This window comes from Shewanella putrefaciens, assembly GCF_016406305.1.
GTDB classification, from domain to species: domain Bacteria; phylum Pseudomonadota; class Gammaproteobacteria; order Enterobacterales; family Shewanellaceae; genus Shewanella; species Shewanella putrefaciens_C.
In genome coordinates this window covers 625,515-683,185 of the sequence record NZ_CP066369.1, presented here as the reverse complement: position 1 = coordinate 683,185, position 57,671 = coordinate 625,515, and the positions used below count along the sequence as shown (strand labels likewise).

Genomic DNA, 57,671 nt, shown 5'->3' with positions numbered 1-57,671 from the left:
GAATTCACTCTTGTAAAGGTTAGCTAACTCGGCGTCTTGCTTAGCCTCAAGCAAGGCCACTTCGTTACTCTTTTGTCGGGTAATATCTTTATGTGTCCCCAACATCCGCTTAGGTTGACCATCGGCGGTAAACTCGACCACCCGGCCGCGGGAAAGCACCCAATGATAACTGCCATTTTTACCCAGTATACGAAACTCAATTTCATAGGCATCGACGGGATTTTGCAGGTATTGATTACGGTATTCCTCCACCCGAATACGGTCATCCGGATGGGTTAATTGATCAATTGCCGACAATAGGGCTGGGAATTCATTGGTTTTATACCCCAGCATTGAATAATAGGCTGGGTTACAGATGATCTGTTCCGAATCGAGATACCAGTCCCACAGGCCATCCTCCACCGCGTCCATGGCTAAGTGGTAACGCTCCTCCGAGAGCCGTAATTGCTCGGCGGATTCGTATTCCCGCGTCACATCACGCCATACGGCAATCAAGCCCTGTAGCTCGCCGCGGCGGTTATAGAATGGCAGTTTTAAGGTATCGAGCAGTAGGGGCTTGCCCGCCAGTTCGACCTTTTCCTGGTAGCGCAGTGGTGTACGATCCTTGAGCACCTGCTCATCCTCGGCGCGGATCCGTATCCCCATTTCAGGCGACGTTAAATCCTCCGAAGACAGGCCTATCATCTCACTCTCGGTGTAACCCAGCATGCGCTCCGCCGCCTTGTTACAACCTAAGTAGTTGCCTTCTTTATCTTTAAAGACAATCGCTTCAGGGATTGAATCGAGTAGGGATCGCAGTAATGCATACTCACGTTCACGCCGCTCTGTGGTTTCTTTTAAACGCTCGGTGCGCCGCGCCACGAGCTTATCGAGCCGTTTATTTTGCTCCGCCAGATGGTGGGTATATTGTTTGTTTTCTTCAAAAATCCGACTGACCAATAGGAACCAAGGTTCCCAGCCATGGGTAATTTTCTCGGGAGGCTTGCGGGGCTCTTGGGAGCAGCCCTCGAGGTGTGATAACAGGCGCGATGCAGGGCTCACAAAGGAGCGGCGCGTCTGCCAATGCACTATGGTCACCAGCACTGAGAGGGCGATAACCACCAAAATAAAGGTCAGCTGTAATTTTTCCCACGAGTCTTGGAATAGATCGTCCTCATCCTGCAAATACAATAAACGCCACGGCGCGTTATGCAGGGCAACCGAGTGGATATAGTAACCGTTGCGGATTATGCCTTCATGGGCATCGAATAATTCAGACTCGGGCAAAGAATGCAGTTCGGAGGGAATACGTTGACTGATGTGATAGACCCGATTGATGTCGGAATTGTCAAAATCACTATGGGATAAAATATTGTTCTGCTGATCGAGCAAGATCACTGTGCCCGGCATCTTAAAATAGACTCGAATTTGCCGCGCCAGCGAGGCCAAGGTCATATCTAAATTGATTGACCCCATAAATTCATCTTCAAGGTAGACGGGCACACCTAAGGTTGTCAGCAGCCCCTTGCCCGTCGAGTCCACATAGGCCTCACTCCAAAATACACTGCGCTGCGGGTTCATCGCCGGGGTAGCGTATTGGAATTGTTTCTTGTTGAGCAGCTCATCCCGAAAGCGTTGTTCGTCATTGGTCCAGGGGAAATAGGACATTATCCTTTGCCTGGAAAGATAGTAAATCGCCGAGGCCTTGGGGGCCGCTTCCTTAGCGACAGGGAAAGACAAAGATAGCTCGAACAACATCTCCAGTTCTTGATAAAACTTATCGCTACGACCATCGAGGGACCCAGCGCCGGTGATCCGCCCCATATTGGTGAAAGGCTTGCCGCCCTTAGCGTAGTTAGGTTCTAAGGTAAAATACTGGCCGCTTTCGTTAAATTTTCCATATTGAGGTAAGCGATCTTTACGGACTAACTCACCTAAACGTAAATGATCGACGGCAACGTCCCGTAAACTCTTTACCGCGCGAATACTCGACTCGAGTAACAAGTCGATTTGCAGCACATGGCGCTCAACCTGTTCCTCACGCTGTTCCATTTGTTGGGTTTTCTGACGATCGAAAAACATCCATGCGGTTAATAACGACATGACAATAACGCCAATATACGTATAAAAAACGGCACGGTTGTAATTCTTCTGGATCGGCGATTTTAGTTGGAGATCCGGCTCACTCGATTTCATCCACTACCCTTGCTTGCAGCGCTTGATTTTAGCCATCGGCGGCAAAAACTATTGGGCTAATATACTAGCAGGAAGAAACCCTCAATCACATCAAATAATTATTGGCCGAATGCCATCCATGCCCATGATAAGTCGATTAAAAAAGAAAAGCAGGACGAAAAACAAAGGCCTCAAAGATGAGACCTTTTGTAACAAGCTTACCGATAGGCTTATAAGTGCTCTTCGGCGTATTCGGCGAGGCGTGAACGCACGACACCGTTGAGGTACAGATTTGCGCTGCCTTCAAAGTCTTTAAAACGTTCGACTATATAGGTCAGCCCCGAAGTAACGGCGGTTAGATAGTTAGAGTCAATCTGTGCTAAGTTACCGCAACAAATCAGTTTTGTACCCTCGCCCATACGGGTGATCATGGTTTTGATCTGCGAGGCGGTGAGGTTTTGGCACTCATCCAATAAGACAACGGAGTTTTGGATCGAGCGCCCGCGCATAAAGTTAATCGACTTAAACTGAATGTTGGCCTTCTCCATGATGTAATTGAGGCTACCCGTCGGATTCACATCATTCTTGTGCAGCACTTCTAAGGTGTCGGTAATGGCCGCCAGCCAAGGCATCATTTTCTCTTCTTCGGTGCCGGGCAGGAAGCCGATTGATTCGGCGATTTCAGGGGTATTACGGGTGACAATCACTTTGTCGTAGCGATTACGCTCAACCACCAGTTCTAGGGCGGCCGCCATGGCGAGCAAGGTTTTACCGCAACCAGCAGGCCCAGTTAAGATCACCAGATCGATATCGGGATCGAGCAAGGCTTGCAGCGCCATGCCTTGGTAAACATTCTTAGGCTTAACCCCCCATGCCTCAAGGTTTTTCATCCGCTCGCGGCCTAAATCTAAAATATGCAGATGGGTGTCACTGCGTTCGGTAACGCGACCACAAAAATCCGACTCCGTGTCGATAAGATATTGGTTAATATAAAATTGATCGGTATCTAAGTCTTTAATTGGCACTTCATGGATAGTATGTCTGCCGTGGCGCTCGGTGGACACTTTGTTTAAATGCTCCCAAAAATTCCCCTCAAACTGATAAAAACCTTTACTGAGGAAGCGAATATCATCAATCAATTGGTCGGTGCGATAATCTTCAACCAATTGAATGCCCGCGCCCTTCGCCTTGAGGCGCATATTGATATCTTTAGTGACTAATACCACGGTCCGTGGATGATGCAGGTTTTGTAGATGCAGTGCAGTGTTGATAATGCGGTTGTCATTGCCATCCCCCGGCAAGGCGCCTAGGGTAAAATCGACGAGGTGATCGGGGAAGATAGAGAGCGAACCTATCGCATCGGCATGCCCCTCTCGGCTGGGCAAAGGAACGCCGTTGATAATCTGCTCCGGTGTAGTATCACCGCCTAAGGTATCTTCAAGTGCCCTGATGGCGACCCTAGCATCCCGACTCACATCACTCTTTCGATCTTTTATCTGGTCTAACTCTTCGAGCACTGTCATTGGAATGACTACGTCGTGCTCCTTAAACGAATAGATCGCCAAAGGTTCATGTAATAACACATTGGTATCCAGTACAAACAACTTTCTGTCGTCTTGTTCCATGGCGCCTCCAGAGTACTTCAGTAAAGTTTAAACACACTTTTGAGTCTCAATAAAAGTAACACGGCTCCTATTACTGGCTGAGCATATGGCAAAAAATGATCATAAGGTTCAAGTCGATAGCACTTTACTCACACTTTAACCTTAAGTTGATATTGGCACTAAACTCAGTAGATAACAATACCGCAACCTGTGTTTACCTCACAGACCCAAGGCAGTGTATCGCCCCTAATATGACACTAGCATGACAAGCGACTTATCACGGGTTCAACAATTTTCTTAGTCGCTCAATTTGTAATCTACCACTCGGGGAATTAGGCTCTAACGAGTGAGAGGGCGATTTAAATATCCCTAGTATTGGTATAACATACGCGCCCTTTGTTAGAGTCCGCCTAGAAATGAGAATTTAAGATGCCGTTCGCCTTAGGTCAACGTTGGATAAGTGATACCGAGTCAGAGCTTGGTTTAGGAACTGTGGTTCAAGTAGAAGGCCGTATGGTCACTGTGTTATTCCCTGCAACGGGTGAGAACCGCATGTTCTCCCGAGCAGAAGCCCCTCTGACACGCGTTATATACAATCCCGGCGATACGGTTGAAAGCCACGAAGGCTGGAGCCTTGCGGTCAGTGAATTGACCGAGAAAGATGGCATAGTGATTTACCACGGCATCCATAGCGAAACGGGTGAACCAGCGACCCTGCGTGAAACCCTGCTAAACCACAATATTCGTTTCAATAAACCCCAAGACCGTTTATTCGCCGGCCAAATTGACCGCCTCGACCGTTTTGGTATGCGTTATCAATGCCAAATGCTGCGCCACAAACTCGCGACCTCAGATCTGCTCGGTCTGCAGGGCCCGCGCGTCGGGCTCATTCCACATCAGATGTGGATTGCCCATGAAGTCGGCCGCCGTTATGCGCCGCGGGTTCTCCTTGCCGATGAAGTCGGCTTAGGCAAAACCATTGAAGCCGGCCTGATTATTCACCAGCAACTACTAACCGGCCGCGCCGAGCGAGTGCTGATCATAGTCCCAGACACCCTACGCCATCAGTGGCTAGTGGAAATGCTGCGCCGCTTTAACCTGCGCTTCTCGGTATTCGATGAGGACCGCTGCGTCGAGGCCTACGCCGACAATGACAACCCGTTCTACACAGAGCAATTAGTGATTTGTTCACTCGAATTACTGCGTAAGAAAAAACGTCTCGATCAAGCCATAGACGCCGACTGGGATCTGTTAGTCGTCGATGAAGCCCACCATTTAGAATGGACTGAAGAGGCGCCGAGCCGCGCCTACCAAGTAGTTGAAGCCTTAAGTGAAGTTGTCCCCGGCGTGTTGCTGTTAACCGCAACGCCGGATCAACTCGGCCATGAGAGCCACTTCGCCCGTTTACGCCTGCTCGATCCGGATCGTTTCTACGATTACGATGCCTTCTTAACCGAAGAACACAGCTACAAAGAAGTGGCCCTTGCCGCCGAAGCCTTAGCGAGCGAGGCAAAATTGCCCGATGCGGCAATCAACAGCTTAACCGAATTACTCAGCGAGAAAGATATAGCGCCGAGCATCCGTTTAATCCAAGCCGACGGTATAGACAGCGAGACCCAGCAGGCCGCCCGTAGTGAATTGTTGCAGGAATTACTCGACCGCCACGGCACTGGCCGCGTGCTTTACCGTAACAGCCGCGCCTCGGTAAAAGGCTTTCCACAGCGCTTTTTTAATCCGCATTCCCAGACCATGCCAGAACAATACCTCACCGCCATGCGCGTGAGCGGTATGATGGGTGGCCATAAAACCTTAGAAGCCAAAGCCGCCCAGGCCCTGAGCCCTGAAAAACTCTATCAAGAATTTGAGGATAACAGTGCCAGTTGGTGGCGCTTCGATCCCCGCGTGGATTGGTTAATCGAGTTCTTAAAATCCCACCGCAGCAAAAAAGTGCTGATCATTGCCAGCGGTGCAGAAACCGCACTAAGCCTAGAGGAAGCCCTACGCACCCGTGAAGGTATTCAAGCGACGGTATTCCACGAGGGCATGTCGATCATCGAGCGCGATAAAGCCGGCGCTTACTTCGCCCAAGAGGAAGGCGGCGCCCAGGCGTTGATCTGCTCTGAAATTGGCTCTGAAGGACGTAACTTCCAATTTGCCAGCCACTTAGTACTGTTCGATCTGCCGCTCAACCCCGATCTATTGGAACAGCGCATCGGTCGTTTAGACCGTATCGGCCAGAAAAATGATATCCAAATTCACTTGCCTTATCTGGTAGATACGGCGCAAGAGCGTCTAATGCAGTGGTATCACCAAGGGCTAAATGCCTTTGAACTGACCTGCCCAAGCGGCCATGTGCTTTACAGTGAATTTGCCGAAGATCTGTTAAACGTGCTTGTGGGTGACGACTGTGACGAGCTGACCAACCTGCTCAACCACACCCAAACCCGCTATAAAGAACTCAAGCATGCCATGGAGCAAGGCCGCGATAAGCTGCTGGAAATCAACTCCCACGGCGGCGAGAAGGCCAAAGCCATTGTCGAGCGTTTAGCCCAGAGTGATCAGGATACCCAACTGATAGGTTCGGTGATTCGTTTATGGGATATTATCGGTGTCGATCAAGAAGATAGAGGCGAAAACTCGATTATTCTGCGTCCGAGTGAGCACATGATGTTCCCAACGTATCCTGGCTTGCCAGAGGATGGCGTGACTGTGACCTTCGACCGCGACACTGCGTTATCTCGCGATGATATTGCGCTGATCACCCAAGAACATCCGTTAGTACAAACGGGTCTAGATTTGATCACAGGCTCAGAAACCGGCACCACTAGCGTGGCGATTCTGAAGAATAAAGCCCTGCCAGCGGGCACCTTATTCTTAGAACTCATCTACATGGCCGATGCATCGGCGCCAAAATCGAGCCAGTTATACCGTTACTTGCCGCCGACACCCGTGCGCATCTTGCTGGATAAAAATGGCAATGACTTATCCGCTAAGGTGGATTACGCCAGTTTCGATAAACAGCTGAGCGCAGTGAATCGCCATATTGGCAGTAAGTTGGTCACGGCGTCACAGCCAATCCTGCACCCCTTATTTGCGAAGGGCGAGGAATATGCCCAGCTCGCGGTGGACGATCTCATTACCCAGGCCCGCGAGAAAATGACCACACAATTAACGGGCGAGTTAGATCGTTTAGAGTCCCTTAAGGCGGTTAACCCCAATATCCGTGAGGAAGAGTTAACCTACCTTCGCAACCAAATGCAGGAACTCACTAACTACCTCGACGATACTCAGCTACAACTCGATGCGATTCGAATGGTATTAGTGAGCCACGTATAACGCGGACGCGCCTTCGATACTCAAGCAAACGCCCAGCCAATAGACTGGGCGTTTGTTTAACTAAAAGATTATACTCAGCCTAAGTGAATTTATAAGACTACACAGGTGGTTATCTATTCTATGGCGCGCATCTTCCCTATTGTATTTGGTCTTTCCCTTAGCCTTATCACTTTACCCTGCCTCAGTGCAGAACCTGAGCCTGAACCAAAGACAGGATCAGCGACAAAGACAGAGCCAGAAACAAAACCAGCGACGCCCACAGTAACGCCTGCCGTAAAGCCCAATAGAAGCTATTTCCCCAGCCAAGAAGTCAAACAAATCACCATAGACAACCAGCCCGTTGAGCTCTTAGTTCGCCCATGGGAGGGCAAACAAAAGCGGGGTGCCAGCATTATTTTACCCGCCACCAATGGCACGGCGGATGCGCCAGGGCTGATAGCCTTTGTGCGGCGCAATATTAATCCCGCGGGTTGGGCGAGTTTGAGCCTCACGCCCCCCACTGAGCCACCGACCCCAAACTTTGCCACCGCAGCAGAGGAAGTCGCCTCCCCAGGCGCGGCACAACTCAGCACGCCATCCAATAAACCCAGCCCCAAAACCCTCCCTGAAAACAGCCGTAAACATTTGCTCGAACAGGAGGACTTTCTCGTTAAAAGCCTGTCTCAACTCGAGACAGTTGGGGCCGATTATCCCGGCAAAAGAGTGTTAATTACCGCCGACCAAAGTGCCGAGCTTTTAATCAGCCTTTTAAGCCAAAAGAAAATTGCCAACCCCGATGTACTGATAGTGATCAATCCCTACAGTGAGGATGAAGAACGCAATCAAGCCTTGGCCGAAAAACTGGCCAAACTCACTATGCCCATTCTGGATATTCAATCACCAGATGGTCACCCCGCATCCCTCAGCACCGCAGAGCAACGTAGAACCTTGGCCGTCACTTTAGAGACACCAAACTACCGCCAATCCCAACTGCTGCTTAATTTAGATAATGAGAGTGCATGGCAGAATTGTTTAAATACTATCAAGGGCTTCGCCGCCCGTATGAGCACAGGTTATTAGACGGCTTATGGCTTGTGGTGGTAACTAAAAAATTATTTATCAAGAAGTGCCCCTACAGGCTCGACGACACTTGATGTAAAAGGATGTACGAATGTCGCGATCACATGGTCAATAATGTTCCAGGCATCATAGTGACATTCCCCATCTCCCTATGGGTCAGATACGAATGAGCGACCATGTCGCCAACGCTCACAGTTGCAACAATGCCAATCTTAACTATCCCTCTAACTACTCGTTCAGCTAAAAAGCTATTGCTCCAAAACGTGCTTCGTAAAGTTTTTAAGTCTACAGGCTACGTCAATGCTAAATAGGTGAGCCAGGGCGATTTGCGAGGCGACCGTCCGCCCCATGACCGCTTTTTGGCATTTATAAATCCTTTCACATCAGACGAGGCCCTGCATCCAAGGGTGGACTAGCACAACATCCTTGTTTAATTGCCAGCTCGCCGTCCATGGTTCTCGTTCATAAACTCAGAACCCTAGGTTTGTAATTCAAAGTGCCGATGAGCGAATGCCATGGCAAGCCTATATGACTGAATATCAGCCCCCAACAACTGAAGTAACAGAACGCTCAGCAGCACTGTTTTTTCAAAAAACATAGACAAGCTTAATGACTATTACTCTCGTTAAGACAACTTTAACCACAACTGCTTGAAGGCGAACTGAAAGCACATTATGTTATTGTTTTGAAATAGATTGCTAAATTGTTTTTAAAACTTGTCAGCTTTCAAATTTTAACACTAAACTCATCAAGCATCGATTGAGTCAAAAACATAAGCCTAGCGGCATGTTCCATTTGGTTAGCTCTCTAGGTTTGGTCTTTACAGGTTGCAATCGGTCTTGGTCTCATAACAAATAAGGATAGGCCGCGCTTTTACAATTGCGTTAGGCCCACACTCTAAGACAGGGAAAGACAGATAATGAAACGAATCCTACTCACGGTCACACTCATTAGTGTGGTCCTTCTGGGCTCTATCTCAAGCTTCGCGTCAGAAATGGTTACAGTAGATAACTTTGTCCGCGCCGAAACCGACATGACCCTCAGCCGCTACGTAAAGCAAGGAGCTTTCGGCAAATTCCTACACATTCGCCAGCCCACTCCCATCGACAAGCAGGACGTGGTTCGAATGAATCTCGATACGCTATATTCGGTCGGAGTATTCGATCTCACCACACCAGTGACTATCATAAAACCAGATCCCAAAGGGCGGTTTCAATCGATGATGGTCATCAACCAAGACCATTCGATGCTGCCTGTCGAGCATAACGCGGGAGAGTTTACATTCACAAAGGAGCAAATTGGATCCCGCTACGCCATAGTCCTTTTTCGCACTTTCGTCGATGCAAATGATCCAGCGGATATTAAGGCTACCAACGCCCTACAGGACAAGATTGTCGTGAAGCAGAAGGCCCCTGGAACATTCGAGATCCCGGATTGGGACGAAGCAACACTCAAGGAGGTCCGTGATGCCATCAAAGTTCTCGCTGCAACCCGCACCAGCGCCAAAGGCATGTTTGGCGACAAAGCGAAACTCAATCCAATCAGTCACCTACTAGGCACTGCCTACGGCTGGGGCGGGAATCCCGAAGAAGCTGCTATGTATGACAACGTTGTGCCGGAAAAAAATGACGGTAAGACGCCCTATGTTGTAACCGTGAAGGATGTGCCTGTCGACGGATTCTGGTCTATTACCGTCTACAACAAGGATGGTTACATGGAGAAAAATGACAAAAACATCAATTCCTACAATAACGTGACCGCACAAAAGAACGCAGATGGAAGCATCACCATTAACTTCGGCGGTGGCCCCAATGCCATTAACAATCTGCCCATCACCCCTAGCTGGAACTACATAGTGCGGATGTATCAGCCGAAGCAGGAGATCATAAATGGGACATGGCGCTTCCCTAAGGCGCAGCTTGCAAAGTGAGGGACTATGTCCCAACCAAGAAAACGACTACATGAACCACCGCCTGAAGGCGGTAAAGGAAAAATAAATGAAAACAATGGCAATAGGTATGATGGCCGCCGTTTTTATGGCGGCAACTCTAACGGGGGCTTACGCTCAGGAACCCTCTACTGTAGAACCCAAGGTGCTTAGCGATGGTGTCGGAGCAAAATCTGGTCGTTTCGACAACATGCATAAGACCCGTTATATCGAAATCTTCCTCGCTCACAAGGATGCAAAGACAGGCAAACTAGCGGCTGAATGCTACAACTCCATGTTAACGACCCAAGGTATCCCATCGTCCAAGGACACAGCGCCACAATTGTCGGTCGAAGGACTCGACTTCGCCAAAATGAAGACAGATTATGGCGTTAACGGCGCATCATTAAATGGACCGAAATTATGGTTACCCGATTGGACCGAGATCGATATGGGAGTAGAGAGGGACTTCAACGGCATAAAGGCCACTTGGGTTGCCCAACTTAATATGGGCGACAACGCTGGTGGTGTTGGAGAAAACACGCCCTACAAGCCCGTAATCATAGCGCGTAAGAGTGGATTGGGTTGGAACAAGGGTACCACTGCGTTGCTCCTTGACGATCCCGAAGGCAACACTTGGATAATGAAAGGATTTCAGGTAGGTCTCAACCCCAAATACACCTACGAGGAATTTGTTGCCGCCGGACAAAGCCAGTTCAAAAAACTTCCAGCAGGCTGGAAATTCAGAGTCAAAACCCTGGAAAAAGATTTAATCGAAACTCCGGAAGGTGGTGTTGCCACAATCATGTCTGACGAGTTCTTTAACGTTTATGACAAGACTGGTCAGGGCATGAGCAACTATAAGCCATAATCGCGTCACAAGGTGGTAAACAGAAGGAAAAGTAATAAAGGCAAACACAGCAGCCATGCTGAATGTCTAGTCAATTAAGGAAATACAGAGAATGACAACCACGATCATAAAAGCAACCACACTGGCACTTGTGCTGTTGGGTGCCATGCCACTGGCCTTTGCCGAACAGGCAAGTGCCCAGCAACCCAAACCAGCAGTTGGTTTGCAGAACCCGTTCCAGGTTCAAGGGGAGAACTGGCGCGGCAAGCCCCATTACGAAGTCCTCATCATGAACCGCGACGCCGAGGGACTTGGCGGGGCAGGCAATTACTACAACTCACTCGGGTTAACCTTTGAGCTTTCCAACGAAAAAATGGATGCGCAATTCAGGGCTCTTGACCCAGATAAGCTGAAGCAGGAATACGGTGGCGATGGGGTTCGTTTCAATGGCCCGAGGCGCTTTTTAGTAAACAGATTCAGCGGAAAAGCCTTTGATGGAGGGAAAAAATTCATGATGGGGCCTATCCCCATGTATGTGTACGGCACCTTTGTCGTTCCTGATTTCGATGCTTTTATCGCTGGCACACAGGCGCCCTACCATGAGTCCGTTTCTAAGCGTTCCAGCACATGGTACTACGACGCCGGAGAGGAAGTGTACGAACTGGTGTCTCCAGAAGGAGCTGTATTCACTATGTTTAGTGCCTCCCAGAAAGTTGACCCCAACAACACCATCGACAAACTGCCGACACTTGGAGAGCGCTTATCGTTACCAGAGGGTTGGAAGTTCAGGGTCCGGACACTTGAGAAGGAGCTAGTCCTTGAGGCCACTTACGACGCTGACCCGCCAAACACTATCGTTCTTGATGAATTAGAGAACAACTACCAGCGTAACCGTAACAACTAAGCTGGACCTATACGCGCTTCTTTCTGATCATTTTTGGTACCGAACAGCAAGAAGCGCAGTTTTAGTTGGGTGTGATGGATTGCCACTTACAGCTCGACAAGTAAACAACGCCTGCAGTTATTAAATATGAGCTTTAATCTTTAAACCATCAAACCCAATCACCAACCCGATTGCCTATCGCGATAGGGTTTATCGGGATCTTTTAACTGCCGCACCGCGGCAATAGTGCGATTTTTACCCAGCAACAGCTTAATTTGGCTTAAGGATTCACGGCTTAATAGGCTACGTAGCGACGCGGTCCAACTCGAGTTAATGCTGAGCTTGATCGCCGCCGCCGCATCGGGGGAAGTTTTACAGAACTGTGCGGCTAATTGTTTGGCAGCCATCATAGGCTGTTCACTTAATTGAGTGACGAGTCCAAGGGATAAGGCCTCTTCGCCGCCCATCACTTTAGCTGTCAAGGTCAACAACATGGCCTGATCCTTGGGCATAATTTGCCTCAGTGTCACCAATCCCGCCATATCGGGTACCAGCCCCCACTTGGCCTCCATAATTGATAACTGACTGTCACGGTTGGCAATACGTATATCTGCACCGAGGGCGATTTGCATTCCTCCCCCAAAACAGCAGCCATCGAGCACTGCAATAACAGGCACAGGTAAACGCTGCCAGCCGAGGGAGACACGCTGTGCAAGATTGGCATTGCCCGGTAACCACTTAAAAAGCAATTTGACCGCTTGCATTGGCGCCGACATCACACTTTTAACATCCAGCCCCGCGCTAAAATTGCCACCAGCACCCGAAAGAATAACCGCACGGATACGGCGATTTTTTTTAATGCTTTTAATGGCCCTATCCAACTGGCTAAACATTAAATAGTTAATTGCATTCATCTTTTCTGGACGATTAAGCAGCACATAGGCAATGCCATCGTCAATAGTCACTTGCACACATTGGTCACTCATGAAATATTCCGTTACTGGTCAGTCCAGATTAAATGTTAACACGTTTGGCATAATTCACTAAAAGATATAACATGAGCGCGAATTTTGACTTTGGTCAAAATATTGTCATTACAGCCAAACATTACAGGGTAACTATGTTAGGCTGTAACGATTAAGCTTAAGAATATTAATAGCTCTTTCAGCAAGATAAGCCGTTCGAGTTCAAAAATTGGTGAGGCAACGTGAGTTCCATAACACCAACATCAAATCGTATCTGCAAGGAATTTAGCAATATAAAATCTGCAGTTTACACGTAGAAAAGATAAATCAGACTTGCCCGAAGCTCACAATTCGTCAGTCAGACTTAAAAAATTAGTGTTATCTTCAATAAATGGGCAAATTAAGGATCACCAGTCAGCATGACAATATCTGTACTCATCTGTGACGATTCCGCCATGGCGCGCAAGCAAATGGCCCGCACCCTGCCCAAAGAGTGGGATGTCGATATTACCTACGCGACCAATGGTGCCGAAGGATTAGATGCCATTCGCGCGGGTAAAGGTGAAGTGGTGTTTCTCGATCTTAATATGCCCGTGATGGACGGTTATGAAGTGCTGCAAACAGTGCAGCAGAACGACCTGCCCGCGCTGATAATTGTGGTTTCGGGCGATATTCAAATCAAAGCCCATGAACGCGTCAAAGCATTAGGCGCCCTAGATTTTATCCAAAAGCCCGTCAGTGCCGATGCCATCAGCAATATTTTGCAGGAATACGGCATCCTCACCCTAGCGCAAAAAGATCTGGCCGATGAAGTGCCGATGATCAAAGTCGATATGCGCGATGCCTGCCAGGAGATAGCCAACGTTGCCATGGGGCGAGCGGCCGATTTATTGGCAAAGTTACTCGATGTGTTTGTCCTGCTTCCCATCCCTAATGTGAATGTGCTTGAGGTCAGTGAATTGACTATGGCGCTCAAAGCAACCGAGGAAAGCTCAACGGTTTCAGCACTTTGCCAAGGTTTTATTGGGGCAGGGATCGCAGGTGAAGCCTTACTGCTATTCCATGATTCTAGCTTTCAAGATATGGCCAAACTCATGGGACTCGCCAATCCAGAAGATAAAAATACCGAGATAGAAGTGCTGATAGATACAGGCAATGTATTGATTGGCGCTTTCCTCAATGGAATATCCGAACAGCTCGATATGAAATTCAGCCAAGCGCACCCCGTGGTGCTTGGCCGCCACTGCACAGTCAACGATCTTATCCACGATAACTCGGAAAAATGGCAACGAACCTTGGCGATGGAGATCAACTATCGAATTGAAAACCATAATATTCAATGTGATCTATTATTGCTTTTCACCGAGGATTCCATCCCCACTCTGAGCTATAAACTCGGCTATTTACTCGATTAACCAGTTGGATTTTACTTTATGTCAAACGACCAAAGCGCAATGAACGAACTACACTGGCTTATCGATATGGTGCAAACCATAGAGGTAGGGTTAGTCGTGCTAGATCGCCATTACAATATCCAACTGTGGAACGGTTTTATGGAGAACCATAGCGGCGTTTCCCCAAATTCGATCAAGGGCCAAAATCTATTTACTCGCTTTCCCGACCTGCCCGCGACTTGGTTAAAGCAGAAAATGGAATCGGTTTTTATGCTTAAAAATCGTGCCTTTATCAGTTGGGAACAAAGGCCCTATGTGTTCCAATTCAAAAACTACCGCCCTATTACTGGTCGCGCCGACTTCATGTATCAAAACGTGACCCTGCTACCGCTGGCCTCCTTAACCGGGCAGATCACCCATATCAGCGTGATTGTGTATGACGTCACCGATATTGCGGTTAACAAATTGCAGCTTAAGGCGGCAAACGAACAACTTGAGCACCTCAGCCAAACCGATGGCTTAACCCAACTGCATAATCGGCGCCACTGGCAACAATGTTTAGAGCATGAATTTGATTTATATGCCCGTTATTCGGGGATGGCGAGTTTAGTCATGATAGACATAGACCACTTTAAAAATATCAATGATACCTATGGCCATCTCGCCGGGGATAAAGTGATCCAACATATCGCCCATCTGCTCAGCCAGTCCCTACGGGAAACCGATTGTGTCGGCCGTTATGGCGGCGAAGAGTTTGCTGTGGTCATGCCTAAAACTAGCGGAGTAGATGCCCTGCATTTTACCGAGCGTTTGCGGGAAAAAATTGCCGATTCAACCGTAGTGTACGATGGGCTCAAAATCAAAGTGACCGTCAGTTTAGGCGTTTGTGAGATAGGTAAACATATCAGCAATAGCTCAGCTTGGATCTCCTGCTCGGATAAGGCGCTATACGAAGCTAAGCAAAAAGGCCGCAATTGTAGTGTTTTGCATACCAGCAACACGAGCCATATCTAAAACCAATCACATTGCTAAAACATACGCCCAATAAAAATGCCCATATAAATGGGCATTTTTATTAAAATCCTGTCGTGACAACAATCAAGAGACTGAACACGAATTAATGCGGGAATCCGTCATCTTCGTCGTCTTCATCCTCATCTTCGTCGCCCATCTCATCACCAACGAAGTAGGTTCCCCAACCGTCGTAATCCACTTTTTGTTTTGCCGCCAGTTGCAGCAATTGCTCGGCAGCTTTATCCAACAGGGCAACATCCAGCTTATGGTGGGCAACCGCATCGAAACAGAAGATCACTGAGCCATCTTCTAGCTCCATTTCCTCTGCATCATTGACTTCGAAACCGAGTTTAAATGCATCCACTGCCGCTTTTTCAAGACGGTCAAAATTAGTGGATGAAAAATGATGCTCAATAATGTATTCCGCATCTGGCTCTGAGCCATCGTCAAGCAGGGCTTGCACTATGTCACGATTCTCGGCAAGTTGGGCTTTTAACTGACTTTCAATAGACATGGATTTGTCTCCGTTAAGGTAAATCTGGCTCAAATTGAGGGTATTATACGTCATCATCCGTAAGAGTTTTACCCATTAATGTTGCCGCTTCTCGATTTATCTCAGCGAATTTTTCCGACATGCTGGCATGGATTTGCGCCGAAAAGGCCTTCACATCCGCCTTATCTAGCCCTGCCGTAGGTACTGGCGCCATCATCTCAATGATAACGACCCCGTTATCCCAACGGTTTAAATTAATATGGCTCTGGCAGGAGGCTAGTACAGGTACCACAGGCACCCCTGCCGCAAAGGCCGTATGAAAGGCGCCCGCTTTAAAGGGTAACAATCCTCGCCCACGTGAGCGCGTGCCTTCGGGGAAAATCCATACCGATAAACTTTTTTGCTTAATTTTTTCGACCGTCTTAGCCATAGTATCGAAGGCGCTATGGCGATTTTTACGATCGATCAAAATATTGCCCGACAGCCAATAAATTTGGCCAAACAAGGGCATCCACGCCAGACTCTTTTTACCTAAGCTCACAGTTCCCTTAGGCACAGCCTTGGTATGGGTGAAAAGATCGAAGTTATTTTGATGATTTGCAAGGAAAATATAAGGGCCGTCCTGTACGTCTTTATGGCGACGTACTATGACTTTGATCCCTAGGATCGGGGCAACGGATGAGAAGATCTTGGCGAACATATGTACATTGTCACGGTGACGCGGCCTCAACAAGCACACTAAGCCACCAAAAATAAAGGCAAGCAACAATGACACCGCCAACAACATAGATCTGACGATTAACAGCACGGCATACTCCGACGATAAAAGTGGCGACAGTATAGCCACCATGGCCTAGGGACTCAATATATTGTTTACATCTGTAAGCTGACTGACTAACACTGCCAACAAAAAGTTCAAACACAACCAATAAAAAGCCCACCGATACGCTAAACCGCCAGCATATCGATAGGCTGTTAATTTCCAACTAGACGTGCTGTTTAGGTAAGACGTCAGTCTCCACTGCTTGGGGTGATACTCGGCTTAACACCAAGCGAAAGACAAAGGCGCTCACGGCCAACGTGGCGACAATCGCCGCGCCGCTAGGCAAATCTAACGTCGCCGATAGAATCAATCCTAAAACATAGCCAAGTAAGCCAACAAGGTAAGCGTAAAATAACCGACCTTTACCGCGGTACTTGTTCAGCGCCAAAGCTGGCAATATCAAGGTACTGAACACCAGATAAACACCGACTAATTCAACCGACAGGGTAATGACCAAGGCAAATAGCAGATAGAACCCAGCCCCATCGAGAATGTTGGGCCGCAGGAATATCGCCAATAGCACCGCCGAATACACCAGTGTTGGCAACACCAATTGCGACCAACTTACCCAGAGGATCTGGCCCGACATCAATTGCTTTAACAGCTCGGCGCCGTGTGGATCATTGGCCAATAGCAGCATAGCTGCCACCGCCGACAACACATAAAAGCAGCCGATCATCGCCTCCAACTCACCCGCCATTCGCTTAGATAACCAAGCGATAAACCCCGCTCCCCCAAGGGCAAACAGGGCTGGCATCCACACATGGGAAAATGGCATATCTTCTAATCTGTGGTCCATATGGGCAACGATGGCGCCTAGGGCTGCAACCTGCGCTATGGCTAAATCGATAAAGATAATGCCACGCTTAAGCACTTGCCTACCGAGTACAATATGTGTCGACAACACTAAGATCCCCGCCGCCAGTGCAGGCAAGAGAATCGACATCAGCTCCAGATCAAACATAGGCGTTATTTCACCCCATTTAAGAGGGAAATAACGCTGTCGTATAGGCTAAAAAGATCTTGGCTACTGTCATTGCCCCCAACGGACATAGGCAACATCACCACGGGTAAGTTTGCCTTTTCACCGAGCCATTTGGCGCCGCGCTCATCCTGATAGGAGGCAACGATAACCGCCAAAATATCGCCCTGTTCGGCGCGGCTCAACAAACTTGCTAAGTGACTACTGGTGGGAGCAAGCCCTGGTTTAGGTTCTAAATCCGCGACTTGCTCAATACCAATCCAATTAAATAGATATTTAAAACTAGAATGGTAGGCGATCACTTTTTTACCCTGTAATCCTTTGGCTTGCTCCTCCCAGCGGGGAATTGCTGCTTGCCAACGGGCGCTAAAATCGGCTAATGACTGTTGATAATCGGCCGCACCCGCAGGGTCAAGCTGCACCATCTTAGCCGTTAACGCTGTCGCGACTTTGAGCAGTCGGGTCGGATCGAAATGCAGATGCGGATTCCCCTTAGCATGCACATCACCCATGCTGCGATCGACACTGGCCAGTTTGTCTAAGGTGTCAATTTGATCGGCGGCAAAAAATAAGCCCTGCTCGGTCGAGCGCACGTTAGCATTCGCCGACTTCATCTGCAGCATAGGCAGCCAACCTATCTCTAGGTCGGCGCCGGCGCAGACCACAAGATCCGCCTGACGCATTTTAGCAATCAAACTGGGTCGCGCCTGCACTTGGTGCGGGTCCTGCAATGCAGTTGTCGCCGAATAGATGTTTGCGCTAGGAGCAAGCTCCTTAGTCAACGCCGCATATTCAGGTTCGCAGGCAAATACATTGAGTTCCGCATGGGCCAAACCAGTGTAAGTGACAGATAGGGCCACTAGGGCCAATTTAACTAAATTAGAATTGATGCGCACCGTGGGCCCCCAGAGACATAATGTATTGGATAGTAAAGATGTTATCGTCTTCAATCCCATCAAAATTGGTACCTTTTTGATGGGTATACTGGAAACGAACCGTCGAGAAATGGCTAGAGTGCCACGCCAGAGTGGCCTCTGACTCCTTCAACTTTTGCCCATGGAAATGATCTCCATGGAGTTCCTGGGTATCGACCTCACCATAACGCACCCCAGCGGACCAACTCGGGGTAAATTGATACACACCGCTCAAATACCAACCCTGGTGATAATCTTTACTCGGCGCATCCTCGGGATGTAATTCAGTGGGAGTAAAATCACTGACACGGAAGTATTCACCGCTCAGGGTTAAATTTTGATACTTGTAATTACCATTGGGCGCCCACTTATAAACAAAATCGGCACCATAGGTATTTTTACCCGTATAAGATGCCGCGTGGCTATGATCATGGCCTTCCTCCGCGGCTTCTTCTTCGTGAACTTCGCCCTCTTCATGGGCTGTCACTTGGCCATTTTCGTTACGTAGGTAACTTAGGCCCGCCTGCCATGAACTGTTATCGCCGATATCGCCACCGATTTTTGAATATAAGGTATAAACCCCAACCGTCTCAAATTCACGCTCACCATGTTCATCGGCCGCACGTAAACTGTCGCCCTTAAAGGCTTCGATACCCATAGTCCAATAGAGATCCGTTGGGGCAACATAATTTAAACGCACCCCATCATCAAAGTAATGGCCGCCTAGAAACGCTCGGTAGGCGATAGGACGATCGGTAAAGGCATCTGTATGTAAATGTTGATTATTGAGGTAACCAATATCCGATAGAAAACGGCCGCCACGGATAGAAAACCCCGCCGGCATCGCCATAGTTTGGATAAAGGCTTCCTCAAGATTCAGCTCGGTCTCACCGTCATGGCTTTCCACCACTGCGGTGACTTTGCCATAGAACATATCGTCAATGTTGGCGCTCAGCGCCAGCTCGGTTTCGCCTAAACCAAAACCATCTGTGGTCTCGGCTAAGGGACGCTCGCCCGTTTGATAATAGCCATTTAAAACGGCACTGATCGCAGGATTAGTCAGGCTCGAATCTTCCGCTAAGAGTGTCGGCGAAACTAAAGCGCACGCCAAAGCCACCAAAGAAATTCGGGTATTTAACACAGTCATGATATCTCCAAAATACAACTAGCACTCGATGACCGATATAAAGCCATCAAGAAATACAATAAGTTAAAATATTTAAGTTGATTTAGAGACTAAAAGGAGGCGCACGACTGCGGTAAACACTAAGGTGTTTTGAAATGAAGGAAGGTAAATTAAATTCGACCACATCGAACTGCTGCACAGCTAAATTAAGCGTCAGCGGTTGGGTCAATAAAATCTTGTTGAGTTGGTGCTGATGGAAGCAGAGCGTACAGTGGGTCTGCGCGCCATCGTCAAGGTGGGTCACACTATGGGCTGAGGCGGCAAAAGACAGCACGACCAATACGGCAGCGAGCCATATTGAGATAGTGCGTCTTATGTGACTTTGAAGTCTCACCTAGTCGTTCCCACAGTTAAAAAGTACGTAAGTTTATGCCAGGCCCCAGGCAAGTTGCAATAAGGTAATCGCCCCACAATAGGTTACAAGATATTTACCTTTGATGCAGTTATAGATAAAACAGATGAAAAACAAGGCTTAGGCTAGCTAAAAAGAGGATTTAAGATTAGCTTAAGTCAGGATAACTATAGTGTGCTGAGTCTTTATGCAGGCGAAGATCCACAAGGTTCGCTTGGCATTATTCCCCTGTCCATCTATCAAAAGGTAACCCAAATGCTAGCATTTTTTCGTGAAAACTTAGGGCTAATCTTAGGTATAGTGATTTTCGGCGCCTTGATTTTGGGCGGTATTTATTATGTTGAACATTCATTAGAGAGCCAAGAGCAAGTCGTGCAATAACCACTCTTTGCCTGCCCACAGAGCCCATGTCCTTGGGCTCTAATGCTTTAAAGTGCCTAACGGTATTTCTGCCGCTGCTCACTATCATCGACCTTTTCCGGCGCTTCTATCGTAATCACTTGATCCATAAAGTGACTTACAAACAACAGCATTAAAGAAAAAATCATCACAGGAATTAAAAAGTGCCTGACCGATGCATCAAAGTAGCTGTAAAGCCCAGTGAAGAGGCTCAAATAAAATCCGAGTAATTTAAGTTTAGCGAGCGTAGGACTACGCCCAAGCCAAGCCGCACAATGGGGACATTGAACTTGTGCATGGAAACCCTTCCCCCGCTGATGGCTGATTTCACTCACTTTAATATACTGGTTGCAATGGGAGCACAACATAACACTAGGATTCCTAAATAAAGGGGCCTAAGTTTACCAGATCCCAGCGCAGCCCAAACGTTCAAATTCATCTCAAAAAGTAAAAAGACATTCACCAGCCCACAGCGCGAACACTTTATGGAAGGAGAAATTTTACAGCTCGCGGGTGAACTCCTATGATATATCTACCGATTTTTATCAAAGATAAAACCTATGCGCCGCTCAATTAGTTTGCTACTCGCACTCAGCGTTTCCCTATTTAGTATCAGTACCCACAGCTTCGCCGAGGACGCAGGTTCTGCTGTCACCGAGGCAAGTACAACATCCAGCACAGTACAGGCCGAATTAAATGCCCTACAAGGGGCGATCAATACCGATGTTAATCGCCTTAAACAAGTCAAAGGCGAGCTTAAAACCATCGCCGAATACCGCATAAAAAACAAAGCGTTACTCATAAGAAATCAGATTAAATCCCTGCTTGAAACATCGCCATTAGACACTGCATTTCTATTACCTCTCATCCAAGAGCAGTTGCAATACATTCAAAGGATAGACACTTATCTCGACAACAACATTGAAAGCCTGTCCCAACAATTAGGCTCAAGCAACGATGACGCCATTCTGCTCGAGATCTCAATACGCGAGCTAGAAAAGGATGAGTACTACAAACAACAACTTGAAACACTCGACTGGTTAGCCCAAGTGGGCCAAGACGTGACGACCACAAAAACAGCATTAACCCAACTCTTGCTACGCCGTGCAGATACCTTTGAGAGTCTGGTGACTTACACCCAGCAGCAACTGCAAACGGCGGTCACTGCCGCGACGAATGCGGGTAAAGATGTCACTTCGGCTCAAACTAGCCGAGTACAGGCCCTAAAAGATCGCCTTGCGAAAAACAGTCAAAGCTTAAATGTTCAAATTGATTTACTCGATACCCTAGGACAGGATACCGCCATCCTCAAAAAGACTTTATTTAGTATTTCAGGGGATATTACTCAAGATGTTTTAAGCTTTGACGTTGCCTCAAGCCTAATAGAACAATGGCTAGATACGGCAAAGGTGCAATCGATTGACCATGGCCCCACCTTGGTCTTTAAGTTATTTGTGTTCTGCTTGATTTTGTTTATTGCCAGCCTTGCTGGAAAGTTAACCAAGAAAATTGTTGAAAATACAGTTAACAATTCCAAGTTAAATTTCAGCAAGTTACTGCAAGACTTTTTTACCTCACTCTCTGGCAAGGCGGTATTCACCATAGGTGTACTTATCGCGCTGTCACAGCTTGGGATCGAACTTGGCCCCTTACTCGCGGGCTTTGGTATCGCCGGTGTGATTATTGGTTTCGCCCTGCAAGATACCCTATCGAATTTCGCCTCGGGCATGATGATTCTGATCTATCGCCCCTACGATGTGGGGGATTTAATTAATGCGGCAGGAGTCACTGGGCGTGTTAGCCATATGAGTCTGGTATCAACAACCATTAAAACATTGGATAACCAACGGCTAATCATTCCCAACAACAAGATTTGGGGCGATACCATCAACAACATTACTGTCGAGCATCAACGCCGCGTGGACATGACCTTTGGGATCAGCTATAGCGATAATATAGAACACGCCGAAGCCATTCTAAAATCCATAGTCGAAGCCCATCCTAAGGTTCAACCTATGCCAGCCCCATTGATTAAATTGCATTTGTTAGGTGAATCCTCGGTCGACTTTATTGTTCGTCCCTGGGCAAAACCTGAGGATTACTGGGACGTGTATTGGGATATCACCCGTGAAGTCAAACTGCGTTTCGATGCCGAGGGCATTAGCATTCCGTTCCCACAACGGGATGTGCATATCCATCAAGCGGTAAAATAGGGCTAGAAAAACTTACCCTTATCAGCTTCATCGCAGGATAAAGTGATCTACGATTCTTTAGATCAAGGGCAGGATAGTTCGCTATCCTGCCCTTAAGTTCAGCTTAACGACAAGGTCAGTCAGAGACGTTAACCTAATCCAATGATCTCACCCTCTTCATCGATATCGATCTTTAAGTAACCCGGCGTGATCCCAAGTCCTGGCATAGTCATTACATTGCCCACCAGTGCCGTAATAAATCCCGCCCCCGCATTCAAACTTAAGGCTCGAATAGGCACGATAAAGCCCTTGGGCACCCCTTTTAGCGTAGGTTCGTGGCTTATCGACAGTGGTGTTTTGGCAACACAGACAGGTAAATGCCCATAACCCAATGCATTCAGTTGCTGCAACTGCTGCTTGGCCTCATTGGAGAGACTGACACCCAATGCGCCATAACCGACCTCGGCTAAGGTGGATAATTTAGCCTCTAATGATACTTGCTCTGAATACAACGGCTTGAATTGACTTTCAGTTTCAGCGGCTTGGACCACAGTTTGCGCGAGGGCAATAGCACCGGCTTCGCCCTTGGCAAAGGCATCGCTTATCTCACAACCGAAGGCCTGAGTATGACTCACGGCCTCAGTCAACCACTGCAGCTCGGCATCCGTATCGGTAGCAAAACGGTTAATGGCTACCACTACCGGAATACCATATCGAGCCACATTGTTGATATGCCAGTTTAAATTAGCAAATCCCGCCTCGAGACGAGTTTGATCGGGCGCATTGATATCCATCTCAGACTCCACACAGCTGTTGGCTTTGAGAGCCTTTAGGGTGGTCACTAACACCGCCGCACTCGGCACCTGCCCCGACTGGCGCACTTTGATATTACAGAATTTCTCAAAGCCCATATCGGAACCGAACCCGCCTTCGGTGACCACAAAATCGGCCAGTTTTAAGGCGATATCATCGGCAATAATCGATGAATTACCATGGGCAATATTGGCAAATGGCCCAGCGTGGATAAGGCATGGCGCCCCATTGAGGGTCTGCATTAGAGTCGGTTTAATGGCATCGGCCATAATCGACGCCATAGCACCTGCAACGCCTAAATCATCGGCGCTGATCACTTCCCCCTGCCGATTGAGCGCCAATACTAAGCGACCGATACGAGCACGCATATCCGCTAAGTTTTGACTAAGGGCCAGAATGGCCATCAACTCGGAGGCGGCGCTAATGTCAAAGCGTGATGCATATTCGGGCCCATTGTTTTCCCCCAACCCCACCTGGATTTGCCGCAGGCAGCGATCATTATGATCGACCACCCTATGCCAGCGGATCTCACTGGGATCTATATCCAAAAATGTCAGCCCAGACTGTGCCTCAAATTCGGTTTTGCCTAAGCGTGACTCGTGAAACAGCCGCGCGGCAATGGCTGCAGCACCTAGATTGTGGGCACTCCCTACGGCATGAATGTCCCCGGTGAGGTGTAAATTCAGCTCCTGCATTGGCACCACTTGTGCGTAACCACCACCGGCTGCGCCGCCTTTCACCCCAAATACCGGCCCCATACTCGGCTGGCGAATACAGGCGCAGGCCCTTTTACCTATGGCCTTAAGCGATTGAGTTAAGCCAATACTGGTCACAGTTTTACCTTCACCATAGGGCGTAGGAGTGAGGGCCGTGACGATAATCAGCTTACCCTTACTCTGCCCGGCTAGTCGCCGCTGCACACATAAATCGACCTTAGCTTTTGTGTTGCCGACTAAGGTCATTTCTTCGGGTAATAAGCCAAACTCGACACCCAATTCTGCGATGTTTTTTAAACTTGCACGGCCTGAAATAGCCATATCGGTCAGCATGGGTGATTTCTCCCTCGAAGGTATTCTGGGTTAGTATGAGTGTTCAATATCAACATAAGCCGATTGAATACCACAGATATTAGGTGATGAGAAAGCGATAGAAAGGGTTAATGAGCGATTCCTTAATCTGCATCAAACAAATCGACTTACAGCATTTACACTGCAAAAAACACCTTCCCAAAAGAGGAACAACATGTACGAGTCCCATTTAACTTTTTCTGAATTTGTTGCTGGATTTTGGCGAATGGCAAGTTGGCAGATGACGCCAGTACAACGGCTTAAGCTAATTGAGCAATACCTAGATTTGGGTGTAACTACGATGGACCATGCCGATATTTATGGTCAATACCAGTGTGAAGCCTTATTTGGCGAAGCCTTAACCCTTAAACCCGCGCTGCGTGGGCAAATGCAAATCGTCAGTAAATGCGGTATCAAACCCGCCTTTGACTGTCGACCGAGCCGTTACGTCAACCACTATGACACTTCTTACGCGCATATTATTGCCAGCGTTGAACAATCCTTAACGCAACTGAATACCGATTATCTCGATCTGCTGCTTATCCACAGACCCGATCCATTGATGGATGCGGATGCGGTCGCAGAGGCCTTTGCACACTTAAAACAGACAGGTAAAGTGCGTCACTTTGGGGTGTCTAACTTTACGGTGTCACAATTTTCATTGCTGCAATCGAGGCTCGACGCCCCTTTAGTGACCAATCAAGTGGAGATATCGCCGCTGGAAATGAGCCACTTAGCCGATGGCACCTTAGATCTCTGCCAAGAACGGCGTATCAGACCTATGGCTTGGTCATGTCTGGGTGGGGGAAACATCTTTAAGAATACCAATCCGCAGGCCGTGCGCTTGCAGCAAACATTAGCCGTCATTGCCGACGAAGTGAATGCCCAAGACATTAGCCAAGTGATCTATGCTTGGGTGCGCATGTTGCCAAGTAAGCCTGTGCCCATCATAGGCAGTGGTAATATTGAACGGATTAAGAGTGCCGTGGCATCGAGCCATATTCAGCTCGATCGTCAGCAGTGGTTTAGCATCTGGCAAGCTGCGACAGGCCACAGCGTACCTTAACAGGGTTTCAATGGGATTAGGTTGAACTATACGGGGGAACAATCACGCCGTTCACAACGCCGTGATTGTTATCTCTAGTGATCCTAAGATGCGGGACCCCGTGGAAATTTAAAACTGCACATCACCACTTAAATGGGGGCGACGGCCTTTGCTATCCCGTAATTCAAAGACCCAGCGTTCGGCATTCTTTTCATAGGCAAATCCCACTTCAGCCGGCATTAAAAGTGGTAATTTAAAAGCCACATCCACCACGAAGGGGCGCTCGCCAATCTCGGGCATTAATTCCGCTAAACAGCGGGCCTTAGACCACATGCCATGGGCTAGCACTCGGTCGAAACCAAAGCGCTTGGAGAGCACAGGGTGTAAATGGATCAGGTTATAGTCACCGGAGGCTTTGGCATAGCGACGGCCAAGATCTTCACTGAGTTCCCAGCACTGCGGTGCATCCCACGCCATTTCAAGCGCCTTAGGTGGACGCACTCGGCGACCCGCGGTTTCGATACGATATAAATAGGTCGAGAGCGATTCCCACACTAACTCTTCCCCGACAAACACCTTTGAAACAAACTCAAATTCCAACCCTGAATCTGTCTCACGGCTCGTTGTGAGTGCGCATTCTAAGGAGAACTTCTCGTCGACCCTAGTAGGGCGATACACTTGGATGCGGTTTTTAAGGTGGATCATGCCCAGTAATGGAAAGGTAATGCCATCGTGGGTAAAAATGACCGCATGTAGGCGAAAGGCCATGATATAAAGGTAAGTCGGCGGAAGGACTTTACCATCAAACTGGAAGCCGCAAACTTGGGCATATTGGCTGACGCTCGCTTCAGACACAGTCACATTAGGCGCAGTGACTTTAATATGAGGTAGAGGCTGTTGGTCCCAACCTGGTTTGCGTCCAAAAAAGATCTTGCGATAAAGAGAAAACAGCGACGGCATCGCGTTCAATTCAACACAATATGCATTATTCAAGTCTGAGTACCTTTTAATTAACTATCCCTCGGCGCCGATAGCCAGAAATCCCCCGTACAGATGACTAACATCCGCTAAATCAAACTGATCACGAGTGTAAAACAGGCAAAACTACGTCTTAAAAAGGGCTGATGCTGACTCTCCGAATGGACAGCTAAAGCGAAAACGGCGAGATTATACCCCAGAGCACTCAGTTCTGTGTATCCCTAAGTTTAGTAGGATTATTTACTACAAATAAAATCAATTAGTTATAATTTAATGATACAAAAATACTGAAATTATTTTGAGCTTCCCCCCTCCAGATGTGCGAAAATTTTACGCCTGTGCCACACTATCGCCCCACACTCTTTAACTTAGTTCACACGTGCAAGATAAGAATTTTGATAAGCTCGCGCAAAAATTCGCGAAAAATATATACGGTACTCCTAAGGGGGAAATCCGTGCCGCCGTATTATGGCGTGACCTCTCCCCCGCTTTGGCCCAATTGGGCGATAAAAAACTGCGCATTTTAGATGCGGGCGGCGGCTTTGGTTACTTTAGCCAAAAGCTGGCACGCCTTGGCCATGAAGTCGTGCTATGCGATATCTCCGCCGAAATGCTTGCGCAGGCACAGGAGCAAATCTCAGCCTCACCCCTTCCCTTAAATATCACCCTAGTCCATGCCCCGATCCAAGATTTGTCCGTGGAACAACATGGGGTATTCGACCTTATCCTCTGCCATGCCGTTGTCGAGTGGCTTGTCGATGCCAAAGCCACAATGGAAGGTCTATTGACAATGCTCAGACCTAATGGTCTGTTCTCGTTGATGTTTTACAATAGGGAAGCCATGCGTTTTCACGCCTTAGTCTCGGGGAATTTTGACTATGTGGCCGCCGATCTCAAAGTGAAGAAAAAGGTGCGCCTGACCCCCACCCATCCACTTTATATCCATGAGGTCAAACAATGGTTTAGCGAGTGGGATATGGCACTAGTGACTCAATCTGGGGTGCGGGTGATCCACGACTATTTGAAAAAGAACCAAGCGGCGGATTTTGACTATCAAAAGCTACTCACCATGGAGCTCCAATACTCACAGCGCGAGCCCTATATTTCACTCGGCCGCTATGTACACTTTTTAGGGCAGAGCTCGGCAACAACAGGCGTTAATAGGCAAACCCCTATCTCAAATACCTTGGAAGATTAGCGCACCAGACAGGCCCAGACTATTGGGCCTACTAGGCACAACTGTTTAGCCAAGTGACCTACTGGCACACCTCACGCCAACAGGCGGTAACTTTCACCCCCGCCTGTTTGAGCCGCTGCACTACACTCTTATCGCCCACCACATGGCCCGCGCCTATTACCACAAATAAGGGAACCGGCGATCCATCGGCCTTCATAAGCTTGATAATACCCTCGGCCATAGTCTGGTTTCGCTGCCAGAGGAGCTTCTCCAACATTTGAGTATCCTCCTCTCCCCCCATCTGTTCCTGCATCAGCGTATCGAGGGCGGCCTCATCCCCCGTGCGCCAAGCCGTAATGAGTGACAATAATTCGGCATCTTCAACACTAATGGCTTCGCGCACCATGGACCATTGAGTCTGGCTATCGAATGAAGCCAATAATTGAAACTGCGACTCTGCCGTTTCTAACTCAAACACAGCTCGCCTTGCACTGCGCCCAAGTAGTTGCATATCCACGCCATAATCCGTGCTATAGCCTAAGCCATTATAACGAAGGAGATTAAGTTGAGATGCCTGCAACCATGGGGCAAATGATTGTATAGATTGGCATAAACTCATTTGAGCCTCACAATAGGGCACCATAGCGGCGACCGTTTGCTGATCACGGCTCTGCCAATCTAGGCCCAGTGCTTTATCTGCCATGCCATATTTTTGTAACAAGGCGCGGCTATCGACTTTATTCATATCGACTTCGACCACTAACGCCTTCGCGCGGTCGAATGCTGCTTCAATTTGGCTCGGTAAAGGATAAAAATCGGCACTGCCAATATGGATAGAACCCAGTAAATAGGCGCTCTTACCCTGCCACTCTAGCTGATAAAATGGCGGCTTATCATCCACAGCCGCCCAACTTGCTGCGCTGCCAAACACAGCGGCACAACAGATTGAGACTATTAGTCGCCATTGGCTTGTTGCCATATCCTTTGCCCCTTATAATTCCAGCAAATTTTGCAATGAGACGCTGTTATGCCACACACTAAGGTTATAGAGCAACTGAAAGAAAACCTTCAAACCGCCTATCGCCAAGCCATAGATGCAGACGCTAAGTTAGATGAATTGAAGAAAGCAGGCCTTGGAAAATTCACTAGCATTTTCACAGCCGAACAGGGCTTTATCGTTTCAAGCAATCGTTTTTTGCCCTATGTGCAAGAACTCGTTGATGATTTAACTAAGCTGCAAGATCAGGCAAGCCTAGATCCCGTTGCACTTGAAACCTATGTGCGCCAACTCGCAACCTTACTAAAAACCCTGCAAGCCTTTAAGAAACAAAGCTGATCTGCCTAAACGCTGAAGTGAATAATATTTCAGCGTTTATTCCCCTAACGACCCAGATTTATTCCCCTTCTGCCAACAATAAATTGTCATCATTTTGTCATTTCTAAGTCATAGACTCCGCAAACATTGATGAAGGGGCTGAAGTAATGACAAGTTTAGATCTGGCAAAAGAGCTTGATAAGATAATTGCAAAAGGGGCGATCAACCCACTTTTTCAGCCTATTTTCAATATATTAGAACATAAAATCCATGGTTTTGAAGCCTTAAGCCGTGGCCCAGAACACAGCCCTCTCTATTCGCCCGTCCCCCTGTTCCAGACTGCAGAACACCAAGGAAAATTAAGCGAACTCGAAACCCTGTGTAGGCGCATCTCATTAGAGCAATTTAAACTGCGGCAATTTCAGGGCAGGCTGTTTATCAATATCTCGCCCAAGGCACTGTTAGATCCCGCCCATCCAAAGGGGATGACACTGCAATTATTGCAACAATTAGGGATCTCCCCCTCCCAGGTGGTGATTGAGCTGTCAGAGCAATACCCAGCGGATGATATAGACCTGCTAAAATCCTGTTTAAATCATTACCGTAGCCAAGGATTTATGACGGCAATAGACGACTTAGGCGCAGGTTATTCTGGCCTAAGGCTTTGGTCAGAACTGGCCCCTGACTATGTCAAAATTGATCGCCATTTTATTCATCAAATTGATTCGACCCCAGTAAAACAAGAGTTTGTGCGCTCGATTGTCGAACTCTGCCAAAGTCTGACCTGCAAAGTGATTGCTGAAGGTATTGAAACTCAGGAAGAACTCGCAGTGCTCAAACAACTCGGTATCGTTTATTGTCAGGGTTACTTACTCGGCCGCCCAGAAGCTCAACCCTGCCGAGCGATGAAAGCGACCTTAGTCCCTAATAATACTCAGGTTCAGCCAAGGTATAGCGAATCGGCAGAGAGCCTTTGCAGCAGCGCTATCACTGTGGTTCCAACCCTAAAACTTAAGCATCTCAGCGATACTTTCAGTTCACAACCAGCGTTGCAAGCTGTGGTGGTGGTTGAAAATCAAATTCCCCTAGGCATCATCAGCCGCGCGACCTTGCTGGAGCTTTTTAGCACTCCCTATGGTCGAGCCCTGCATGAAAATCATGCGGTGTCCGAGGTCATGGACCCACAAGTCTTGCAGATTGAAGCCAATGAGCCGCTGTCAATTGTGAGCCAATTACTGACTTCGGAAAGCGCCAACACGGTCGCGCAGCAATTTATTATCTTACGCCGCGGCAAACTCCTTGGTATTGGCCACACAAAAGACTTATTGCAACGTATTACCGAACACAGAATAAAAATGGCGCGCCATGCCAATCCTCTTACGGATTTACCGGGAAATGTGCCTATACAAGAAGAACTTAAGCGACTTAGGCTGCAACAAAAGCCTTTTTATTTAGCCTACTTCGACCTGTGTCACTTTAAGCCATACAATGATATCTATGGATTTTGCCGTGGTGATGAAGTGATCTGTGAAGTAGCCAATCTATTGGTGAAATATAAGAGTGATAACTGTTTTATCGGCCATGTCGGCGGAGATGACTTTGTGATTATCAGTACCTGCGAGCAGATTATTGGCCGTTGCCAGCGAATTTTGGCCGATTTTGAAGCCCACAAACAATTATTCTATAGCGCTGAACATTGGCAAGCGCAGGAAATGCTAGCAGATGATAGGCAAGGCCAAGCCTGCTACCACAAACTCATCAGCCTATGTGTTGGCTTACTGACACCGGCGCACACCTTTAACTGTAACGAACATAGCCTTTCGACCCTGAGCGCAAAGGCAAAAAAACAGGCAAAGTCCGCACACAACGGACTTTGCCTGCTAGAAGAGCCTCAACTTAATCCACAGGCATTAATCGCTTAATACTGAAACTTCAACTCATTGATGTGGAATATTAAATTACGCTAAAGCTTAGGTGCGATGGCTTTTTTCAACCAATCGGTCAGCATTTGGGTCTCGTGCATAAATGGTTTATCGGTTTGCGATTGGATACCAGATAAAAAACCCATATCAGAGAGTTTCTCATCCCCAGCGATAATCACTTTACCGTTCTCAAGCACTTGATAACTGAAGGTCATACGCGGCGGATAAATATCTTTAACGACACGCAAATCATCGGCGGTTGCCCCAAAGGTTGGGCGCATATCACCAGCGAGATCAACATCGGTGACAGTCATCTCAAGCTTTTGATTTAGTTTTAAAATTTTCGAGGCTTCCTTATTGATATTCTTGGTTAAGGTCTCAAATAATCGAGTCTCGTAACGGGATTGGATTTCCCCCGATGATTCAATATCACGAAAATCCTTTGGACTCTGCCAGAGGATTTTAACTATGCCATCTTCAGTAACAGGATCGGTTTTCACTTCATCTGTGGCCCACACTGCACTGCAACTGAGTACACCTGCGAGTAAAAGGAACTGAACTTTCATGCTTGCCTCCTAGGCCTAATCATCTCTACGCTATACCGTACAAAATCTAACCTGAACTAAAGCTTAATGCAAAACTGAAATAAGTATAGATCTGCCGAGGTAAGTTTCTGTATAAAAAGGTAAATAACAATAACAACCTCAACTCAAACGCATCATTTTGTATCAATAGCCTGTAAAGTAAGCGCTGGGTTATTAATTTGTGATCATTTAGCGCGCATCTCGATTAAAAACGCGTTATCCTTCGGCCAATGTTTTACGACTACGAAAAAAAAATGAAATTCCCCGTTGTACCCGTGTTCGTTTTAATCCTGTTGACTTGTTTTGCGAGTGCAATTTGGTTCATTTCCCCCAAAGATAAACAAAATCAGCCAGAAACTTGGTCTGCTTTTATTTATACCCATGGCTATGATTCTGGTAAATATAAGAAAACCGACAATTTTAACAACTATGGCTCCTGCAAAGACTTTGCCCGAGAACAATCATCTTTCTACGATGATGTACCGTGGGAATGCGGCTCAAACTGTGCGTTTGACACCCGTAAGCAAGGTTTCCAATGCCAAGAAATGCGTAACGAACCTTAAGCAAATGGTTCAGCAAAGGTTCAAGTTGACTCCCGTATGCTAGCGGCCTCATCAGTACCACAGGTCTTGTTTGTCAAGGATGCGCGATTTAGAAACTGACGTATTGAACGTGATTTTTTAATTTGGAGCTTATCTATGAACTTAACAACTTTCGCCCTTTCGTGTCTGTATTCACGCAAGCTTGCTTTAGCCGCCGTCATAGTCACTGTGGGAGCAGCACTCAGTCTCCCTAGCCATGCGGCCCAGCTGTCGGCAAAACAACAGCAAGTGGTAAACTCACATTTCAATAAGCTAGCCCAGTCGCAATATGCCGCGGAAAAGCGCATGACCGAGCAGCTCGATCGCGAGTTTAGCCAGAAACTAACCGAAGAAGAATATCGATTAATGCGTCAAACCTGCCCTAAATATGGTATGACGTTCGATACAAGAACCAATGCCTGTTTGCGCCCTTAAGCGCCCAGAGCGTTAAAAGGGAAAACGTGCACTAAGCTCAGGATATTGTTGCTTTAGTTCCTTGGGCTTAGTGCTAAATTTCTTGCCAACTGGTGTCGCCTTGCCCGATGGCATAAATGGCAACTCTTCACCCGTTCTATCTTCGTACAATTGCCCTGCAATCAAATCATACTCGTCCACAAATGGATAGGCATAACCGTCCTTTTCCGGCCACGCTGGCAATTGCGCTAGGCTGTCTGGATGAGTGATAACCGCTTCGTAAGTGGTTTTACCCAGAGAGATGAGAAAACATCTAAATTCCGCAAATGCATACTCAGAATCACAACCTGTGATGATATAAGCCGCGCCCCAAACCGACCATAGGTAACTGCGGCGCATCTGTTGACCAAAGATTTTATCGAAGGCCTTCAACTCATCATGGCTCAATTCGGTTAGCTTTTGTTTGAGTGATTGGGCGAGAGACTCCTGTGATTGCGTCGCTTCTGTACGTGTCACTAAGTCCCAAAATTCAACTTCTGTCATAACCTAAACCTGTTCATTGTGCCTAAGCAAAGGCAATATTCTACACGATAATCAGGTTATGCTGGACTCAGATCTGGGCTTTTCCTACACTTGCTCATCGCCCACACCACCTAATTAGAATCGTATCTATGCCTAAACGTCTTATCCTATTGGTCGCACTTTATTGTCTCATCAGCATCGCCGCTTTATGGCGCGCCATAGCGACTCAATCCTTTGATTTATTTACCTTAGGAGTATTACCTGTGCTGGCGGGGATCATAATGCGTGCACCTTGGTCTAGCCTAGTGCTAAAAATCTATCTTGGTATGCAAACCTTAGGCTTTTCGGCGCTTGGGATCACCGCCATTATCGCCTATCGCATTACACCTGAGGACGTTAAAGTCGTCTTTGCTGGCCATAATATTCCAATGCAACCCCTTGTTATCAGTGTTATTAGCTTTTTATTAGTCCAATATTGGGTCGCGTTTTCTAAAGTGACTTATCACTATTTGAGTGGAAAAACACAGTCATAGTCGATTTGTTGCTAAGCTGTTACTTATAGCGTAGCTTAACGACCCCATAAAATACCCATAGCCAAGACTGACAGAGATTATGAGCCATTTATCGCCCAGCGAACTTTCCATCCTGCTAGTGGAACCTTCTGAAACCCAACGCAGGATCATTATCCAGCGTTTACAGCAGGAAGGGATTGTCAGCATCCAAACCGCGGCCAACCTTGCGGATTCAAAAGAGGTGATTACACGGCATAAACCGGACTTGATCGTCAGCGCCATGCACTTTGATGACGGCACGGCGAACGACTTGCTCAGTTATTTACGCAACAATAGCGACTGCCGCGACATTCAATTTATGTTGGTATCGAGCGAATGTCGCCGTGAGCAATTAGAAATATTTCGCCAATCGGGTGTGGTCGCCATTTTACCTAAACCCTTTAATGCCGAGCATTTAGGTAAAGCCCTCAATGCAACTATCGATTTATTGAGCCACGATGAACTCGATTTAAGTCATTTTGATGTGCACGATGTGCGCGTCTTAGTGGTCGATGATAGCCGGATGGCGAGAAACGTCATTAAACGTACCATAGGCAATTTAGGGATTAAATTGATCACCGAAGCCGAAGATGGCGCCCAAGCGATTGAGTTAATGCGACATAACATGTTCGATCTTGTGATCACCGATTACAATATGCCCAGTGTCGATGGGCTCGCGTTAACACAATTCATTCGTAATGAGAGCCAACAATCCCACATCCCGATTCTTATGGTTTCCTCCGAAGCCAATGATACCCACTTAAGCAATGTGTCACAGGCCGGCGTAAATGCGCTGTGCGATAAGCCCTTTGAACCTAAATTGGTTAAACAACTCCTTTATCAACTATTGGAAGAATAAAACCTAAGTCACGAACCGCACAAATATTCTCCAATTCTGCCACTTTGATTGGGAAAGCTTGCAGCAAAAGACTTTCCAACGGTTAAACCTTATGGCATGTTAGGCACGCTTACTTAATAAATCTATGGAAAGAAGAGACAACAAAGATGAACAAAACTGAACTTATCGCCAAGATTGCCGAAAATGCCGATCTAACTAAAGTTGAAGCAGCGCGCGCATTAAAATCTTTCGAAGCGGCTATTACCGAATCAATGAAAAACGGTGACAAAATTTCCATCGTCGGATTTGGCTCTTTCGAAACTACGACTCGTGCAGCACGTACGGGACGTAACCCACAAACAGGTAAAGAAATCCAAATTGCCGAGGCAACTGTGCCTAAGTTTAAAGCCGGTAAGACTCTGCGTGATAGCGTAAACTAAGTCACTGCTAAGCTAAATTTCGATAAAACGCCTCCATTGTGGGGCGTTTTTTTTGCTTAAAACTAAACCTGCAAAGGCCATTTTTTGCACAACAACAGTGCGTCACTGCTCTATTTTCTAGCACATTAACACAAATTATTAACACAATGAATTATAACTAACTGTTTTTTAAAAGATTGAAATAATGGCATGTGATTAGCAATTCCCTCTTCAGAAAAAACCAAGATGCACCAATGTCACCACCCCAAATGGGGACATGAGTGAATCGATAAATAAGTCAATCGAGGGGATGAACATGAAAAAATCACTGTACAGCGTTTTGGCATTATCGACGGGGCTGTTGCTGACATCAAATGCCTTTGCGGCCGTGTCGGGCAATATTGGTGGTACTTCAAACTACCTATGGCGTGGCGTTACCCAAACTAACGATGCCGTAGCTATCCAAGGTGGTATCGACTACAGCCATGATTCTGGATTCTATGCGGGCACTTGGGCATCGAATGTGGACTTTGGTGACGATACCAGTTACGAGCTGGATCTCTATGCGGGCTATGGTGGCAGCATTACCGAGGATCTCAGTTATGACATAGGTTACCTCTACTATGCTTATCCCGACGCCGAAGGCAGTATCGACTTTGGTGAACTCCATGGTGCAATCACATGGAAATGGCTTGAGTTGAGCTATTCACAGGTCGTCAATGCTGGGGATGATGTCGCCGCCGAACCTTTAGACAATAAAGATTTAAGCTACCTTGCCGCAACCGTTTCTGTGCCGCTGACAGAGAAACTCAACTTATCGGTGCACTATGGTTACTCAAGCGGTGACGTTGTAGAAGCTTGGTTTGGTGAAGAAAACTATGCCGACTACAATGTAACACTCAGCGCCGATACGAGTATGGGCACAGTCTCTTTTATGGTGTCAGATACAGATTTAACCCAAGATGACGCTAAAATTGCCTTAGGTTACTCCTACAGCTTTGACCTCTAACGGCCACTCTGCAGCACCAGTAAAAACGCCACTTTACGTGGCGTTTTTACTTTAAATTCAAGCCTAATATCTTAAATTCAAGCCTAAGCAATAATCGGGCGATTCGATTTACGCGCCGCCACCATTTTCTCAATATATTCAACGATAGGCTCGGTGACTGAAATCCCCGTAGTTTGTTCGATACCCTCAATGCCAGGCGCAGAATTAACCTCAAGGATCAATGGGCCACGATGGGAGCGCAGTATATCCACCCCAGCGACAACCAGTCCCATCGCCTTAACGGCTGCGACCGCCATTTTACGTTCTTCTGGGGTGATTTTAATTTTTTCACCACAGCCACCTAAATGCAGGTTTGAGCGAAAATCGCCCTCGGGACCTTGGCGCTTCATTGAGGCAACCACTTTATCGCCCACCACAAAACAACGGATATCGCTGCCATTGGATTCTTTAATATATTCTTGGACCAAAATATTGGCCTTAAGCCCTAAAAAGGCCTCGATAACGCTCTCGGCAGCCGTTTTCGTCTCGGCTAACACCACGCCAATACCTTGGGTTCCCTCAAGCAGCTTAATCACTAAAGGAGCACCGCCGACCATATTGATAAGGTCTGGAATATCATTAGGTTTATTGGCAAACCCAGTGATAGGCATACCAATTCCTTTACGCGACAGCAGTTGCAGGGCACGTAATTTATCCCGCGAGCGAGCGATGGAAATCGAATCATTTGCCACAAATACGCCCATCATCTCGAATTGACGCACAACCGCACAGCCGTAAAACGTCACACTCGCATGGATCCGCGGAATGATCGCATCAAACCCCACCAACTCCTCACCCTCATAATGAATGCTGGGTTTAATGGAATTGATATTCATATAACAGTTTAACGTATTGATCACCACAGCTTCATGGCCACGTGCCTCACAGGCGGCGACGAGACGTTGTGTCGAATACAATTGGGGAAACTGAGATAAGATACCTATTTTCATTACGAACTGACCAAATTAAGCACTGTGAATGGGAATTCTGAGGTAAAAAACACACCAGAGAAGGGAGGGCAGATATTTGTCTATTGCTCAGTGTAAAGCAAGGAAAAACTCCTCACCAGATGAAATCCACTGCCTGTATTGAGGGTAAGATAATGTTCACAATTGTGCGAGTAAAGGGGCAATATATTTTGCTTCGAAGTCACTCGCCTCTAAAGGACGGGAAAACAGATACCCTTGTAGTACATTGCAGTTTCGCGTAGTACAAAACTCAGCCTGTTCAAGGGTTTCGACGCCTTCTGCCACGGATATCACATTAAAACCGTAAGCAAAATTTAATAAAGCGGCAAGTAACCGGGTATCTTTCTCATCCTTATCATAGGAGGCCACAAAGCTTTTATCTATCTTCAACACACTGATAGGAAATAGCTTTATGTGCTCTAGGGAGGAAAAGCCAGTCCCAAAATCATCGAGCGCAAAACGTACTCCTAATGCGGCGATTTGATCTAGCACTTTCGCATGTTCGTGGGGTTCTTCAATTAAACAATTTTCAGTAATCTCTAACTCCAACGCCGTTGCCGGTAAATGGGTCACCTCCAGTGCATTAACAATTTTCTGATATAAATCGATATGGCCTATTTGTGCAGCCGATAAATTAACGGCGATAGTGAACTGATATCCGAAGGGTTGTAACTGAGTTAACCATTCCTGCGCCTGCCTACAGGCCTCAATCAATATCCAATCTCCTATCTCCTCCATTAAGCCAATCTCTTCGGCAATGGGCAGGAACTTCTCCGGTGAAATCAGCCCATCTTGTGGATGCTGCCAGCGGATAAGCGCTTCCATCCCCACCATTTGATGGGTTTGAGAATCCACTTGAGCTTGATAATAAACTTTAAATTCATTCTGTTTGAGGGCGATCCTCAGGCTAGATTCGATATGATTACGATAACGAACCTCCCTATCTAAGGCTTCGGAATAAAACTGGATCTGATTGCGCCCCATTTTCTTCGCTCGGTACATGGCAATATCGGCACATTTCATCAACTCAGAACTGTTCGATGCGGCTTCGCTATAAAACGCGACCCCAATGCTGGCGCCAATCATCACATCGTTATCCCCAAGACAAAACACGTCTTCAAATGCCTTAAGCAAACGGTTAGCGACTATCATAGGAAAATATTTGTAGTCATTATCGGTGACTAACACCACAAACTCATCGCCACCTAATCGGGCAATAACGTCCCCATCGCGCAATACAGTGCTGAGGCGTGAAGCGACCTGCACCAATAGAATGTCGCCAGTCTGGTGGCCTAACGTATCATTTATAGCTTTAAAATCATCAAGATCGAGTAAAATTACCGCAAGAAAATCGTGACTTCTCTTCGCCCTAGCAATGGCTCGGTTGAGGCAAAGTTCAAAGCCATAACGGTTAACTAATTTAGTGAGGGAATCATGCTCGGCGAGATCTTTAAGCTTCTGATGGCTATTTCTAAGGGCTAAGGCCATGGAGGATCTTTGTTTAGCGTAACGAATTGCACGGCTTAGAATGCGTGAATTCACTTCATCTTTCAGCAAAAAATCCTGAGCACCTAACTCGATACAGCGTTGGGCCAGTTTTTCATCTTCATAGCGACTCAGCATGACCACCACGGTTTGCTCTTGAGTCATAGAATTAAGTTTGATCAGCACTTCTAAGCCATTGGCGTCTGGCAATAAATAATCCAATAAAATGCCATCGAAGTGGCGCTCGAGGGCGAGATTCAACCCATCGAAAGCGCAATTGGCCTCAATAACATTAAACGCCAACTTTGACTGCCTTAACGCCCGGATGATTGCCGTTCTATCCACTTCATCATCGTCGATCAGTAGTAAGTCCATATACACACCTCATACGGTTGGGAGCTCGACAATGTGCCAATAACCTTCCAACATATTAAAAATGTTATTAAAACCGTCTTTAATATCCGTTTTAACCATATATCCAGCGACATGATGGCTATAGGCTCTCATCCTATCTTCATCGGTACTTGAGGTGGTGAGCATAAAAACCACTGATGCAGATAAGGTTGGATCTGAGCGAATATGTTCAAGAAATTCAAAGCCATTCATCCTTGGCATATTCAGATCTAGCAATATGAGATAGGGCCCTTTAATCGTTTCCGGATGCGTGAGAATATTCAACGCCTCCAACCCATCTCGGGCCCGTATCAAGGGGTTCAATAGACGCAACTGCCGCATCGCCCTTTGCACCGCCATATAATCCACATCATCATCATCGACGAGTAAAATCATCACCTGATTGTAACTATCGCAGCTGCTCATAACACCTCCTTGTCGATAATTCGCTTAGGCCAACTAAACTGGAAGCAGCAACCCCGCCCTTCGGATTTTAGCTGAACCTGACCACCGAGACTCTCTACGGTTTTTTTCACGAGAGATAGACCTAAACCGCTGCCCTCCACCTCATCTCTAGGCCTTAGTGTTTGAAACATTTCAAACACTTTTCCATGATAAGCGTTAGAAATACCAGGGCCATCATCAATCACGCTAAACCAATACTGCTCATCCCTCTGCTCGCATTGCACTCTAATAACGCCCTGCCCTTTATCGTGGTGTTTAATGGCATTGCTCATCAGATTCCTTACCACTAACTCCAACAAGGTTTTGACCGTTTTCAATTGAGGAAAACCACCCTCGAGTACTAATTCAAATCCCTGTGGCGGGGCAACTAACGCGAACATATCTTCCATAAGTTGCTGAGTATTTACCTCAACAATCTCGGTATCGACCCGACCAATACGGGAGAACATTAACAAGCCATCGAGTAATAACACCATTCGATGAATACGACTCTGGATCAAACCTAAATACTTTTGAACATTTTCATTAGTATTATCAGCAAGATCTTCCGATAACCAACTCGTCAATTGCTCAATTCCCCTAAGGGGGGATTTCAAATCGTGGGACGCAATGTAAGCGAAACGGTCTAACTCTTGATTGATCCGTTCAAGCTCCTTTGTGTGCTCAGCACGCTGAATTTCAATACGTTTACGCTCGGACACATTATTAATCGTTGCCAGAATAGAAACCCCATTGCTGAAATGGATGGGAGTTAGCCCCACTTCGATGGCCAAACGAGTTCCATCTTTACAGCAACCAAACAGGTCATCCCGCATCGACATATTCTTGGCAATGGGCTGGACCAAATAATTACTCATGTGCTGCTGATGGGCGTTACGCAAAACTTCAGGCAATAGCATATTGATGGATCGCCCAAGCAATTCGTCCCTCGCATAACCAAAGAGGCGCTCCGCATGGGTGTTAACTAAGGTAATCACACCAGACTTATCCACCATAAACAATGCGCTGGGAGAGGCTTCAATCACCAGACGGAAGCGCTTTTCGTTTGCGATCAACTCTGCGGTAAGCATCGACTCTTGATAGCGATTACGCGCCATCACGATCACCGAATAAAATAAGGCCAACACAAAACCACAACCAATCACCTGCAACCAAATACTTTGCGCCTGTTCTGAACTCGAAATAAAACGTGACTGGGAAGAAATATCCAAACGCCAAGTCTGGCCTTCTATCATCTCCGTTTGCGATTTATAAAAAATGTCCTCGGTCGATGGTAGCTTTTTACTGCTGGAGAACATCAAATTAGCCCTGTTGGCAGTGTCACCATCATAAATAGCGAGTTTCAAGCCGGAGAAACGATTGCCCATAATCCCCTGCATTAAGTCATTCATGCGAAATGCGGCATAGACCAAACCAATAGCTTGCTGTTTTCGCTCGGCCTCCGTCGTGGCTAAGCCTCGATACAGAGGCAAATACATTAAAAAACCCGACTGAGTATCGTCTGAAGTTTCCTGCACTAAAGTGACTTTTCCCGAAATCGTGGGCATACCCGAAGCTATCGCGCTCAATATCGCCGCGCGGCGAATGGGTTCGGAACACATATCGAAACCAAAGGCGCGTTGATTACGCCAATCGAAGGGTTCTAAATAATTAATCGCACAATAAAGTTCCCTCTCTCCTACTGGATAAACCTTATATTCATTAAACCCTTCGGCTTGGATTTGCTTAATATGCTCCCCTATATTTACTGGCGTTAATAATTCAGCATATCCAATCCCTTGAATACCGGGGTAATACTCACTTAAGCGTGCATTAGTAATATAGATTTGCCATTCTTGGCGTGTTACCCCATTTGAGGAAAGAAAAAGCCCAATGCCGCCCCGCAGCACTTGCTCATAGGCAACCATCCTATGGTTTACGGCCTCGATCAGCTCTTGCACACTGTTGTTGAAACGCTCTTCACCACGATCCCTAAAATATTCTTCGAGGGCATACCAGGAAATGCCCATAAAAAACAACATGGCAAGCACCATCAGCCAGCTTGAGCTGAGTACACGAAAATAATTTTTCTTCGGGGAATCGAAAGATTCAGGAAAACCATCCTTGTACATATACGCCCATTCCCTAGCTAAGGAGAATAATAATCACTTATTCAAGTGTTGTTCTAACCCTTGCTAAATTCAAGTTTTCCTACTATTTAAGTAGGAATTAATACAGGAACAAAATGACAGAGTTATGCGCTTAATCACAAAATAAGCATAAACTAAATTAAGCGTACATGCGCCATCACTATCTGGCCCACAGCCCTCCATAACGGGAAAAATTTTTTACTCTGATTCACAAAATTTTTTGCTTTTCTAACACGCTCTTTTTAGATAGAAAGTCGGTAGGAACAACAAGAGGAATTCGTTATGGCTCATATTATTGAAGTCGTGCCCAACGATACTGAACTTGAGGCAATGACCACCCCTAGGAACAGCAAAGCGGCCGAAGCAATGCAACATAAGCGTGAAGTCAAAAAACGCTTAGAAGATTACCTCGAACGCGCCGAATTAAGACGTGCATTAGGAGATGACGATTTTTTTTAAGCCTTTATGATTCCTTTCTGCTGGTGCGCTCTTCCCTAGGGCGCACACTAAAAACCAGCAAAACTAACGCCTCACCCAGCACTTGGGGCTGGGTGTGCATTTCACTCACCTTTTATGACGCCATTTTTAGCCAGCGACTTTATCGGCTTAAGTTTTAGCTCAATCAAACGTACATCCCCCATCAGGACCATCGCAATCTCCTTTGCAAAGAGATTTAATCGGGATTTTTCAGCCTCGATTAGGCTTCGCCGTATAAATAGCGAGGCTTTAAGGCTATGATTAGCCTAATTTCTAGCGTTTAAGTTACCAGTAGGATTACGGGAATGTCAGAGTCGTTAGCCCAGTACCAACAAGATCTACGCCGCTTTTCCGATGAACTCATTCGTATCCAAACTCCCATAAAAATCCTCGATGCCATTAAATGGCCAAGGGAGATGGAAGAACGTTTTCTATCAAGCAAGGGCACGACTCTGCCAGCCATTAAGCAAGATTTCTATCAAAACATAGCCTTACCTTTCGACCCCATTAAAACTCAAGCAGAACTCACCTCCCTTAAGCAAGATATTCACCGCTGCTTAGGTAAGAGAGACAAGCTCGGCAAGATATTAGTCGCTAACGTCGATCAATATCGCCTGGTTGTGGATATGTTGGGCCATCGAGGAACCCCGACTTTTGGCAAACTCAGCCAAGAATTATACGGAAGTGCTAACCACAAATTGCATGGAGATCGCCATACCCTGCGCCAATTGGGCGATAAACTCAGTTACATTTTTTCTCTGCCCGCGGCGCGGCATATGAATAAACACCATCCCAAAATTATTACTGCTCCAGAAGCCGTGCATGTGCTTAGCCAACGATTAGAGAAATACTTCCACAGCGATGATATGCGCGTGCGTCTCAGTGACGGTATTGTCTCGGATGCCGCCGTGGGTGGTGATACGGTAAAACTTAACAGTAAGGCAATGTTTAGCGAGTCGGATCTTAATGTGTATGAGGTACACGAAGGTTGGGTACATGTCGGCACAACCCTCAATGGTCGAGCCCAGCCCCATGCCACTTGGCTCAGTGTCGGCTCCCCCCGTGTTGCCGCGACGCAGGAAGGCCTAGCCGTATTACTCGAAATGTTGACCCTAAGTTCAAATCCTGGACGAGCCCGCCGCATCAGCGATCGCGTCGCCGCCGTCGATATGGCAGAAAATGGAGCAGATTTTATCGATGTTTTTAACTATTTCAGAGGGTTAAATTTAAGTGCAAAGGATAGCTACCGTGTGACTCAAAGGGTCTTCCGAGGTGGCATGGTTGAAGGAGGCAGTTTTTTTACCAAAGACATCTCCTATGTGCGTGGCTATGTGGAAAACATTAACTTCATTCGTAGCGCCATCACATCGGGCCTGCCTGAGCTTATCCCTATGTTATTCTTAGGAAAACTGGCAATCGAAGATATTCCGGTGCTGTATCAAGCCTGCCAAGAAGGCATTATCACCCAACCGAAATATTTACCGCCCATGTTCGATAACTTTAGCGGCCTCTATGCATGGTTTGGCTTCGCCTCTGGCTTGGCGGGAATAGACTTAAAAGGGGTGCAACGTCACTTTACTCGCTTATTTAAAGACGTGCCTAATGTCGCCCCCGTCTTCGAATTACTCGATGATACTGAGTTTGATAATAACTCGGACTAATACTTCCTCCTTATTTGCATAATAAAAAAAGCTCACAGCGTTGTGAGCTTTATATCGTATTGTGGTCTTTAAAAAATTACATCTCAATAGCGAAACCTTCGCCATTGCATTCAAAATATTGTTTACAGCCAGGATAACTAACCTTACCACATGCGTAAAATATGATGGCGTTTCCTCCTAGCTTTTGAACTTGAACCTTCAAGTCCTTTTTCAAATCATCGACACTGATACGCTCGATAGGATCGATTTCAGTGCTGCAATAGGTGCTAGAAACCTCACCTAACCCTATGTATTTATGCCGAGATAGTTCTGCTAGGGTATAAACCTCAACTGTGCTAGCCACGGCATTATTTAACGCCACTGAACCAATATTTGTCCGCAGTGTTGCCCCACTACAGGCTGTCAGCAATAGGCACAACATCACTGTATATCCATTTTTATTAATCATACATTCCATTCCATTGATGGTTTTTATCCCACATTCACGACGACTTTAATAAAGCATTTTCCCATTGAGCAATAAACCCCAAATAGGCAAGAGGAAATATCGCCTAAGATAAGTTTCGAGTTAAAATACAAGAAATACCCAACAAGTGAAACACTGGCTGGGTTTATTTAATAGAAATAACTATTTTGATTTATCTTTAAAAGTAACATGCTCTACACCCTAAGGTATGGAGCATGTTACGGCTAAACTTAAGCGGTTTTCCACACTAATTTAGGTAGCGCATTTAAATCCAGTCGATCACCCTGGCTAGCGATCGCTATAGCCTGTGGCTTAGTTTTAAGATCTTGATTGAGCACTTCGACTAAGCCATGCTGCGCCTCGGGTTCACCGTGAACCAAGATCAGCGGTGGTTGGTTATTAAAGTGTCGATACCAATTTAATAACTCGGCCTGATCCGCATGGGCCGAAAGCCCACCGACGGTGTGCAACTTAGCGGCGGCTTTTATGCTGTTGCCATGGATAGTCAATTCTTCGGCTCCATCGACTAAGGCACGTCCAGGAGTACCTAGGGCTTGATAACCACAGATGATCACATCACATTCCGGACGCCACAGGTTATGTTCAAAGTGACTGCGAATACGTCCACCGTTACACATGCCGCTCCCTGCAATAATAATCAACCCCTTATGAACATCATTGAGCGCAATAGACTCTTCAGTTGTTTGAATAAACTCAACATTTGAGAGTAGTGGGTGTTGTCCGGGATGCTGGCGGGTGAAACGCTTAAAATCCTCGTCCATTAAAGGATAGTTGTTAACGTAAACCCGGGTCGCCTCAATGGCCATCGGACTGTCCAAGCAGATCCGCCAGCGGGAAAGCTCCCACTCTTTGGCGTATAAGTGAAACAGATATAGCAACTCCTGCGCCCGCCCAACCGAGAACGCTGGCAGTAAAATATTCCCTTGGCTTTCGCTCACCGCCTTAGCAAAAATCTCCTTTAACTCGGCTAACGTGTCCGTCCAGCTTCGGTGAAAACGATTGCCATAGGTGCTTTCCATTAACACTAAGTCCGCCGTATCCACTAAGGTCGGGTTATGCAGGATAGGCATGCCCGCACGCCCCAAATCGCCACTGAAGACTATTTTCTTCTGTGCCTGCCCCTCGCCTAACCAAAGTTCGACTAAGGCCGAGCCTAAAATATGCCCTGCATCCGATAGACAAATATCCACATGGGGGATAACCCGAGTCACTTGACCATATTCCAGAGGCACAAACTGCTTAATGACCTGCTCGGCATCTTCGACGGTAAATAGGGGCTCTAGGGGATCAAGATCATGCTTGGCACGCTTTTTATTGACTCTTTCTGTGTCCCGAGTCTGTAGCATGGCCGCATCTTTAAGCATGATGGCGCAAAGCTCAGTCGTGGCTTTATGGGTATAAATAGGCCCATCGAAACCCGATTTGACTAACAGAGGTAAACGCCCAGAATGGTCTATATGGGCATGGCTGAGCACCACAGCGGAAATAGACTCGGGATCGAAGGCGAAGGGTTCATGGTTACGCAATTCATCCGCTTTACCTCCTTGGATCAACCCACAATCGAGCAATAAGTGTTCATGATCGACCGAAAGCAGATGGCACGAGCCTGTCACTTCCTCCGTCGCCCCTAAAAACTGCAATGTCATCCGCATGGTATCCCTCCAATATGTTTATCTAAATATAGACTATGCCCTTATTCCGCAAAGAAAAAGAATTAACTTATCCAACGTAAACAATGTCAATTTTAGTGCTAACACTTCACCCTCAATAACCGAGTAAAGGGTATAACTCGCCTTGACGCACGCTTTTATCGGCATTAGCAACTGTGCCATCACGCAGCCATTGCTCAATCAAAACCTGCAGGGGTTGCTTGGCTTCATCGGCCGTCATTCCTGCACTGATACTTGGGCTGTAGAGCAATTTAAGCAAAATAAAATCGAGCCCAGTCAATAAATCCTGTGGGGTTTTATCGTTAAAGATGGAGGGAAATACTTTCTCGGAATCATTGGGTAGACCTAACACTTGGGTTATTTCTTCCACCACACAGGCCACTAACTTGCCGTGCATTTTGGCTTGATCGACGGGAATAATGATCCAAGCACGTGCAATGTCGCGCTGTCTGTTAAGGGCAAATGTCCCGATACACACTGAACCATGGAGACTCTTAGTCGCACTCGGCCCCATTAAACGCTCCACTTCACTCGCCCACTGGGATTGACGGGTAAAGACTAAGTGAATATTGGCTTCAGGCAGTGTATTCGTCCGTTGAATATCGTGGCCGGTGATCTTGGCTAAATGGGCTAAGTGCATCTGCACTAATTGGGTATGCAGCGCACTATCGCCCACTTGATGCTCGATAAATACTCGTATCGGCATGCGCCACTTACGCACGCCATGTTTGGCATTGTCATACTCATTGTTAAGGGCAACTTCACCGAACGCTTGGATAATATAGGCGGTGTTTTTCCAATCATTTTCGGTTTTTAGTGACTGAATCAACCCAGGGGATGTTTGCGCGGCCCATAGCGGTAAAGCCATAAGTGCCACACTTATGAGCCCGCTATAAATCAATATATTCAGCCACTTAAGCATTAGTTTTATCCCATAATCCATTGGGTTAGTTTTAACATCATCCCAGTAAAAGCCACCAAGATCCATCCACACTTTTAGATAAAATCCGATAGCAACTCTAACAAGCTTGAATGGGTTCTTACTCGCTCAATTTCACCATTAATTCCGCAGCCACTCTTCAATATCACCGCGGCTAGGCACTGAGCCACTATGCACTAACTCACCATCGATCACTACGGCTGGGGTTTTCATCACCTTAAATTTCAATAGGGATTGAGGATCTGTGTCCTTTTTCACAATCGCATCTACGCCCATTTCTTCAGATATATCCGCTATCATCTCGGCTGTTTTGCTGCATTTATCACAACCACTACCTAACACTTTGACTTGTTTCATGTTGTTTCCTTAGGGATAGATCAATAGGGACGACTTACCGTAAACATAACTGCTCGCCAGTACCTAAAATCAGCACACTGTCACACAATTTAAGATAGTCACCCTATGATGCGCCCTAAAGCATTATTTACTTAGCTAAATCAGCTTAAATTTACCTAGCCATGTACGGCTAAAGCCCATGTTTACTCCAAGGTTAAATAATCACTTGATGATAGGTTTCCACATGATATGACTCGACTAATTCGGGCATCACTTGGTGGAAATAGTGTTGAATTGCATCCTTAGCGCAGTGCTCATCGAAGGCGGCAATATCGACAAACTTCTCTACAAACGTCACTCGGCGTGGCTCATCGCGGCTCACATTCAGCTCGTAACGAATACAACCGGCTTCGCGGCGCGTATCGGGAATAAGAGATGCCAGCGCCTCGATAAGCGCCTGTGTTTTACCTTCCTTTGCGAGAAAACTCGCCACACAAACGAGCTGCTGTTGATTGATTTTATAGTCAGTTACAGTCGACATATCCATTCCTTATTGCCTTAAAATTGAATACTTAGCGCATAGCTTATATAGCTAACTTACATAACTTGGTAGCGCATATCTAAATGGGGAATACCATCTTCTAAATACATCTCGGAGCAGGCTTTAAAGCCAAGCTTTTGATAGAAGGATTTAAGGTAATCTTGGGCACCGATTTGGATCCCCGCATCGGGCCATGTCCCTAGGGCCGACTCAATAGCCCGCTGCATTAACGGTGTTGCAATCCCCTGACCTCGCCCCGCAGGTGCCACGACGACTCGGCCGATACTCGCCTCGGGATAACTCAGCCCCGGCGGTAAAACTCGCGCGTAGGCGAGGAGTTCTCCCTCGGTGGAGAGTGCAAATAAATGCTGGGTTTCTGGGTGTCTATCCTTATCGTCAAGCTCAGGATAGGCACAGGCCTGTTCTACCACAAACACATCGACTCTTAGCTTCAATATGTCATATAGGGTATTGGCAGTTAATTGATTAAACGTCAGATTTTGCCACTGCAAACGATTATCCCTCTGCAAATCATCGAAAAGAGCCCTGAGTCTAGCACAGCATAAAGACCATAAAAAACACATCGTTATAGGCTTGAATATAGGCTTGAATATAGGCTTGCTGACCCATGGTTTAACTGAGCAAGGCTTTTGCCTATCGAATTTATCTATACGGCGCTGTTTGAACGTTGGGGAACTCAAGTATTGGAGGTCCCCGAATTTATCGGCAAAAATGACCAAGACGCCTAAAAAATCGTCACTTTGCCGTAACAACTGTAATTATGTCAGCCTGTAATAGCAGGCAAAGGATAAATCCTTAATGTCATAATTGCCTTAATCTATAAGCCCCTATAAGCTTGGCAAGGTAACAGGCAGCAACAGACCTTAGGTTTTCCTGATACAGTTAGCATAATAAAATTTAACATTTAATCTTAATTTTGGAGGAAACCTAATGAGCTTACTTAAAGAGTTCAAGGCTTTTGCATCCCGTGGCAATGTGATCGATATGGCGGTGGGTATTATCATTGGTGCCGCATTTGGTAAAATTGTGTCGTCCTTTGTGGCCGATATCATTATGCCTCCCATAGGTATTATTTTAGGTGGTGTGAATTTTAGCGATCTGAGTGTTGTGCTACTTGCCGCCCAGGGCGATGCGCCCGCGGTTGTGATTGCCTATGGTAAGTTTATTCAAACTGTGATCGATTTTACCATTATCGCCTTCGCCATTTTCATGGGCTTAAAAGCGATCAACAGCCTAAAACGCAAGGAAGAAGAAGCGCCTAAGGCGCCAGCTGCGCCGACAAAAGATCAAGAGTTACTGTCGGAAATCCGCGATCTGCTAAAAAGCCAGCAAGAAAAGTAAGCTCGCTTTATTGCATAAAAAACCCATCGAATTCGATGGGTTTTGTTTTTTATCAAAGCGATAACTCAGCTATTCGGCAACTTCATGCAAAGTTTCACTGTAATCCTGCACCACTTCTGCCACCCGAATGCGGTAAGCATTAAATAAGCAAGGCACTATCCCCGTTTGCTCGGCAATGCTATGGGCCATCTGGTTGCGCCATTGGGTAATGGACGCCATATCTTCCCAAAATGACAGGCTCAGTACTTTGCCATCGTCGGTTAAACTCTGAAAACGTTCGATGGAGATCAGTCCCTTGCGGCCCTCTAAGTATTGGCGCATTTCAGCCGCCACGTGCAGATATTCTTCCTTGCCTTCCTTGGTTGGAATGACTTCAAAAATGACAGCGATCATAATGCTCTCCAGAGATATTAATCCTTAATCCAAGTGTTAAGCCTAGCCTATATCAAGCACTATAGCTCACTGATTTTTAGACTTTAACATGAGCCTTGCCACAGAAATCGCAAGGCCCGTGATTAAGCTTATTCGAGCATCGGTTGCTTATCGTTTCGATACAGCCAGCGATACAAGGTCGGCAACACCAGCAAAGTCAACGCCGTCGAGCTAAACAAGCCGCCGATAATCACCACGGCCAGTGGCTTTTGGATCTCACTGCCCACCCCCGATGACAATAAAATCGGGATCAAGCCTAGGGCCGAGGTCAGTGCCGTCATCAATACCGGGCGTAAACGCCCAACCGTACCCTCATAAACACACTGATAGAGTGTCTCGCCACTCTGCCTGCGCTGATTGATGGAATCCACCAGCACTACGCCGTTGAGCACAGCCACACCAAATAAAGTGATAAAGCCGATGGAGCTAGGCACGGACAAATAAGTGCCGCTGACAAACAGCGCCACTATGCCGCCAATCAAGGCTAAGGGTACGTTCGCCATGATAAGTAAGACTTGCTTGACTGAGCCAAAGGAGAAGTACAACAGCAAGGCAATCAAGGCGATAGAAATCGGCACCACCAACATCAGCTTTTGCTGTGCCCGCTGCTGATTCTCATACTGGCCGCCCACTATCACTGTGTATCCCGCGGGTAAATCGGCCTGTGGCACTAGGGCATAAATATCTTTTACCACAGATCCCATATCCCGGCCCGCCACGTTGGCCTGCACCACCACACGGCGCTGCACATCGTCACGGCGAATATTCGGCGGCGCCATTTCCACTTCGACGCTGGCAACTTCTCCCAAACGCACCGTGGCGCCATTGGTACCACTCAGGAGCAAATCTTTAATCGCATCAGGGCTTTGGCGAAACTCGGTGGCGAGGCGCACATTGATGTCGTATCTGGCATTGCCATCGATAACTTGCCCAGCACTGGCGCCACCAATGCCTTGACTGACGAGGCTCATCACCTCATCGACACTAATGCCGTAACGGGCCAATAGATCGCGCTTTGGCCGCACGACCAATTGTGCCTCTCCGCTCACTTGCTCTAATGACACATCTACGGCGCCGGGGATTTTCGCCACCAGATCGGTGAGGGCTTGGCCTTTTTCCGACAATACGGCTAAATCAGGGCCAAAGATTTTAATTGCGAGCTGGGCTTTTACTCCTGAAAGTAGCTCATCGACTCGAGTCGCAATCGGCTGCGAAAAGGTCAGCAGGAGTCCGGGAAATACACTGAGTTTCTCCTCCATCAGGCGCTGCAACTCCAAGCGTGAACTTGCCGATTGCCACTCATCAATCGGCTTAAGACCAATATAAATCTCGATATTACTCACAGGTTCAGGATCACCGCCAAGCTCTGGCGCACCGATACGGCTCAGGGCGTATTCCACCTCGGGAAACGCCAGCAAAATGGCCTCAAGCTTTGGGGCGACATCCAAGGAGGTGCCAAGGCTCGCCGTCGGCGCTAGGGTCACTCTCAAGTTAATCGTTCCCTCCTCCAATTCGGGGACGAATTCCGTTCCCAAACGCGGCAATAGCAATATGCTAATTCCAAACATCAAGATGGCGCTGATCATCACCACTTTCGGCCGTGCTAAGGTGGCAGTGAGTAACGTACGATAGCCTATGTCTATAGGCGCTAATACCACACTTTCCCTTAATACTACGCCGCGCTTAAACAAATACACAGCAAGGGCAGGTACGGCAATCAAGGCCACCATAAGCGCCGAGATCATGGCCAATATGATACTGACCGCCATAGGTTGGAACAGCTTACCTTCGACACCTTCGAGGGCAAACAGTGGGGCAAACACCACGATGATAATCGCCGTCGCAAAGAAGATGGGGCTACAAACCTCCTTTGCCGCCAGCATAATACGGATAGCCATATTGGCCTGCTGACCACCATCCTCATCACTGTGGTAGGGGTCAATCTCACCATCGGCCCTATCCCGCGCCTCGGGTAGATGGCGACGATCGGGTTGAGTTAAGTGTTTGAAAATATTCTCCACCATCACCACAGAGCCATCGACTAACATACCAATCGCCACGGCTAAACCGCCAAGCGACATCAGGTTTGCCGACAATCCATAGTAAGACATCACCATTAACGCGAGTCCAATGGACACGGGAATGGACAGCAGTACCAGCAGGGTCGCGCGGATATTGACGAGGAACAATGCCAGAATAGCCACGATAAACACGAAGGCCATCAGCAGTGCGTCCCGTACTGTAGTCACGGCTTTTTCAACCAAATCTGCTTGGTCGTAAAACACTTCGAAGGACACGCCCTCGGGCAAGGCCTGCTCGATAAGGTTCACCCGCGCGCCGATATCATCGATCGTCGCCTTAGTATTAGCCCCCATGCGTTTAAGCACTACGCCTGCAACCACTTCGCCAAGGTTTTGCACTTTGCCCGCCTCATCACGGCGGGTCATAGTCACAGCGCCAACACGAATTTCGCTGCCAAAATCGACGATAGCAATATCACTAACTCTAACGGGTGTGCCTTTATCCTCCGTCAGAGGAATTTGCGCGATCGCCGCTAATCCGGCTTCTCCCGCGGGCAACATGCCATAACCGCGCACCACAAGTTGCTCCTGGCCTTGGTCCATAAACCAACCGCCAGCGTTGCGATTATTGCTCTCTAGCGCTTCGGTCACCTGCGCCATAGACAAACCATAGGCACGCAGTTTATTGGAGTCGACCTGCACTTGGTACTGGCGCACGTCGCCGCCAAAGGACAACACGTCTGTCACCCCCCCCACGGGCATCAGGATAAGCTTCACTAGATAATCATTGAGACTTCTAAGCTCTGCGGCTCCTATGCCGGAATCCGGCTCGGCGCGCAGAATATACTGATAAATTTGCCCTAATCCTGAGGTATTAGGGCCAATTTCTGGCACACCGACGCCACTTGGGATCATCTCCCGCGCTGCCTGCAACTGCTCAAACACTTGCTGGCGGGCGAAGTAAATATCCGTCCCCTCGGCAAATACCACAGTCACAATCGACAAACCCGTACGTGATAGGGAGCGAACCTCAGTTACCGCAGGGAGGGCGTACATGGCCGACTCCACCGGATAACTGATGAGCTTTTCCACCTCTTCGGCGGCTAAACCTTCGGCCGCGGTATTGATGGTCACTTGCACGTTGGTGACATCGGGAAAGGCATCGAGATTCAATTTAGGCAACATAGCCGCGCAGCCGACACTCACAGCGAGCAGGGCCAGCACCACTAATAGCCGATTTTTAATCGCGGCTTCGATTATTTTTTGCAACATAGCAAATCTCCAAAACGAGGGCTCGTATTAGTGGGCATGAATATCAAAGCCCGCTTTCGCCTGCTCGGATGCCAAGAAAAATGCGCCAGAAACCACGACCTTAAGCTGAGCCTCTTTAGCCTTTTCAAGCTCTGGCCCACGCACTAAACTCAAGCCGCGTTGACGCTGCACCACTTCAACTTCGATGGCTTCGAAACCATCCTCATCTTGAATAAAGATCTGCCAATCGCCGTCACCCCCACGGGTCAGCGCCGCATCGGGCAACACTATGCCACCGCCAGCACTATCGGCAGTTTTACCAGCAGAGTTAGCGCTGGCGTTGGCAAAGTACAATTCAACGAACTGTCCCGCATGCAGAACGTGTTCGGGATTGGGCAGACTCACTAACACTTGCTCGGTGCGGGTCACACTATCAAGCTCATGGGAGCGGCCGATAATCTTACCCGCTAAGGTTTTGTCCCCCACTTGCACTAAGGCGGCGCTGCCAATCTTGATATCAGCCGCCTGAGTGGGCGTGAGCTGCGCCTCAACCCACAAATGGGACTCGTCGGTGAGCTGCATTAGGGAGGTCCCCGCGGTAAACACTTGGCCGAGCATGGCGATATCCTGCTGCACTCGGCCATCAATCGGTGCTAAGAGTTGATAACTGCCTATGGCCTCTGGCGTCGATTCCAGGGCGCGAATTTGCGTGCTCGTCATCTTAATCGCCTCTAAAATCGCCCGCTTAAGCTCCGCATCCACCTGCGCCTGCATACGGCGGCTAACACTCACTGCGCCTTCGCTCATGCGTTTGACTCGGCTCCACTCGGCGGCGGCATTGATATAATCCGCCTGCGCCTGCGCAACTGCTGCGCCTCCCAAGGTCAGTAAAGGCTCACCTTTTTTAACCTCTTGCCCCGGCACCACATGGCGCGCAAGCACCCGCACATCGAGCTGCGGTGCCAGAGTCGAGGTTCTGTCTCGGTCAACCACTAAGGTGGCCGTTGCCCTGATATCCAAATTTAAGTTGGCGATATTCAAACTGTCGCTCGTCAGTGACTGCAAACTTATCCCCGCTAAAGCTTGCTGCGCCTCGGTGAACTTTAATGCCTGTTCGCTATGTTCATCCCCCTGCGCTGCTGGGGCACCACTTGCGGCCGGGCTCTGTGCTGCATGATCGCCACTCGCCCATACTGGCTGGGCTAGGGTGAATGTCAGCGAAACCAACATAGATAATGCAAGGGCGAGTCTTGAACGCATGAACGAACTCTCTGTTGGCACTGCAACTGTCGCAGGCAGAAGAGCATTAACTCGGTGGGTATTTGAATTCATTGCTATTTCCTCATTCATTGGCTGTGCCTGCGGCGGCATTTGGTGTTATCGAAGGCGCGGCATTAGCCTGTTTGAACGCGCTTGGGGATGAGACAATCTGCTCGACAAAGGGCATAAGCTGGCCGCTTTCCCCCATCCAAGTTAACCAAGTCTGATAAATTGCGGTTTCAAGGTTTAAGCCGACCAAATAGCTGGCGGCTAACTGACGCCGACTCTGCAAGTACTCGCTGGTACTCACATCACCCGCCTGCCATTGCTGGCTTAGGGATTTAGCGGCCTTGGCACCTGAGGTTTGCACTAATTCACGCCAATCTTGATAACGGGCGAGTAAACGCGGCAGCGCATGCTCCACTTGTTTCTGCTTGGCAGTTAGCACTCGCTCACGGGCGAGGTACTGTTGTTCTGTGATAGCGGTATCTTTTTCGGCGATTGCCTGTAACTCGCTGTAATTATTGCGAACCTGCAGCGGGACTGACACACCGATGCCCAGTTTATTGTCTGTCCCCTCCTTCTCGGCGGCAATGCTGATGGTCGGATCCGCCGCCGTATCGGCCTTAACCTGCATGGCATTGGCCCTCGCGAGCAGCACTTGTTGGTAGGCAATCGTCAGCGCGGGTAATCTAGGTTCTGCCCCAGAGGCCTTGCTGAACTGTGTGAATGCCCCTTCAATGCTCCCGATAAACTCACTAAAGGCAAACTGATCATTGCCAAGCAATTCAATCACTTTTCCATCGGCCACTAATGCGGCCTGTTCGGCCAAGGCATAATCGGCCGAATTACTGGCGAGTTCGAGCTGCATGAGTTGTAGCTCCACATCGGACAAATCCCCCGCCGCCAATCGTTGCTCGGCAATATTGAGCTGTGCCTTGGTAAACCTCAGTTGCTGATCGGCAAAGGTCAGCGCCTTGCTTGCTTGTGCTTGCTCGGCGAGGGCTAACAATCGCTCGGCAAACATTTGACCGCGCTCTAAGCCTATGTCAGCCAATAACATTTGCGCTTCAAGCTGGGCACGGCGAGTTGCTACACCCCGTTTATCGCCCCAATCTAAGGTTTGACTCAGCCCTAGACTGTAGGAGTCAGTGTCGGCATTTTGATAATTCAGCCCAAGTTCGGGGTTATAGACGGCGCGATCTGCCGCCTGAATCGCAAGCTCGGCCTGCTGCTGGCGGACTAGCTGCGCCTGCACTTCAGGTAAGCGGTTAAATTGTTCCACTAACTCAGGCAGCCATTTGCCAAAGGAAACGCTGACTAAATCGGCGTCCTTGGCTCGTAAATCCGCTGAGTTAGCCTCGATAACTTTTGTTTCAACCTCAATGGCTTCAAGGAGGGGTTCAGCGGCTAAGGCGACTGAAAGCTGCAGAGTGGATAGCAGTACACCGCCGCTCAACAAACCTAATAGGGTGCGGGCGATAATCGTTTTCTTCATCGCAAATCCTAACTATATCGAATAGGGATCGGCCACCGCCCCCAGTAAAAACGGGGCAAATTGGCGCCGTTCGGATCATCCCCTTAAAAAATACTCACGGCTCAAACCCATAGCATTTTGCATGCTAGTCCTAGGTGATAAGTCGCATCTTTTTGGGGATAAACTTAAAAACTGTAAACTAAACGGCTTACCGTGCGGCGCTGTGTAATGGACTGGCCGTGGATAAGCAGGATCACAGGATTAAGCGATGGGAGGGCGATATTTCGGGAGATTCTCAGGGGGGAAATAGCTTAAATCGTGGGCCATATAAAGACTTTCAACCATAGGCATAGGCTGGCTGACAAATTGCGTCAGTAGCGCCACATGGCCACCATGGCATTGGCAGTCGAGGCACAGGTCAAAATCTTGGATTTCAGTGGTTTTCACTAAATGCGAGTGAAATCCGCTAGTCTGGCTGGTTTGCAGCGCCTCAACTGGAGTCAAGAACTGCGCTAAATATTCGGTAAAGCCTGCAGCGTCAAATCCCAGCGTTTGCTCATTTGGGCAAACACAATCGAGGCATTGGGCCAGAGTGGTCACTTGAGCACTAAATTGCAGATGGGGATGATTCTCGGATTCCTCGACGCTATTACCCGCATGTAACTGATGCGCACCCAAATTCGCGCCCGCAAATTGCAGCACTATGATGGCTATCAGGAACATTGCCATTCTGACAAAGAAAGGCTTAACGGTAGAAATCAAATATCACCTATAACGGATAACGGATAACGGATAACGGATAACGGATAACGGATAACGGATAACGGATAACGGATAACGGAATTTCTGACCCACAGTTTAAACATAAGTTCACAGCCCGCAAGCAAAAGCCGCCAAGCTGTGATCTATGACCACTCAACTTACTTAAATACACAATGCTTAGCGTAATCGGCGGCTTCGTTTGCCGTCCAATCGCCAGAAGGCTTTTCTTTCATCTGCTTACACCAAGCATCGCTACCCACTTCGGGGGCGCAGGCACTCAGTCCTGCGGTAAAAGTGAGTACCAAAGCAATGGCACTGACTTTGGCAACGGCGGGTTTAGCAGTAAAAGATTTCAACAATGACATAATTAATTCCTTATAAAAATTAAACCCATCTTGGGTATTAGATGGTCGAACGCTTAGTAATCCAGGCAATCGCTTTGGCTTTTTGTTCGAGGGGAAACCAAGCCACTTCACCCTGCATAAAAGGCCCGAGTAAACGCACCGCATTGCCCACCCAATCAGGGCCGCCAACAAAGACCAAGGCTTCAAAATTAGGCAATTGGACTTCACCACTGCCCGTAAGCGATTCAAACTCCCAGCCTTCGAGTAACACGTCCGCCTCAATATACAGGCAAACTTGGCCCCAATCCTTACGGTAACTCTTAATCGCTGGCTGTAGACGAGTCCGATAATCGGTTGAGGATAATCGGCCACTGGCGAAAAGACTGATAACACCCTTAGCAATATCGGGGATTTGGCATAACATAGAGGCACTCCGAATCGAGAACACTAGACTTTTGCAGGCAAGGCCCTAACCTACGCCGTGGCAAAGAATGCGCCCGATGATAACAAATCTATTGAAAAGCCATAAGTCATTATTGATAGCTTCTCAATCCATGCTGAAAAATGCCTAAGTGTGCCATGATAAAAATTTCAAACCGTGTGGAGCTTCAGGAAAATGAAATCGAATGGCAATTTATCCGCTCCAGTGGTGCGGGCGGCCAGCATATCAATAAAGTCTCTACCACGGCGCAGCTTATTTTCGATATAAGAAGTTCCTCACTCCCCGAGTTTTACCAGGAACGCTTGCTCAACAAGGCCGATCATCGCATCACTAAAAGCGGTAAAATCATCATTAAGTGCCAAGCGAGTCGCAGCCAAGATGCCAACCGTCAGAGCGCGTTGGAACAGTTTATTGAATTAGTTGCCAGTGTCGGTGAAGTACAGAAAAAACGCATCCCCACCCGCGCCACTAAGGGCAGCCAAACGCGGCGGCTCGATTCAAAAAAACAGCGGGGGGCGACTAAAGCCATGCGCCAACAGAAGAGCCATGACTAGCCGAGTACAGTGAGGCCCCTTGATTAGGGTTCACGCAGGTTAACCATAGTGCTGGATTTCAACGACATAATCGGCTTGCGGCTAATGCAAAATCCCTTTGAACAGGTTAAGTTAATGGCCTAGTACAAAGCTAAATCAATTCAGCCCAGCTTTAATCCCAAGGCATGTCGTAAAGGAAAGCGCAATGAGTCACAAAATTTTGCTCCTCAATGGCCCCAATCTCAATCTGTTAGGCCGACGTGAGCCTAGCGTTTATGGCCATCAAACCTTGGCCGATATAGTGGCCGTGCTCAACGAACAAGCACAGGCGGCAGGGGTAACACTGACGCACCTGCAATCGAACGCCGAATTTGAACTGATCAACGCGATCCACGCCACCGATGCCCAAATGATCATTATCAATCCGGCGGCTT

Annotated in this window: 56 protein-coding genes (2 of these 56 cut by a window edge); 24 read left to right on the top strand and 32 right to left on the bottom strand. The window is 47.6% G+C overall.

Going from position 1 to position 57,671, the window contains the following annotated elements:
• Positions 1–2,175, bottom strand: partial view of a response regulator gene (locus tag JFT56_RS03045; RefSeq protein WP_198782251.1) — the 5' portion only. The gene continues 1,536 nt to the left of window position 1, outside the view; only the first 2,175 of its 3,711 coding nucleotides appear in the window; its start codon is at positions 2,173–2,175; the stop codon falls past the left edge of the window.
• A gap of 209 nt (positions 2,176–2,384) precedes the next feature.
• A complete protein-coding gene (locus tag JFT56_RS03040; protein ID WP_198782250.1) occupies positions 2,385–3,779 on the bottom strand; it encodes a PhoH family protein in 1,395 nt (464 codons plus the stop codon).
• A gap of 408 nt (positions 3,780–4,187) precedes the next feature.
• On the opposite strand from JFT56_RS03040, the gene rapA reads away from it, so the two are divergent.
• From rapA to JFT56_RS03015, 5 genes are all read left to right on the top strand, one after another.
• Positions 4,188–7,094 (top strand): RNA polymerase-associated protein RapA, encoded by a 2,907-nt coding sequence (gene rapA, locus JFT56_RS03035; RefSeq protein ID WP_198782249.1) that lies wholly within the window; start codon positions 4,188–4,190, stop codon positions 7,092–7,094.
• 120 nt (positions 7,095–7,214) lie between these two features.
• Positions 7,215–8,153, top strand: coding sequence for a DUF3530 family protein (locus JFT56_RS03030; protein ID WP_198782248.1), 939 nt, complete (start codon positions 7,215–7,217; stop codon positions 8,151–8,153).
• A gap of 919 nt (positions 8,154–9,072) precedes the next feature.
• Positions 9,073–10,083, top strand: a complete 1,011-nt coding sequence (locus tag JFT56_RS03025; RefSeq protein WP_198782247.1) for a DUF1214 domain-containing protein — start codon at positions 9,073–9,075, stop codon at positions 10,081–10,083.
• A 67-nt stretch (positions 10,084–10,150) separates the two neighbouring features.
• The gene (locus tag JFT56_RS03020; protein ID WP_198782246.1) at positions 10,151–10,951 is read left to right on the top strand and encodes a hypothetical protein; all 801 of its coding nucleotides are present in this window, start codon (positions 10,151–10,153) and stop codon (positions 10,949–10,951) included.
• A gap of 91 nt (positions 10,952–11,042) precedes the next feature.
• Positions 11,043–11,834 (top strand): hypothetical protein, encoded by a 792-nt coding sequence (locus JFT56_RS03015; RefSeq protein ID WP_198782245.1) that lies wholly within the window; start codon positions 11,043–11,045, stop codon positions 11,832–11,834.
• Positions 11,835–11,992: 158 nt separating this feature from the next.
• Here JFT56_RS03015 and JFT56_RS03010 read toward each other — a convergent pair whose 3' ends face one another.
• On the bottom strand, positions 11,993–12,799 hold the full coding sequence (locus JFT56_RS03010) for a crotonase/enoyl-CoA hydratase family protein (RefSeq protein ID WP_198782244.1): 807 nt from the start codon (positions 12,797–12,799) through the stop codon (positions 11,993–11,995).
• A gap of 398 nt (positions 12,800–13,197) precedes the next feature.
• Between JFT56_RS03010 and JFT56_RS03005 the strand changes: the two genes are divergently transcribed.
• Positions 13,198–14,193, top strand: coding sequence for a response regulator (locus JFT56_RS03005; protein WP_198782243.1), 996 nt, complete (start codon positions 13,198–13,200; stop codon positions 14,191–14,193).
• Between the two features lie 18 nt (positions 14,194–14,211).
• A complete protein-coding gene (locus tag JFT56_RS03000) occupies positions 14,212–15,186 on the top strand; it encodes a sensor domain-containing diguanylate cyclase (protein ID WP_198782242.1) in 975 nt (324 codons plus the stop codon).
• A 103-nt stretch (positions 15,187–15,289) separates the two neighbouring features.
• Here the strand turns inward: JFT56_RS03000 and rraB are convergent, their stop codons facing one another.
• The 6 genes from rraB to JFT56_RS02970 form a co-directional block, all read right to left on the bottom strand.
• Positions 15,290–15,700 (bottom strand): ribonuclease E inhibitor RraB, encoded by a 411-nt coding sequence (rraB, locus tag JFT56_RS02995; RefSeq protein ID WP_198782241.1) that lies wholly within the window; start codon positions 15,698–15,700, stop codon positions 15,290–15,292.
• Between the two features lie 43 nt (positions 15,701–15,743).
• Positions 15,744–16,487: a 1-acylglycerol-3-phosphate O-acyltransferase gene (locus JFT56_RS02990; protein WP_198782240.1), complete on the bottom strand. Its 744-nt coding sequence runs from the start codon at positions 16,485–16,487 to the stop codon at positions 15,744–15,746.
• Positions 16,488–16,665: 178 nt separating this feature from the next.
• Positions 16,666–17,466 carry a metal ABC transporter permease gene (locus JFT56_RS02985; protein ID WP_198782239.1) on the bottom strand — a complete coding sequence of 267 codons (801 nt, stop codon included), beginning with the start codon at positions 17,464–17,466 and terminating at the stop codon, positions 16,666–16,668.
• Between the two features lie 5 nt (positions 17,467–17,471).
• On the bottom strand, positions 17,472–18,380 hold the full coding sequence (locus JFT56_RS02980) for a metal ABC transporter solute-binding protein, Zn/Mn family (protein WP_198782238.1): 909 nt from the start codon (positions 18,378–18,380) through the stop codon (positions 17,472–17,474).
• Positions 18,364–19,545: a hypothetical protein gene (locus JFT56_RS02975; protein ID WP_198782237.1), complete on the bottom strand. Its 1,182-nt coding sequence runs from the start codon at positions 19,543–19,545 to the stop codon at positions 18,364–18,366. The genes JFT56_RS02980 and JFT56_RS02975 overlap by 17 nt, the downstream gene beginning before the upstream one ends.
• 82 nt (positions 19,546–19,627) lie before the next feature.
• Entirely contained in the window at positions 19,628–19,918 is a 291-nt protein-coding gene (locus tag JFT56_RS02970) for an ABC-type zinc uptake system zinc chaperone (RefSeq protein WP_198782236.1), read from the bottom strand.
• Positions 19,919–20,110: 192 nt separating this feature from the next.
• On the opposite strand from JFT56_RS02970, the gene JFT56_RS02965 reads away from it, so the two are divergent.
• Complete coding sequence (locus tag JFT56_RS02965) at positions 20,111–20,317, top strand: hypothetical protein (protein ID WP_198783662.1); 207 nt, start codon at positions 20,111–20,113, stop codon at positions 20,315–20,317.
• Positions 20,318–20,373: 56 nt separating this feature from the next.
• On the opposite strand, the gene JFT56_RS02960 is transcribed toward JFT56_RS02965, so the two are convergent.
• Positions 20,374–20,703 carry a hypothetical protein gene (locus JFT56_RS02960; protein ID WP_198782235.1) on the bottom strand — a complete coding sequence of 110 codons (330 nt, stop codon included), beginning with the start codon at positions 20,701–20,703 and terminating at the stop codon, positions 20,374–20,376.
• Between the two features lie 192 nt (positions 20,704–20,895).
• Between JFT56_RS02960 and JFT56_RS02955 the strand changes: the two genes are divergently transcribed.
• On the top strand, positions 20,896–22,548 hold the full coding sequence (locus JFT56_RS02955) for a mechanosensitive ion channel domain-containing protein (RefSeq protein ID WP_198782234.1): 1,653 nt from the start codon (positions 20,896–20,898) through the stop codon (positions 22,546–22,548).
• Between the two features lie 128 nt (positions 22,549–22,676).
• Here the strand turns inward: JFT56_RS02955 and JFT56_RS02950 are convergent, their stop codons facing one another.
• On the bottom strand, positions 22,677–24,389 hold the full coding sequence (locus JFT56_RS02950; protein ID WP_198782233.1) for a formate--tetrahydrofolate ligase: 1,713 nt from the start codon (positions 24,387–24,389) through the stop codon (positions 22,677–22,679).
• A 193-nt stretch (positions 24,390–24,582) separates the two neighbouring features.
• Between JFT56_RS02950 and JFT56_RS02945 the strand changes: the two genes are divergently transcribed.
• Positions 24,583–25,473, top strand: a complete 891-nt coding sequence (locus JFT56_RS02945; RefSeq protein ID WP_198782232.1) for an aldo/keto reductase — start codon at positions 24,583–24,585, stop codon at positions 25,471–25,473.
• A gap of 108 nt (positions 25,474–25,581) precedes the next feature.
• Here the strand turns inward: JFT56_RS02945 and JFT56_RS02940 are convergent, their stop codons facing one another.
• Positions 25,582–26,412, bottom strand: a complete 831-nt coding sequence (locus JFT56_RS02940) for a MaoC/PaaZ C-terminal domain-containing protein (protein WP_198783485.1) — start codon at positions 26,410–26,412, stop codon at positions 25,582–25,584.
• Between the two features lie 397 nt (positions 26,413–26,809).
• Here JFT56_RS02940 and JFT56_RS02935 point away from each other — a divergent pair, with 397 nt between their 5' ends.
• Positions 26,810–27,628: a methyltransferase domain-containing protein gene (locus JFT56_RS02935; RefSeq protein WP_198782231.1), complete on the top strand. Its 819-nt coding sequence runs from the start codon at positions 26,810–26,812 to the stop codon at positions 27,626–27,628.
• A gap of 58 nt (positions 27,629–27,686) precedes the next feature.
• On the opposite strand, the gene JFT56_RS02930 is transcribed toward JFT56_RS02935, so the two are convergent.
• Positions 27,687–28,586: a TraB/GumN family protein gene (locus tag JFT56_RS02930; protein ID WP_198782230.1), complete on the bottom strand. Its 900-nt coding sequence runs from the start codon at positions 28,584–28,586 to the stop codon at positions 27,687–27,689.
• 48 nt (positions 28,587–28,634) lie between these two features.
• Between JFT56_RS02930 and JFT56_RS02925 the strand changes: the two genes are divergently transcribed.
• Positions 28,635–28,943: a prephenate dehydrogenase gene (locus tag JFT56_RS02925; RefSeq protein ID WP_198782229.1), complete on the top strand. Its 309-nt coding sequence runs from the start codon at positions 28,635–28,637 to the stop codon at positions 28,941–28,943.
• 146 nt (positions 28,944–29,089) lie between these two features.
• Positions 29,090–30,844 (top strand): GGDEF domain-containing protein, encoded by a 1,755-nt coding sequence (locus JFT56_RS02920; RefSeq protein WP_198782228.1) that lies wholly within the window; start codon positions 29,090–29,092, stop codon positions 30,842–30,844.
• Between the two features lie 41 nt (positions 30,845–30,885).
• Here JFT56_RS02920 and JFT56_RS02915 read toward each other — a convergent pair whose 3' ends face one another.
• Positions 30,886–31,410 carry a DUF3016 domain-containing protein gene (locus JFT56_RS02915; RefSeq protein ID WP_198782227.1) on the bottom strand — a complete coding sequence of 175 codons (525 nt, stop codon included), beginning with the start codon at positions 31,408–31,410 and terminating at the stop codon, positions 30,886–30,888.
• A gap of 272 nt (positions 31,411–31,682) precedes the next feature.
• Between JFT56_RS02915 and JFT56_RS02910 the strand changes: the two genes are divergently transcribed.
• Together JFT56_RS02910 and JFT56_RS02905 are read left to right on the top strand one after the other, a co-directional pair.
• Positions 31,683–31,991 carry a hypothetical protein gene (locus JFT56_RS02910; protein ID WP_198782226.1) on the top strand — a complete coding sequence of 103 codons (309 nt, stop codon included), beginning with the start codon at positions 31,683–31,685 and terminating at the stop codon, positions 31,989–31,991.
• A 135-nt stretch (positions 31,992–32,126) separates the two neighbouring features.
• Positions 32,127–32,444, top strand: coding sequence for a hypothetical protein (locus JFT56_RS02905; RefSeq protein ID WP_198782225.1), 318 nt, complete (start codon positions 32,127–32,129; stop codon positions 32,442–32,444).
• A 12-nt stretch (positions 32,445–32,456) separates the two neighbouring features.
• Here JFT56_RS02905 and JFT56_RS02900 read toward each other — a convergent pair whose 3' ends face one another.
• Positions 32,457–32,966, bottom strand: a complete 510-nt coding sequence (locus JFT56_RS02900; RefSeq protein ID WP_198782224.1) for a DUF4240 domain-containing protein — start codon at positions 32,964–32,966, stop codon at positions 32,457–32,459.
• A 128-nt stretch (positions 32,967–33,094) separates the two neighbouring features.
• On the opposite strand from JFT56_RS02900, the gene JFT56_RS02895 reads away from it, so the two are divergent.
• The 4 genes from JFT56_RS02895 to JFT56_RS02880 all read left to right on the top strand — a co-directional run bounded on the left by JFT56_RS02895 (position 33,095) and on the right by JFT56_RS02880 (position 35,762).
• A complete protein-coding gene (locus JFT56_RS02895; RefSeq protein ID WP_198782223.1) occupies positions 33,095–33,478 on the top strand; it encodes a hypothetical protein in 384 nt (127 codons plus the stop codon).
• 79 nt (positions 33,479–33,557) lie between these two features.
• Positions 33,558–34,355, top strand: a complete 798-nt coding sequence (locus JFT56_RS02890; protein WP_198782222.1) for a response regulator — start codon at positions 33,558–33,560, stop codon at positions 34,353–34,355.
• Positions 34,356–34,501: 146 nt separating this feature from the next.
• The gene (locus JFT56_RS02885; RefSeq protein ID WP_007650853.1) at positions 34,502–34,774 is read left to right on the top strand and encodes an HU family DNA-binding protein; all 273 of its coding nucleotides are present in this window, start codon (positions 34,502–34,504) and stop codon (positions 34,772–34,774) included.
• A gap of 295 nt (positions 34,775–35,069) precedes the next feature.
• On the top strand, positions 35,070–35,762 hold the full coding sequence (locus JFT56_RS02880) for a TorF family putative porin (protein WP_198782221.1): 693 nt from the start codon (positions 35,070–35,072) through the stop codon (positions 35,760–35,762).
• An 83-nt stretch (positions 35,763–35,845) separates the two neighbouring features.
• On the opposite strand, the gene rimK is transcribed toward JFT56_RS02880, so the two are convergent.
• The 4 genes from rimK to JFT56_RS02860 all read right to left on the bottom strand — a co-directional run bounded on the left by rimK (position 35,846) and on the right by JFT56_RS02860 (position 41,223).
• A complete protein-coding gene (rimK, locus tag JFT56_RS02875; protein WP_198782220.1) occupies positions 35,846–36,751 on the bottom strand; it encodes a 30S ribosomal protein S6--L-glutamate ligase in 906 nt (301 codons plus the stop codon).
• Positions 36,752–36,907: 156 nt separating this feature from the next.
• A complete protein-coding gene (locus JFT56_RS02870; protein ID WP_198782219.1) occupies positions 36,908–38,629 on the bottom strand; it encodes a putative bifunctional diguanylate cyclase/phosphodiesterase in 1,722 nt (573 codons plus the stop codon).
• Between the two features lie 9 nt (positions 38,630–38,638).
• Positions 38,639–39,073 carry a response regulator gene (locus JFT56_RS02865; RefSeq protein ID WP_198782218.1) on the bottom strand — a complete coding sequence of 145 codons (435 nt, stop codon included), beginning with the start codon at positions 39,071–39,073 and terminating at the stop codon, positions 38,639–38,641.
• A complete protein-coding gene (locus JFT56_RS02860) occupies positions 39,070–41,223 on the bottom strand; it encodes a CHASE domain-containing protein (protein ID WP_198782217.1) in 2,154 nt (717 codons plus the stop codon). Before JFT56_RS02860 ends, JFT56_RS02865 begins: the two co-directional genes overlap by 4 nt.
• 300 nt (positions 41,224–41,523) lie before the next feature.
• Here JFT56_RS02860 and JFT56_RS02855 point away from each other — a divergent pair, with 300 nt between their 5' ends.
• Together JFT56_RS02855 and JFT56_RS02850 are read left to right on the top strand one after the other, a co-directional pair.
• Positions 41,524–41,700 carry a PA3496 family putative envelope integrity protein gene (locus JFT56_RS02855; protein ID WP_198782216.1) on the top strand — a complete coding sequence of 59 codons (177 nt, stop codon included), beginning with the start codon at positions 41,524–41,526 and terminating at the stop codon, positions 41,698–41,700.
• Positions 41,701–42,023: 323 nt separating this feature from the next.
• Complete coding sequence (locus JFT56_RS02850) at positions 42,024–43,379, top strand: flavohemoglobin expression-modulating QEGLA motif protein (RefSeq protein WP_198782215.1); 1,356 nt, start codon at positions 42,024–42,026, stop codon at positions 43,377–43,379.
• A gap of 76 nt (positions 43,380–43,455) precedes the next feature.
• Here JFT56_RS02850 and JFT56_RS02845 read toward each other — a convergent pair whose 3' ends face one another.
• The 6 genes from JFT56_RS02845 to JFT56_RS02820 all read right to left on the bottom strand — a co-directional run bounded on the left by JFT56_RS02845 (position 43,456) and on the right by JFT56_RS02820 (position 47,865).
• Complete coding sequence (locus JFT56_RS02845; RefSeq protein WP_198782214.1) at positions 43,456–43,827, bottom strand: hypothetical protein; 372 nt, start codon at positions 43,825–43,827, stop codon at positions 43,456–43,458.
• A 248-nt stretch (positions 43,828–44,075) separates the two neighbouring features.
• On the bottom strand, positions 44,076–45,518 hold the full coding sequence (locus JFT56_RS02840; RefSeq protein ID WP_198782213.1) for an MBL fold metallo-hydrolase RNA specificity domain-containing protein: 1,443 nt from the start codon (positions 45,516–45,518) through the stop codon (positions 44,076–44,078).
• A 112-nt stretch (positions 45,519–45,630) separates the two neighbouring features.
• Positions 45,631–46,404 (bottom strand): DUF2927 domain-containing protein, encoded by a 774-nt coding sequence (locus tag JFT56_RS02835; RefSeq protein WP_420136011.1) that lies wholly within the window; start codon positions 46,402–46,404, stop codon positions 45,631–45,633.
• Between the two features lie 192 nt (positions 46,405–46,596).
• The gene (locus JFT56_RS02830) at positions 46,597–46,833 is read right to left on the bottom strand and encodes a thioredoxin family protein (RefSeq protein WP_198782211.1); all 237 of its coding nucleotides are present in this window, start codon (positions 46,831–46,833) and stop codon (positions 46,597–46,599) included.
• Between the two features lie 193 nt (positions 46,834–47,026).
• Positions 47,027–47,353 carry a putative quinol monooxygenase gene (locus JFT56_RS02825; RefSeq protein WP_198782210.1) on the bottom strand — a complete coding sequence of 109 codons (327 nt, stop codon included), beginning with the start codon at positions 47,351–47,353 and terminating at the stop codon, positions 47,027–47,029.
• Positions 47,354–47,409: 56 nt separating this feature from the next.
• A complete protein-coding gene (locus JFT56_RS02820) occupies positions 47,410–47,865 on the bottom strand; it encodes a GNAT family N-acetyltransferase (RefSeq protein ID WP_198782209.1) in 456 nt (151 codons plus the stop codon).
• Between the two features lie 439 nt (positions 47,866–48,304).
• Between JFT56_RS02820 and mscL the strand changes: the two genes are divergently transcribed.
• A complete protein-coding gene (gene mscL / locus JFT56_RS02815) occupies positions 48,305–48,715 on the top strand; it encodes a large-conductance mechanosensitive channel protein MscL (protein ID WP_198782208.1) in 411 nt (136 codons plus the stop codon).
• A 69-nt stretch (positions 48,716–48,784) separates the two neighbouring features.
• Here mscL and JFT56_RS02810 read toward each other — a convergent pair whose 3' ends face one another.
• From JFT56_RS02810 to JFT56_RS02780, 7 genes are all read right to left on the bottom strand, one after another.
• The gene (locus tag JFT56_RS02810; protein WP_198782207.1) at positions 48,785–49,108 is read right to left on the bottom strand and encodes an antibiotic biosynthesis monooxygenase family protein; all 324 of its coding nucleotides are present in this window, start codon (positions 49,106–49,108) and stop codon (positions 48,785–48,787) included.
• Positions 49,109–49,236: 128 nt separating this feature from the next.
• Positions 49,237–52,440, bottom strand: coding sequence for an efflux RND transporter permease subunit (locus JFT56_RS02805; RefSeq protein ID WP_198782206.1), 3,204 nt, complete (start codon positions 52,438–52,440; stop codon positions 49,237–49,239).
• Between the two features lie 27 nt (positions 52,441–52,467).
• Positions 52,468–53,751 (bottom strand): efflux RND transporter periplasmic adaptor subunit, encoded by a 1,284-nt coding sequence (locus tag JFT56_RS02800; RefSeq protein ID WP_198782205.1) that lies wholly within the window; start codon positions 53,749–53,751, stop codon positions 52,468–52,470.
• Positions 53,752–53,761: 10 nt separating this feature from the next.
• On the bottom strand, positions 53,762–55,177 hold the full coding sequence (locus JFT56_RS02795) for a TolC family protein (RefSeq protein WP_198782204.1): 1,416 nt from the start codon (positions 55,175–55,177) through the stop codon (positions 53,762–53,764).
• A gap of 240 nt (positions 55,178–55,417) precedes the next feature.
• Entirely contained in the window at positions 55,418–55,885 is a 468-nt protein-coding gene (locus tag JFT56_RS02790; protein ID WP_198783484.1) for a hypothetical protein, read from the bottom strand.
• A gap of 191 nt (positions 55,886–56,076) precedes the next feature.
• Positions 56,077–56,283: a DUF3012 domain-containing protein gene (locus tag JFT56_RS02785; protein ID WP_198782203.1), complete on the bottom strand. Its 207-nt coding sequence runs from the start codon at positions 56,281–56,283 to the stop codon at positions 56,077–56,079.
• 37 nt (positions 56,284–56,320) lie between these two features.
• The gene (locus JFT56_RS02780) at positions 56,321–56,686 is read right to left on the bottom strand and encodes an STAS/SEC14 domain-containing protein (RefSeq protein WP_198782202.1); all 366 of its coding nucleotides are present in this window, start codon (positions 56,684–56,686) and stop codon (positions 56,321–56,323) included.
• 140 nt (positions 56,687–56,826) lie between these two features.
• On the opposite strand from JFT56_RS02780, the gene arfB reads away from it, so the two are divergent.
• The gene (gene arfB / locus JFT56_RS02775) at positions 56,827–57,258 is read left to right on the top strand and encodes an alternative ribosome rescue aminoacyl-tRNA hydrolase ArfB (RefSeq protein ID WP_198782201.1); all 432 of its coding nucleotides are present in this window, start codon (positions 56,827–56,829) and stop codon (positions 57,256–57,258) included.
• A gap of 184 nt (positions 57,259–57,442) precedes the next feature.
• A protein-coding gene (aroQ, locus tag JFT56_RS02770) for a type II 3-dehydroquinate dehydratase (protein ID WP_198782200.1) crosses the window boundary here: on the top strand, positions 57,443–57,671 show its 5' portion. It continues 212 nt past the right edge of the window; only the first 229 of its 441 coding nucleotides appear in the window; its start codon is at positions 57,443–57,445; its stop codon lies beyond the right edge, outside the window.

What these genes read in the sequence shown, in the direction of transcription:
- JFT56_RS03040 (WP_198782250.1), bottom strand. Translation starts at nt 3,779, where the DNA reads ATGGAACAAGACGACAGAAAGTTGTTTGTACTGGATACCAATGTGTTA.
- rapA (WP_198782249.1), top strand. Translation starts at nt 4,188, where the DNA reads ATGCCGTTCGCCTTAGGTCAACGTTGGATAAGTGATACCGAGTCAGAG.
- JFT56_RS03030 (WP_198782248.1), top strand. Translation starts at nt 7,215, where the DNA reads ATGGCGCGCATCTTCCCTATTGTATTTGGTCTTTCCCTTAGCCTTATC.
- JFT56_RS03025 (WP_198782247.1), top strand. Translation starts at nt 9,073, where the DNA reads ATGAAACGAATCCTACTCACGGTCACACTCATTAGTGTGGTCCTTCTG.
- JFT56_RS03020 (WP_198782246.1), top strand. Translation starts at nt 10,151, where the DNA reads ATGAAAACAATGGCAATAGGTATGATGGCCGCCGTTTTTATGGCGGCA.
- JFT56_RS03015 (WP_198782245.1), top strand. Translation starts at nt 11,043, where the DNA reads ATGACAACCACGATCATAAAAGCAACCACACTGGCACTTGTGCTGTTG.
- JFT56_RS03010 (WP_198782244.1), bottom strand. Translation starts at nt 12,799, where the DNA reads ATGAGTGACCAATGTGTGCAAGTGACTATTGACGATGGCATTGCCTAT.
- JFT56_RS03005 (WP_198782243.1), top strand. Translation starts at nt 13,198, where the DNA reads ATGACAATATCTGTACTCATCTGTGACGATTCCGCCATGGCGCGCAAG.
- JFT56_RS03000 (WP_198782242.1), top strand. Translation starts at nt 14,212, where the DNA reads ATGTCAAACGACCAAAGCGCAATGAACGAACTACACTGGCTTATCGAT.
- rraB (WP_198782241.1), bottom strand. Translation starts at nt 15,700, where the DNA reads ATGTCTATTGAAAGTCAGTTAAAAGCCCAACTTGCCGAGAATCGTGAC.
- JFT56_RS02985 (WP_198782239.1), bottom strand. Translation starts at nt 17,466, where the DNA reads ATGTTTGATCTGGAGCTGATGTCGATTCTCTTGCCTGCACTGGCGGCG.
- JFT56_RS02975 (WP_198782237.1), bottom strand. Translation starts at nt 19,545, where the DNA reads ATGACTGTGTTAAATACCCGAATTTCTTTGGTGGCTTTGGCGTGCGCT.
- JFT56_RS02960 (WP_198782235.1), bottom strand. Translation starts at nt 20,703, where the DNA reads ATGTTGTGCTCCCATTGCAACCAGTATATTAAAGTGAGTGAAATCAGC.
- JFT56_RS02955 (WP_198782234.1), top strand. Translation starts at nt 20,896, where the DNA reads ATGCGCCGCTCAATTAGTTTGCTACTCGCACTCAGCGTTTCCCTATTT.
- JFT56_RS02950 (WP_198782233.1), bottom strand. Translation starts at nt 24,389, where the DNA reads ATGCTGACCGATATGGCTATTTCAGGCCGTGCAAGTTTAAAAAACATC.
- JFT56_RS02945 (WP_198782232.1), top strand. Translation starts at nt 24,583, where the DNA reads ATGTACGAGTCCCATTTAACTTTTTCTGAATTTGTTGCTGGATTTTGG.
- JFT56_RS02940 (WP_198783485.1), bottom strand. Translation starts at nt 26,412, where the DNA reads ATGCCGTCGCTGTTTTCTCTTTATCGCAAGATCTTTTTTGGACGCAAA.
- JFT56_RS02930 (WP_198782230.1), bottom strand. Translation starts at nt 28,586, where the DNA reads ATGGCAACAAGCCAATGGCGACTAATAGTCTCAATCTGTTGTGCCGCT.
- JFT56_RS02925 (WP_198782229.1), top strand. Translation starts at nt 28,635, where the DNA reads ATGCCACACACTAAGGTTATAGAGCAACTGAAAGAAAACCTTCAAACC.
- JFT56_RS02920 (WP_198782228.1), top strand. Translation starts at nt 29,090, where the DNA reads ATGACAAGTTTAGATCTGGCAAAAGAGCTTGATAAGATAATTGCAAAA.
- JFT56_RS02915 (WP_198782227.1), bottom strand. Translation starts at nt 31,410, where the DNA reads ATGAAAGTTCAGTTCCTTTTACTCGCAGGTGTACTCAGTTGCAGTGCA.
- JFT56_RS02910 (WP_198782226.1), top strand. Translation starts at nt 31,683, where the DNA reads ATGAAATTCCCCGTTGTACCCGTGTTCGTTTTAATCCTGTTGACTTGT.
- JFT56_RS02905 (WP_198782225.1), top strand. Translation starts at nt 32,127, where the DNA reads ATGAACTTAACAACTTTCGCCCTTTCGTGTCTGTATTCACGCAAGCTT.
- JFT56_RS02900 (WP_198782224.1), bottom strand. Translation starts at nt 32,966, where the DNA reads ATGACAGAAGTTGAATTTTGGGACTTAGTGACACGTACAGAAGCGACG.
- JFT56_RS02895 (WP_198782223.1), top strand. Translation starts at nt 33,095, where the DNA reads ATGCCTAAACGTCTTATCCTATTGGTCGCACTTTATTGTCTCATCAGC.
- JFT56_RS02890 (WP_198782222.1), top strand. Translation starts at nt 33,558, where the DNA reads ATGAGCCATTTATCGCCCAGCGAACTTTCCATCCTGCTAGTGGAACCT.
- JFT56_RS02885 (WP_007650853.1), top strand. Translation starts at nt 34,502, where the DNA reads ATGAACAAAACTGAACTTATCGCCAAGATTGCCGAAAATGCCGATCTA.
- JFT56_RS02880 (WP_198782221.1), top strand. Translation starts at nt 35,070, where the DNA reads ATGAAAAAATCACTGTACAGCGTTTTGGCATTATCGACGGGGCTGTTG.
- rimK (WP_198782220.1), bottom strand. Translation starts at nt 36,751, where the DNA reads ATGAAAATAGGTATCTTATCTCAGTTTCCCCAATTGTATTCGACACAA.
- JFT56_RS02870 (WP_198782219.1), bottom strand. Translation starts at nt 38,629, where the DNA reads ATGGACTTACTACTGATCGACGATGATGAAGTGGATAGAACGGCAATC.
- JFT56_RS02865 (WP_198782218.1), bottom strand. Translation starts at nt 39,073, where the DNA reads ATGAGCAGCTGCGATAGTTACAATCAGGTGATGATTTTACTCGTCGAT.
- JFT56_RS02860 (WP_198782217.1), bottom strand. Translation starts at nt 41,223, where the DNA reads ATGTACAAGGATGGTTTTCCTGAATCTTTCGATTCCCCGAAGAAAAAT.
- JFT56_RS02855 (WP_198782216.1), top strand. Translation starts at nt 41,524, where the DNA reads ATGGCTCATATTATTGAAGTCGTGCCCAACGATACTGAACTTGAGGCA.
- JFT56_RS02850 (WP_198782215.1), top strand. Translation starts at nt 42,024, where the DNA reads ATGTCAGAGTCGTTAGCCCAGTACCAACAAGATCTACGCCGCTTTTCC.
- JFT56_RS02845 (WP_198782214.1), bottom strand. Translation starts at nt 43,827, where the DNA reads ATGATTAATAAAAATGGATATACAGTGATGTTGTGCCTATTGCTGACA.
- JFT56_RS02840 (WP_198782213.1), bottom strand. Translation starts at nt 45,518, where the DNA reads ATGCGGATGACATTGCAGTTTTTAGGGGCGACGGAGGAAGTGACAGGC.
- JFT56_RS02835 (WP_420136011.1), bottom strand. Translation starts at nt 46,404, where the DNA reads ATGGCTTTACCGCTATGGGCCGCGCAAACATCCCCTGGGTTGATTCAG.
- JFT56_RS02830 (WP_198782211.1), bottom strand. Translation starts at nt 46,833, where the DNA reads ATGAAACAAGTCAAAGTGTTAGGTAGTGGTTGTGATAAATGCAGCAAA.
- JFT56_RS02825 (WP_198782210.1), bottom strand. Translation starts at nt 47,353, where the DNA reads ATGTCGACTGTAACTGACTATAAAATCAATCAACAGCAGCTCGTTTGT.
- mscL (WP_198782208.1), top strand. Translation starts at nt 48,305, where the DNA reads ATGAGCTTACTTAAAGAGTTCAAGGCTTTTGCATCCCGTGGCAATGTG.
- JFT56_RS02810 (WP_198782207.1), bottom strand. Translation starts at nt 49,108, where the DNA reads ATGATCGCTGTCATTTTTGAAGTCATTCCAACCAAGGAAGGCAAGGAA.
- JFT56_RS02805 (WP_198782206.1), bottom strand. Translation starts at nt 52,440, where the DNA reads ATGTTGCAAAAAATAATCGAAGCCGCGATTAAAAATCGGCTATTAGTG.
- JFT56_RS02800 (WP_198782205.1), bottom strand. Translation starts at nt 53,751, where the DNA reads ATGAATTCAAATACCCACCGAGTTAATGCTCTTCTGCCTGCGACAGTT.
- JFT56_RS02795 (WP_198782204.1), bottom strand. Translation starts at nt 55,177, where the DNA reads ATGAAGAAAACGATTATCGCCCGCACCCTATTAGGTTTGTTGAGCGGC.
- JFT56_RS02790 (WP_198783484.1), bottom strand. Translation starts at nt 55,885, where the DNA reads ATGGCAATGTTCCTGATAGCCATCATAGTGCTGCAATTTGCGGGCGCG.
- JFT56_RS02785 (WP_198782203.1), bottom strand. Translation starts at nt 56,283, where the DNA reads ATGTCATTGTTGAAATCTTTTACTGCTAAACCCGCCGTTGCCAAAGTC.
- JFT56_RS02780 (WP_198782202.1), bottom strand. Translation starts at nt 56,686, where the DNA reads ATGTTATGCCAAATCCCCGATATTGCTAAGGGTGTTATCAGTCTTTTC.
- arfB (WP_198782201.1), top strand. Translation starts at nt 56,827, where the DNA reads ATGCCTAAGTGTGCCATGATAAAAATTTCAAACCGTGTGGAGCTTCAG.